Below are 55400 nucleotides of genomic sequence, written 5' to 3' on the forward strand. Positions count from 1 at the left end.
ACGATAAGGAGTATTACGTCGTGCACGATGCACCGTCAATTCCGACCGCGCGGTGGGGTGACGCTCGTGCGGGTTACCAGAAGACGATGTAGAGGACGGCGGCTCCCGCGATCACGCCGCCGGCCCAGAGTCCCGCGCGGGGGGCGGGCGTCAGGTCCACGCCGTCCGCGGCGCGCGGAAGCCGGCGCGGGGCATCGAGCGGGCGCGCGCGCGTCACGAGGACGATGTACGCGCTGATCGCCAGGAAGGTGATCGCCATGTGGTGGAGGAACGCGACCTCCGGCAGCAGCCACAGGAGGAGGCCGTAGACGGGGATCCCGAGCACCATCCCGCCGAAGGCGGCGGCCGGTGGCGTGCGCGGCGCGAAGATGCCGAACAGGAACGCGGCCACGATCCCCGGCGAGATGAACCCCCAGAACATCTGGATGTACTCGAACACGCTCGGCGCCCGGGCCACGACCGGCGCCCACAGGCACGCCACCACCACGAGCACACCCGTCGTCACCCGTCCCACCACCATCAGCCGGCGCGAGGACGCTCCGGGTCGCAGGTGCCGCTTGTAGAGGTCGACGCTGAAGATCGTCGCCGCCGAGTTCAGCATCGAGTCGAGCGAACTCATCACCGCCCCGAACAGCGCCGCGAACATGATCCCCGTCAGCCCCGCCGGGAGGAGTTCCCGCATCATCACCGGGTAGGCCTGGTCCGGGTTCGTCACCTGATCGGCGAACAGCTCCGCCGCCATGATCCCCGGAAAGATGATGATGAACGGGATGAACAGCTTGATGAAGCCGGCCAGGAAGAGCCCCCGCTGCCCGTCCGCCAGACTGCGCGCCGCCAGCGTGCGCTGCGTGATGAACTGGTTCAGTCCCCAGTAGAAGATGTTGGGGATCCACAGTCCGCCGATGAAGACGGCCAGCCACGGCATCTCCGGGTGGTTGAAGGGCAGGACCGTGTGGAGCTTGCCGTCCGCCGCCTCGAGGAAGGGACCGATGCCGCCCATGGCCCGGAACCCCAGTACGGTGACGAGCACGCCGCCGAGGAGGAGCGCCACCCCCTGGAGGAGGTCGGACCACACGACCGCCTTGAGTCCGCCGTAGATGGTGTACCCGCCCGCGAGCACGCCGATGAGCCAGATACCCGTCCCCGTGTCGAGGCCGAAGATCGACTCCAGGGCGAGCGCGCCCGAGTACAGCACCGTCGCCAGCGCCACAAGTACGTACGCCGCGAGGATGAAGCCCGCCATCAGGGTGCGCGTGCGCACGTCGTAGCGGAATTCGAGGTACTCGGGGATGGTGTAGATCCCCGCCGCGAGGAAGCGCGGGAGGAAGAAGAGTCCGACGAGGACGAGGGTGACGGCCGCCATCCACTCGTAGCTCGCGATCGCGAGGCCGATGTCGTAGCCCCGCCCGGCCATCCCCACGAAGTGCTCCGTCGAGATGTTCGACGCGATGAGCGAGAAGCCGATCAGCCACCACGGCAGATTGCGCCCGGCAAGAAAGTACCCCGCCGCGTCGCGCCGCCCCCGCGAGGCATACAGCGACACGCCCACGACCAGCACCAAGAACCCCGCGAACGCCGCAACGTCCAGCGGCCGAAAGTTCACACTTGTCTCACGTCATCGCGTCGCGGAGGGTCTGCCTCGCTTCTTCGTGCCGACTCGCGGGCACGCGGAGGACTTTCGCGGCCGCCGTCGGGCCCCAGGAAACCGGCGCGAACTCCCCTTCGACCCGGAAGGGGATGTCGCCGGCTTCGAGGGCGAGCCTCGCCGCGAGGAACTCGCTCTCGTCCCATGCTTCGAATACGCGGACCATGTCGTCGCTCCGCGTCATGAAGCGGCCGGCGTCTCTTCGATGTCGGCGGTCCAGGTCACCTCGATCGCGCCCTCGAGCGAGCGGGCGGTGGGGCACTTCGCGCGGTGGCTGGCGAGGGCGCGCTCCACCGTCTCCCGGGCTTCGGCGGGGATGCGGAGCCGGTAGTGGACGATGATTTCCTCCAGCGTCGGCATGCGGTCGCGGAGGCGGTTGATCCCCTCCACTTCGGCGACGATGTCCTCGGGGGCCAGGCGGATGCCGCGCACTTCCAGTGCGCCGTTGAGCGTGCCCAGCATTCAGGCTCCCGTCGCGGCCACCTGGTAATCGACCGGAAGCGGCAGGTCCTTCGCGTCGATCCGGTAGTGGGACTTGATGGGACCGTGGACTCCGAAGTCGATCTCGGTCCCCTCTTCGAGGCGGGCCCGGCGATGCACGCCCTTGACCTTCTCGAGACGCGCGCGGGCGGTGTAGAACGGTTCGGACATGACGTGCTCTCCTTTGCGGGACCTGCTTGCCTGCCGCATTTTCGGGCGGCGAGATTCGGGCGTGACGCGCAAACGAAACGATCGAGAGCGGCCACAATGACGTCAACCCGCGACGGGAGACGGCTTACGGGCGGAGCGGCGGGCCGGATCGTGGCCGCGATCCTCATGGCGGGCGGGATCGCGGCCTGCGAGGGGGGATCGGCCGAAACGGCGGACACGGCCCCGCCCAGCGATCTGTCGGCGCTCAGCGACCGCTTCTGGGACGCCTACCTCTCCTGGAACCCGCTGCAGGCGACCTACCTGGGAGAACACCGCCTCAGCGACCGCGTTCGCGATATCTCGCCGTCGGGCCGCAACAATCGGCGCCGCGAGGTTCGTGCCCTCATGGATGCCCTCGCGGCCATCGACCGTCCGTCGCTGCCGCCCGAGGATCGGCTGACATTCCTCGCGCTCGACCATCAGCTTTCGGCGGAAGTCGCCGAGCAGACGTGCGCCCTCGAGGTGTGGGTGGTGGACCACCGCGAGGGGTTCCAGCTCGACTTCCTCAACATCGTAGGCGCCCAGCCCCTCGAGACGCCGGTGGACGGCGAGCGCATGATCCGGCGCTGGAACGCGTTCGCCGACTATATCGACGACTACATCGCGAACCTGCGCACCGGCCTCGAAACGGGGCGGGTCGCGGCGCGCGCGTCGGTGAACCGGACGATCGTGCAGCTCGACGCGCTCCTCGAACGTCCCGTGGAGGAATGGCCGATCTACGCCCCGGCGGGGACGCGGCTCGATGCGTGGCCCGAGGGGACGCGCCACGACTTCCGGGCCGGCATCCGCGAGGCCGCCTCCGAACGCATCCAGCCGGCCTACGCGAGACTGCGGGACTTTCTGCGCGACGAACTCTATCCGCACTCGCGCACGGGCGCGGCGGTCGGACTCTCCAGCCTGCCGGGCGGCAGCGCCTGCTACGAGGCGATGATCCGCACCTTCACGACCCTCGAACTGACCCCGGCCGAGATCCACGCCCAGGGTCTGGCGGAGCTGGAGAGGGTCCACGACGAGTTGCGGACGCTGGGGCAGGAAGTCCTCGGCGCCTCCGACCTGAAGGAGGTTCAGCAGCGGCTGCGGTCCGACCCCGAGATGTTCTTCCGCTGGCCGGGGGAGATCGTGCAGATGGCCGAGGAGGCGTACGCGCGGGCGGCCCTCGTCATGCCCGCCTGGTTCGGCACGACGCCGCGGACGGAGATGGTGATCCGTCCGATCCCGCTGTACGAGGCGCCGCAGAGTCAGCTCGCCTACTACCGCGAGCCGGCGCCGGACGGATCGCGCCCTGGGACGTACTACGTGAACACCTACCGGCCCGAGATCCGGCCCCGGTACCAGGCCGACGTCCTGAGCTTTCACGAGGCGATTCCGGGGCACCACCTCCAGACGACGATCGCCCAGGAGGTCGAGGGTCTGCCCGAGTTCCGCAAGCACCTCGGCTCGGTTGCCTTCATCGAGGGGTGGGCGCTGTACGCGGAGCGGCTGGCCGACGAAATGGGCCTTTACCTGGACGGTCTGAGCCGCATCGGCCTCGCCTCCTACGATGCCTGGCGGGCGAGCCGGCTCGTCGTCGACACCGGCATTCACGCCTTCGGCTGGACGCGGGAGGAGGCGATCGACTTCGTGCGCGAGAACACGCTGCTCGCCGAAGTGAACATCGAGAACGAGGTAGACCGCTACATCACCTCGCCCGCCCAGGCGCTCACCTACAAGCTGGGGCAGCTCGAGATCTCGCGGCTGCGCTCGAAGGCGGAGGCCAGGCTCGGGGAGGCGTTCTCCATCGCGGAGTTCCACGACCGGGTGCTGGAGAACGGCGCGCTGAGCCTTCCCGCACTCAGCGTCGCGATCGAGAGCTGGCTCGCGGAGACCACCAGCTAGCAGTCCGTGGCGGCGGGGGGGGGGTGCCGCCGGCGCGTTGAGGGGGCGTTGATCCGGCGAGGCACGTTCACGTCATGCGCTCTCTTGGCAGGATTCCACCCGTTCGGGCCCTCGTGCCCCCGGAAGCGGAGCCTCGCGGCTTCGCCCTGCCATCGGCCATGCTCACCCTGCTGCTCGTTTCGCTCATGGCGGCCGGCGGCTTTTTCGTCACCTGGATCGACGGACAGTCCGCTCGGGCCTTCGCGCGTTCCACGGAGGCCTTCTATGTGGCCGAGAGCGGGCTCGCGACGGCGCTCGCGCTCGCCGAGATGCCGAACCCCTCCGTGCCTCCCGTCACGCTGGGCGCGGGAACCGCGACGGTCTCCTTCGAGCATCTCCTCGAACTGCGGCCCGGGGAGGCCGTGTACCGCGTCGAGTCGCTGGGACGCGTCGTCTACGGCGACGCAACCTTCGAGCGGTCGGTGGGGCAGCTCCTCTGGGTGGCCGGACCGCCGCGGGTGCCCGGGGCGCTCGTCCTCATGGGGAGCACGGGCGCCGTACCCCCGAAGGGGACGATCACGGGGCTCGACGCGTTCGGGAGCGCCTGTCCGCAACAGCCCTCGCCGGTGGCGGGCGTCGCGTACTGGGGCGGACCGCCGCCGGCGCCCGATTCGTTGCTCACGATTTCGGGATCCCCCGCGGATCGCCGGATGTCGGCGGATGTGTCCGTTACAGCGGAAACGGGGATCCGATGGACGGAGCTGCTCGCTTCCTGGAGCCCGCGTCCCGACGCGGTCGTGCCGTCCGATCCGTGGCCGTCTCCGGGAGCCGATTCGTCCTATACGCGGATTTCGGGATCGGGGACGCTCGGTGCGGGCTCCAGCGGGCGTGGCGCCCTCGTGGTGGAAGGCGACCTGACGCTCGACGACGGCTTCGCCTGGCGGGGGCTCATCCTCGTGGGCGGCGCCCTGCTCCTGAACGGGGACATTTCGGTCCACGGGAGCGTGGCCAGCGGGCTCGCGGGTGGCGCGGGGGTGGCGGCCGACTTCGGCGGCCACCGCATCGATCTGCGCTTCAGCGCCTGCGCCGTCGCGACCGCCGCGGAGCGACTCACCGCCCCGGCGGCGGCAATCCCCGGCACATGGTACGAAGTCTGGTAGTCCCGGCAGGCGGCGGCTCGTCAGAGGTTTTCGGCGACGAGGTCCGGGAGTCCGTCGGGATTGTCCACGTGCAGCCAGTGGCCGCCGGCGAGTTCGTGGAGATGTACGCGGCCGTTCAGCGTCGCCTCTCGGAATCGCGCGCGATCGTCCGCCGAGAGGATGTCCGACTGCGCGGCCCGTACGGCATGGATTTCCGATGGCGGGACGGGCGTCTCGATGACGTCCCAGAGGTCGCGCCTGAAGTAGTCGGCCAGCAGTTCTTCGGCCGCGTCCGGGTCGAGGCGCCACCGGTAGCCGGCGTCAACGAAGACGAGGTTTGTCGCCAGCCAGTGCGCGACGGATGGGGCGAACCCCTCGGCCTCCACCGCGGATACCGCGTCACGTCTCTTCGAGAAGGGCCCCGAGTGCCGCCGAATCACGTCCAGCAGCCGGGCGGCTCCGCCCCCTGGCGAGCGGCGGGAGGGCGAGGCGTCGATCACCCATGCCTGGCTCGGCGTCGCGGCCGCCGCCACCATCAGCGCTACCTTGCCGCCGAAGGAGTGCCCCAGGATCGCGTCCACGGGCCGCTCGAGCGACTCCGAGAGTTCGAGTACGTCGTGCGCGCACGCGGCAAGCGTGTGCGGCGGCTCGAAGCGCGGGGAGTGCCCGTGCAGCCGCAGGTCCACGAGCACGGCTCCCCACTCGGGACGCCGGGCGACGAGCCGGCGGGCGAATGAAGCCCAGTTGCGGCCGGTGCCGTAGATGCCGTGCAGCACGTAGAGCCAGCGCCGGGAACCCGCCTCCGAGACGGTGTACTGATGCAGGAATGGTCGAGACACGGAACGAAAGGTAACGGATCTTGAACGATCTGTCGGCGTTCGAGCCGGCGCGGGGGCTGGGAAATCCTCACGTGCAAACCGTGGTGGGACGGGTCGTGCGCCGGCGCTTCGAGCCGCAGTACGAACGGGTTCGGCTCGACACGGACGATGGAGACTTCATCGACCTCGACGTATGGAGGGGACCGGAAACCCCCTCGGGTCTGACCCTCCTCCTCCACGGGCTCGAGGGCAGCGCGCGCTCGGGCTACATGGTGACGACGAGCGAGGCGTTGGCGGCGGCCGGCATCCAGGCCGTCGCGCTCAACTTCCGTTCGTGCAGCGGAGAGCCGAACCGTCTGCCGGACGCCTACCACTCGGGTCGGACGGACGACATTGAGCGCGCGCTGGACTGGATGGCGGCGCGTTACCCGGGTCTCCCGCGGACCGCAGTGGGGTTCTCCCTGGGCGGGAACGCGCTCCTCAACCTGCTCGGACGGGAGGGTGGCGGCCGGAGTCTCGTCGCCGCCGCCGCCGTATCGGTCCCGTACGACCTCTCATCCAGCGCCGATGCCCTGCAGCGCGGCATGGGACGCGTGTACGGCAGGCGTTTTCTCCGCAGCCTGCGCGAAAAAGCCCGTGAAAAGGCCCTGAGATTCCCGGGCGTGGTGGCCCCCGAGGCGGCGAGGGCGCGCACGATTCGCGAGTTCGATGACCGGCTCACGGCGCCGATCCACGGCTTCCGCGACGCCGCCGACTACTACTGGCGCTGCAGCGCGAAGCGCTTCGTGGACCCCGTGAACCTTCCCATGCTCCTCATCCACGCGCGCGACGACCCGCTCGCCCCGGGGAGTTCGGTGCCCGTCGAGACGATCCGGCAACGTCCGAATCTCTCCCTGGCGCTGACGGAGCGGGGAGGACATCTCGGGTTCGTCGGCCGGGGACGCGGCATGGGGCGGGCCGACGCGCGAACGGGCTGGCTGGAAGAGACCGTTGCCCGCTACATCTCGCGGGCCATGCATCGGACAACGCATCCGGATTCCGGCGTGTTTTAGATGGTTTGTACGACTATTGTCCGCAGCCTTCAGGATGGGAGTTATTTCATGCGCGGATTTTCACGAGTCGCGGCCCTGGCGGCCGCCTTCGCCTGCCTGGCCACGCCGGTCGCGGGACAGGGTTTCGGCCGCAGCCTCCCGGTCGCGGTCTCCTCCGGCCAGGTTCTCATCGCCGAGAGCGGCGGCCCGACTTCCACGGGAGCCGTCTACGTCTACGAACGGGGACCGGATGGATGGGCCGTCTCCGCGGAAGTCGCGCCCTATGCGGCGGCGGAGGGCGGCCGGTTCGGGATTTCGCTCGCCGTCGACGGCGACCGCATGCTCGTCGGATCGCCCGGCGCGGCCCACGTGTTCGAGCGGAGCGACGGAGTTTGGGAGGAGGTCGCGACGCTGAGGCCGGCCGACCTGCCGGAGGGCAACGCGTTCGGCGCCGGCGGAACGATCGCGGGCGACATCGCGCTGGTGTCGGCGCCGGGTCGGGCGAGCCGCCAGGGGGCCGGTGCCGCCGGCCGCGTCTACTTCTTCGAGTGGGACGGCTCCGCCTGGAATGAAGCCGGGTCCGTCGAATCCCCCGAGGCGGCCCCGGGAGACGGCTTCGGCGCGGCCATCATCACGGATGGCCGGGTGGCGGCGATCGGCGCTCCGGGGACCGCAGTGGGTAACGTGAACCGCGCCGGCGCGGTCTTTTTCTTCACGCGCGCCGACGACGGCTTGTGGACGGCGGCGCCGGAACCGCTCACGGCCGCGGAAGCCGGCGAAAACGGAGCCTTTGGGAGCGTCCTGTACGGCGAGGACACCGACGACGGTTTCCGGCTCGTGGTCGGAGCTCCGGGGGCCGGGGGCGTGGGCGTCGCCTACACCTTCACGCCCGAGGGCGATGCCTGGAGGCCCGAAGGCCGGCTCTATCCGCCGGTCGTAGCCGGGGGCGGCCGATTCTTCGGCGGGAACTTCGCCAACGCCTTTGCGGCCGTGGACGGAGAGATCTGGATCGGCGGATCCGGCTCCGGCGCGGGGCGCGAGGGACGCGTGCTTCGCTACTCGACCGATCCCGAAGGCGGGGTCGAGCTCGCGGGCGCCGTTTCCGCCTCGAACCGGACCGCGGGCGACGGCTTCGGCGGCAGCATTGCCGCGCAGGGTGACATCGCGGTCGTCGCCGCGGGCCGCAAGGACTACGGGATGGGGACCGCCTACATCTTCGAGCGGCGCGGCGACGAGTGGGTCGAAACCGCCGAGGTGTGGAGCGACGCGACGAACTACGCGGCGATCAACGGCCACGAGGTGGGCTGCGAGGAAGGGGTGTCGGCCGACTTCGACTGCAGCGAGGTGAACATCCTCTCCTTCATGCCGGTGCAGTCGCTCGGGGCGAGCCGCGGCGTCCGCGTCAACGACGTGTGGGGCTGGACCGATCCGCAGACCGGGCGCGAGTACGCCCTCGTGGGGCTCACCGACCAGGCTTCCTTCGTCGACATCACCGACTCGCAGAACCCGCGCTACGTCGGGCGCCTTCCCATGACGGAGGGCGCGCGCGGCAGCGTGTGGCGCGACATCAAGGTCTTCAGGGATCACGCCTTCATCGTTTCCGATGGGGCGGGAGATCACGGGATGCAGGTGTTCGACCTCACCCGGCTGCGCGATGTGGGGAGCGAGCCGGTCACATTCGAGGTGGATGCCCACTACGACGGGATCGCCTCCGCGCACAACATCGTGATCAACGAGGCGACGGGGTTCGCCTACAGCGTGGGATCGAGCGGAGGGGGCGAGACGTGCGGCGGCGGCCTCCACATGATCGACATCAACGAGCCCACGGAGCCGAGTTTCGTCGGCTGCTTCGGTCACGAAGGCACCGGGCGTCGCGGCACGGGGTACTCGCACGACGCGCTCTGCCTGATCTATGACGGCCCGGACCGCGAGCACGCCGGCAAGGAGATCTGCTTCGGCTCCAACGAGACCGACGTCTCGATCGCGGACGTCACCGACAAGGAGAACCCGATCCCGCTGTCGACCGCCACGTACGCCAACGTCGCCTACGCGCACCAGGGCTGGGTGACGGAGGATCACCGTTTCTTCTACCTGGGAGACGAACTCGACGAACTGAGAACGCAGTTCTCGGGTACGCGCACGATGATCTTCGACATCACGGACCTCGACGACCCCGTCCTCGTCAAGGAGCACTTCGGGGAGTCCACGGCGAGCGACCACAACATGTACGTGCTCGGCGACCTGCTCTATCAGTCGAACTACAACAGCGGACTGCGGATCCTCAACGTGAGCGACCCCCAGAATCCGACCGAGGTCGGCTTCCTCGACACCGTGCCGTACGCCGAGGGGCCGTCGATGGGCGGCTCGTGGAGCAACTATCCGTACTTCGCGAGCGGGACGATCATCGTCACGAGCGGGAACGAGGGCCTGTTCATGGTGAAGTACCAGAAGCCGGAACTCGTGCCGTAATGGAGAGAATCGCGAGCGTCGTGCGGTCCGGCCTCCTCGCCCTGGGGATAGCCGGGTTCGTGGCGGTTCGGGCCGCTTCGGCGGGGGGCGTGTCCGCTCCCTCCGCCGAGGGTCCGTTCCTCTACGTGGCGAACCAGGAGGCGGCGGCGGTGACCGTCATCGACCTCGAGACCCACGAAGTCGTCGAGGTGATCGACCTCGAGGCCATGGGGTACGGGGCGAACGCGAAGCCGCACCACGTCGCGGTCGAGCCGGACGGGTCGTTTTGGTACGTGTCGCTCATCGCGGCCAACCGGGTGCTCAAGTTCGACCGTGACAATGAACTCGTCGCGTCCGTCGACTTCGAGCGGCCCGGCCTCCTCGCGCTCCACCCCTCGGAGCCCTGGCTCTTCGTCGGGCGGTCGATGGCCGCGGTGAACCCGCCCCAGCGCATCGGCCGCATCGACCGGATGTCGATGGAGGTCGAGGAGTACGACGTCTTCATCCCGCGGCCGCACGCGCTGCTGGCGAGCCCTGACGGCGGGTGGGTCTACGCGGGCAGCCTGGGAGAGAACTCCGTCGTCACGGTCGAAGCGGAGAGCGGCCAGGCCGAGTTGCTCAGACTTCCCGGCTCCGGGGCGATGCCCCATGTCCTCGTGCAATACGCGATCTCCCCGGATGGCGAGACGCTCGTTGCGACGGCGGAGATGACGGCCAAGCTCCTCGTCTTCGATGTCACGGAGCCGGTGGCGCCGAAGCTCGTGGGGGAGCTGGACGTGGGCGCGCGGCCGTGGCACCCGAGCTGGTCGGCGGACGGGCGATGGATCTGGTTCGGCAACCTGGGCGCGAACGAGGTCACTCTCGTCGACACCTCCGACTGGTCCGTTGCCGCCGTGATCCGGGGCGAGGGCCTCGCCGAACCGCACGGCAGCGTGCTCTCGCCGGACGGCTCCCGACTCTACGTGGCGAACCGGAACGAGACCGGCTCCTACGCGTCGTCGGACCGGATGGGATACGACGCACCCGGCGGTACGGTCGTCGTCATCGACACGTCGACTCGCGAGATCATCGACGTCATCGAGACACCGCCCTACGCGTCGGGCATCGGTCTCGCCTCCAGCCCGCGCTGAGGGCCTCGCAGACGTGAGCCGAATGGCCGGACCCCGGAGCCTGCGGGCCGCGCCGCGAGCGCTGGCCGCGGCGCTCCTCGCGGCGGGATGCGCGTCGGGCAGCGCCGGTCCGGGGGAGTTGGCGCCAGAGCGCGCGGCCGGCGGCGAACCCGGATTCGTCCGCGCCGTCACCCCCTTTCCGGTGTTCGACGAATCCGGCAACGCGTACGAAATCCCCTTCCTCGGCGGCTTCAACGTGCCCCGTCCGCAGTGGGTGGACATCGACGGCGACGGCGACCTCGACCTCTTCGTGCAGGAGACGACGAACCGGCTGCTGTTCTTCGAGCGCGAGGATACGCCGGACGGACGGCGCCACACCTGGCGGCCGGAGGCGTACTCGGACCTCGAGGTCGGAGAGTGGTTCCGGTTCGTGGATGTCGACGCGGACGGAGACCGGGACCTCCTCGCGGAATCTCCCTTCAGCTACATGAAGCTCTACCGGAACACCGGTACGGCGGGGGGAGCCGTATTCGAACTCATCGCGGACACGCTCCGCGACACGCGCGGGGAGGCGATCTTCTCGGATCGCCAGAACATCCCCAACGCGGCGGACATCGACTGCGACGGCCGCCTCGACCTCTTCATCGGCCGCCTCGTGGGGACGGTGACGCGCTACGAGGCGACGGGTGCGATCGGCGCCAACGCTTCACCCTTCCGGCACATCACGGACCGCTTCGAGGACATCGAGATCGTCGCCGACCCGGCCGCGGCCGGGGGCGTGCCGCCCTTCGACGGCCCGGACGCGGGCGGCCCCACCCTGCACGGGGCGAACACGATGGCGCTCGCCGACTATGACGCGGATGGCGATACGGACATGTTCTGGGGCGATTTCTTCGAGGCCGGACTTCTCCTGATCGAGAACGCCGGATCGTGCGAGGCTCCGAACCTCCGCGTGGAGCCGCGTCCCTTCCCCCTCGACGACCCGATCCGGACGAGCGGCTACAACGCTCCGACCTTCGGCGACTACGACGGCGACGGCGACCTCGACCTGCTCATGGGCGTGCTCGGCGGCGCGTACAACGCGAACACGACGACCGCCGACAACCTCATGCTCTTCTCGCAGGAGTCCGACGGCGGCTTCGAGCTGCGGACGCGGCGCTTCATCTCGCAGATCGATGTGGGCAGCGAGAGCGTGGCCTCCCTCGTGGATCTCGACGGCGACGGCGACCTCGACCTCCTGCTCGGCAACAAGATCGACCCCGGGGACCTGTCGAACTCGCGCGTCTTCCTGTTCGAGAACGAGGGGAGCGCGACGGAGCCGGTCTTCCGCCGGACGGGTGAGTTCGACCTGCCGGGCGCCTACCACAACGCGCCGGCCTTCGGCGACCTGGACGCGGACGGCGACCTCGATCTGCTGCTCGGCACCTGGCGCGACGAGATCCGCTACGTGCGGAACGAGGGGTCGGCCATGGAACCGCGCCTCACACTGGTGGACTCGGCGTTCGTCGAGATCACGCGCGGGAGCAACGCGACGCCCGCGCTCGGCGACCTCGACGGGGATGGAGACCTCGATCTCATGATCGGGGAGTCCTCGGGGGCGCTGAACTACTACGCGAACGTCGGCTCCGCTTCGGAACCGCGCTTCGAATTCGTGAGCGATGAGTACGGGGAGATCGACATCGGCCGGCGGAGCTTCCCCAAGCTCCTCGACCACGACGGCGACGGCGACCTCGACCTCATCGTCGGCACCGAGTCGGACGGAATCCGCTACTTCCGAAACGATGGGAGTCCCGCGGCCCCGAACTTCGTCGAGGCCGACGGCGGGTTCCCCTCCGCCGAGGACCTGCCGCTGTTCACGACGCCGGAGTTCGGGGATCTGGACGGTGACGGCGATCTCGACCTCGTCGTCGGCGCCGCCGGAGGGGGCCTCTACTACTTCGAACGACGTTGAATCCCGTGAAAGGATGTACCTGATGAATAGAACGCGCACGTTTTGCGCCGCGGCCGTCTGCAGCCTGCTCCTGCCGGGGGCGGCGGAAGCCCAGGAATTCGGCGGCACAGTGGTGCTCCACGAGGGAACGATTATCGTCAGCGAAGCGATCGACCCGGCTGCGAATCCGCAGGACCCATCGTCGGCCGCGCCCCGCACCCTCTACGTGTACGAGCGGGCGGGCGGGGGCTGGGAGCGCACGGGCACGCTGCACGCGCCGGAACACGGCGGCGCGGACTACTTCGGCCGCTTCGTGCTCGCGGACGGCGACCGGCTGCTGGTCGGCGCCACGGCACTCGACCCCGACGGGGACGGCCAGAGCGACGGCAGCGTCCTGATCTTCCGGCGCGACGGCGACGGGTGGGAATTCGAGCGCTACCTGCGGCCGGAGAGTGTCCCCCCCGGCGTGTCCTTCGGCCGTTTCGCCTCGATCGGTGGCAACCTACTTGTCGTCACCGCGCTGGGTTATCAGGAGACCGGCGGGGCCTGGGTCTTCACGCGCGGCGAGGATGGCGAGTGGATCGAGGACGGGATCCTGACCTCCGCCGACCCGGATCCGCAGCAGGAGTTCTTCGGTTGGGGCGCCCACACCGATGGCGAGCGCGTGATCGTGGGTGCCTTTGCCGGGCCGCAGCTGCCCGGGGCGGCGTACGTGTTCGGCCGGAGTTCCGAGGGTGACTGGGTGCAGGAGGGACGGCTCGGCCACGAGGGCGACGAGAGGCAGCCGGGAGCGGCGCTCGTGGCGAATCGCGCCGCGGTCCTCTCGGTCGGCATCAACGGCTCCCATGCCCTTCTCGGACTGCCGGGCGCCTACGACGGGGCGGGGACGGTCCTCAACTACGTGCGCCGCCCGTCCGGCGATTGGGTGCGGCAGGGATCGCTGTCGGCCTTCCACCGCCAGCCCGGCGACTACTTCGGGGCAACCATCGCGGCGCATGATGACGAACTCTGGATCGCGGCTCCGGGCGCGGGACGCTTCGGCGCGATCTACGCCTTCTCCCCGGATGCCGCGGCCGCGGATTTCGGCTCGTCGACCCGCATCGGCGCGGGCCCCGGAACGGATGCGGGCGACGGCTTCGGCCTCTCGATCTCCGCCTCCGGCGACATGGCGGTCATGGGGCAACCGTGGGACGATGCGTCGCTCGGTTCCGCCGTCGTGTTCGAGAACCGGGATGGCACGTGGGCCGAGACGGCGAAGCTCTTCATCCCGGAGGAACGGCGCCCCTTGACGGCGCTCTCCGAGGTCGACTGCAGCGACGACGGCGTGGCGGACCAGTTCACCTGCGATCAGGTGGACGTGGTCTCGTTCCTGCCACTCGACGCGATCGGGGGCACCGACCGCGGCATCGAGACGAACGACGTGTGGGGGTGGACGGATCCGCAGACAGGCCGCGAGTACGCGGTCGTCGGCCGCACGGACGGCACCGCGTTCATCGACATCTCCGACCCCGCGGCGCCCGTCTACCTCGGCAACCTGCCGAAGACGCCCGGCTCGCTGACCCAATCGTGGCGCGACATCAAGGTCTACGCGGATCACGCGTTCGTCGTGGCGGACAACGCGGGCGAGCACGGGATGCAGGTGTTCGACCTCACGCGGCTCCGGGATGCCGGCGGGAGCCCGGTCGAGTTCGATCCCGACACGGTGTACGAGGGAATCGCGAGCGCCCACAACGTGGTCATCAACGAGGAGACCGCGACCGCGTACGCCGTGGGTTCGAGCGGCGGCGGCGAGACGTGCGGCGGTGGGCTCCACATGATCGACATCAGCGATCCGAAGGCGCCGAGTTTTCTGGGGTGCCACGCCGAAGCCGGCACGGGCCGCGGAGGGACGGGGTACACGCACGACGCGCAGTGTGTGAACTACCGCGGCCCGGACGCCGAGCACGCGGGGAAGGAAATCTGTTTCAAGGCCAACGAGACGCACGTCGTGATCGCGGACGTCACGGACCGGGACAACCCCGTCACGCTCTCGACCGCCGATTACCCGGCCGCCACCTACACGCACCAGGGTTGGCTCACGGAGGACCACCGCTATTTCTACCAGAACGACGAACTCGACGAGATGTCTTCGGTGGGCCAGGCGCAGCAGACCGGCACGGAGCCCGACATGGAGGCGAGCCGCACGCTCATCTGGGACGTCTCGGATCTGGACGATCCGATCCTCGTCAAGGAACACTTCGGGGAGACGTTCACGATCGACCACAACCTGTACATCGTGGGCGACCTCATGTACCAATCGAACTACGTGAGCGGGCTGCGCGTGCTCGACATCAGCGACCGCGAGAACCCGCGCGAGGTCGGCTTCTTCGATACGGTGCCGTGGGACGAGTCCGTCACCTTCGACGGCTCGTGGTCCAACTACCCGTTCTTCGCCAGCGGAACGATCGTCGTGTCGAGCGGCAAGGAGGGCGTGTTCTTCCTCCGGTACCGTCGCCCGGAACTGGTGCCCTGAGACGCTCGGGACACCCGTCCGCGGCGGCCGGCGGGCCGCTGGCGGCGCGGGCGCTCGCGCTCCTGGCAGGGGTGGCGAGCTGGGGATGCTCGGATGGCACGGGCCCTTCCCCGGCTCCGCCCCCGCCGCCCGCGCCGCCGGAGCCCGTCGCCTTCGAGCTGGCGGCGAACGAGGTGTTGACCGGGCTCTCCCAGCCGGTTTTCCTCGCCGCTCCACCGGGCGACGCGAGGCTCTTCGTCGTGGAGCAGACGGGCCGCATCCGCATCGCGAGCGCGGACGGACAACTCCTCGGCGACCCCTTCCTCGACCTCTCTGGCCGCGTGGGAACGGCGCCCGAGGGCGGCCTCCTGACGATGGCCTTCCACCCGCGGTACGCGGACAACGGACAGGTCTTCGTCTACTACACCGACCCGGGGGACGACACGGTGGTCGAGCGTTACACCATCTCGGGGGACCCCGACCGCCTCGACCCGGGTTCGGCGAAGCGGATCCTCGCGCTCACGCAGCGCCGCCAGAACCACAACGGCGGAATGCTGCAGTTCGGGCCCGACGGGATGCTGTACATCTTCCTCGGCGACGAGGGCGGGGCCGGCGATCCGTTCGGCAACGGGCAGAATCCGGAGACGCTGCACGGTTCGATCCTCCGCCTCGACGTGGACGGAGGCGACCCGTACGCGATCCCGGACGACAACCCCTTCGCTGGAGAGGAGGGCGGGCGGGGCGAGATCTGGGCCATCGGCGTCCGGAACCCGTGGCGCTCGACCTTCGACTTCACGGGGGACGTCCTCTACGTGGCGGACGTGGGCCAGAACGAACGCGAGGAGATCAACGCCGTGCCGGCCGGAGAGGCGGGCGTGAACTACGGCTGGAGCACGATGGAAGGGTCCGCCTGCTACCAGAGTTCCGGGTGCGACATGTCGGGTCTCACGCTGCCCGTCGTCGAGTACATCCACGACGGCAACGTCTGCTCGGTGACCGGAGGATACGTCTACCGCGGCTCACAGCTCCCCGAGATCGCGGGGCACTACTTCTACTCGGATTTCTGCACCGGCTTCCTGCGAAGCTTCCGGTTCGACGGCGGACAGGCGACGGACGAGCGACGCTGGAACGTGGGAAGTCTCGGGGCGGTGTCGTCCTTCGGCGTCGACGGCGCCGGGGAACTCTACGTCGTGAACCTCACCGGCTCCGTCTCCCGCCTGGAGCGCCGCCAGCCGTAGCGGCCCGAGGCCGGGCCGAAGTGGCCGCCGTCGGCCGACGGCGGCGGCCGACGGCTCGGCACGCTCACACTCTGAACGTCACCCCCACCTGGAAGAGCAGGAAGTCGACGTCGGAGGCAATGGGGGAGAACGAACTCCCGCCGAAGCCGTCCTCGACGATGCTCCCGGGCACGAGATACTCCGTGCGGCCGTGCCTCCGGTACTGGGCTTCGAGCTTCAACACGATCGGCTTGGCGGACCGGCGGACCGGGATCGCGAGCCCGCCGCCGACGCCGTACGCCGCCCGCACGTCGTCGAAGTTCACCGTCGTTCCCTGATAGGGCGAGTCGCGATAGAGCGTGTGGTAGAGATCCCAACCGGGCTCGACCGAGCTGACCGTGAAGAAGTAGCCGAGCCCCACGAAGCCGTTCACGAAGGGCTGGACGGGGCCGTACGGAAGCCGGATCTCGGGGCCGAATCCCAGGTAGCCGATGTTGTTCTGCGTAACGATGTCGGTCAGGACCCGGTCGGTCGCAGCGAATACGGGGACGCCAAGCGTCTCCGACCCGTATTCGACGAAGCCGGCTTCGAACCGGACCCGGAAGGCGGGGGAGTCCTGGAAGCCGAGCAGGGCCGTGAGCGCTCCCCCGAAACCGTCGTTGACGAACGAACGGAACTGCCCCCGCGGCGCCATCAGGGACAAGGTACCGCCCAGATCCCACTGCGTGCCGCTTCCGCCCGAAGCGGGTGCCCGGGGGGGTTGGCCGGGGATCTGTCCGCCAGGCACCTGCGCCGCGACGTCCGCGGGCGCCAGCGTCACCAGCGTCACCAGCACGGCGAGTCCGGCCCCGAGCATGCCGGGGCTCCGCATCCGCGTACGCATCATCTGTCCCGCTCCTTCCCGCGTCTCCAGGGCGTCCGGTCGGTCGCCCGGCCCCGCGCTCGGTGTCTCTCGTCGTCCCGTAGACGGCCGCACTCCGCAAACCGTCACAGCGCAATCTCGCCCGTCAGGTAAAGCGCCGCTCGGCCGGCGATCGTCACGCGGTCCCCGAGGTGGCGACAGATGAGGGTACCGCCGCGGGCGCTGATCTGGCGCGCCTCGAGCGGCGCCTCGCCGCGACCGAGCCGCTCGGCCCAGTAGGGCGCCAGCGTGCAGTGCGCGGAGCCGGTGACCGGATCCTCCGGCACGCCGACGCTCGGCGCAAAGAAGCGGGACACGAAATCCGCGCTCACTCCGGGCGCGCTCACGATGATCCCGAGCCGATCCAGCCCGCGCAGCCGGGTGAAATCCGGCTTCAGCTTCCGGACGTCGTCCTCGGCCTCGAGGAGGACGAGATAGTCCCGCTCCGAGGCCAGAACCTCCGCGGGCTCCGCGCCCAGCCCCTCCACCAGGGCGCGAGGGGCCTCGCGCGACACCGCCGGACGCGCCGGGAAATCCATCACGAACAGGTCCCCGTCGCCCCGCTCCACGACGAGCTCGCCGCTTCTCGTCTCGAAGCGTACGCTCTCGCGGCCCGGCGCCAACCTCTCGAGAATGACCCAGGCGGAGGCCAGCGTCGCGTGTCCGCACAGGTCGACCTCCGAAACGGGCGTGAACCAGCGGAGCCTGAACCCTCCCTCGTCTCTCTCGTCGTCGCGAACGAAGAACGCGGTCTCGGAGAGGTTGTTCTCCGCCGCGATCTTCTGCAGGACGTCGTCTTCGAGCCACGCATCGAGCGGACAAACAGCCGCCGGATTGCCCTCGAAGGGCCGGTCCGAGAAGGCGTCGAGCTGATACAGCGGGATCTTCATGCTTTCTCCGTGCGACGTGAAGCTCTCTGGGCGGCTGCGCGCCCGTTCCGGTTCAGGCAAACTAGCGTCGTGTCCCGGAATGACGCGAGCGACCGAGAGTGCCGCGGGCACGGGGTTCACCGTGCGCGGCCGCGCCGGTAGATTCGCCCATCCGCGCGGAACGCCCGCGCGCCAGCGGGATGCGGGGAAACACGAGCAAGGAAGGCGTGAAATGCCGGTCGAAATCACCGGATACTGGCTGGCCAAGACCGAGCCTCACGTGTATTCGATCGACGACCTCGCCCGGGATGGCGAGACGGAATGGGACGGCGTGCGCAACTACCAGGTCCGGAACTTCATGCGCGACCGGATGAATCCGGGCGAGAAGATCCTCATCTATCATTCCAACACCAAGGTACTTGGCGTCTACGGCGTGGCGGAAGTCGCGGGTCCGGCGCACCCGGACTCCTCGCAGTTCGACCCCGACAGCGGCTACTTCGACCCGAAATCGAGCCGGGAGAATCCCCGCTGGTGGTGTCCCGATTTCCGCTACGTGGAGACCTTCGGAACGCCGGTGACGCGGCAGATGATGAAAGAAACGGCCGGCCTCGAGGCTATCAATGTCATGAAACGCGGCATGCGACTCTCGGTCATGCCGGTGACGGAGGAGGAGTTCGAGATCATCCTCCGCCTTGGACGTGGAGAATAGGGGGAGGAGAGGCAGCTCATGCTGTGGTTTCTGGTCAGCTTCGCGGCGGTCGCCTTCATCATGATCGGGATGTACAACAGTCTCGTGCGGCTGCGCGTGCGCGTGAACGGCGCCTGGGCCGACATCGACGTCCAGCTCAAGCGCCGCTGGGACCTCATCCCCAACCTCATGGAGACGGTGGAGGCATCCGCGGGCCACGAACGCGAGACGCTCGAGGCCGTGGTCGCGGCGAGGAACCGGGCCATGGGCGCCCGGGGGCCCGCCGAGGCGGGTACAGCGGAGGGTGCGCTCGCAGGGGCGCTCGGGAGGCTTTTCGCGCTCTCGGAGGCCTACCCCCAACTGCGGGGAGTCGAGGCGTTCACGGACTTTCAACGCTCCCTCGATGAGATCGAGGAGGCGGTGCAGAACGCGCGACGCTACTACAACGCCGTCGTCCGGGACTACAACACGAAGGTGCAGGTCTTCCCGACGAACCTGCTCGCCGGGCCGTTCGGCCACACCCGCCGGGAGTTCTTCTCGCTGGACGACGAGCGGCAGCGCGAGGGGCCGCGGGTGGCGTTCTCGTGAAGCTCCGGCGTCCGCGACGCGCCGCGGAGGCGGCGGCCCGAGCCGCCATGCTGGCAGGCGCCACGGCCGGCGTCCTCTGTCTCTTCCTCTCCCCGGCGGCCGCGCAGGAGCGCTCCTGGCGCATCGAGGAGTTCCACGCCGACATCCGGGTGCTGGACAGCGGGGCCATCGAGGTGACCGAGACGATCCGCCCCCGGTTCGATGGGAGCTACAACGGAATCTACCGGACGATTCGCGTCGAGGACCGGATCAACGGGTTCCGCTACAAGCTGCGCCTTTCGGTGGAGGCGGTGACGGACGCGGACGGGAATCCGCTGCGCTACGAGTCCAAGCGCGATGGCGACTACGTGAACACGAAGATCTGGGTACCCGGCGCGGTCGACACCGTGCGCACGGTCCGACTCTCCTACGGCGTGACGAACGGGCTCCGCTTCTTCGAGTCCGATGAAGGCGAAGACGGCATCGTCGAGGCGTACGACGAGCTGTACTGGAACGTGACGGGGACCGCATGGCCGGTCCCGATCGAGACGGCGAGCGCGACCGTTAGCCTTCCGCCGGCGGTCGCGGGTGTGCGCGCCCACGCCTTCACGGGAGGGTACGGCGCGACGGGCCGGGACGCGACGGTCGAGGTCACCGGTACGCGGGTCGCCGTGCGCACCGACCGGCCGCTCGGCTTCCGCGAGGGCCTGACGATCGGGGTCGGATGGAATGCCGGCGTCGTGTTGCGGCCCACGGCGATCGACCGCGCCGGCATGTACCTGTCCGACAACTGGCCGCTCTTCCTGCCCTTCTTCGTCCTCGCCTTCATGTACCGGCGCTGGAACGAGCGGGGGCGCGATCCCGAAATCGGGTCGATCGAGCCGCGCTACGAGCCGCCCGGCAATCTGTCGCCCGCCGAGGTCGGCGTCATCGTCGACAACCGGGCGGACCTGCGCGACATCACGGCGACGCTGATCGACCTCGCGGTGCGGGGGCACCTGACGATCGAGGAAGGCGAGGAGAAGGACTACAACTTCGAGCGGCGCGACAACCCTGGCGACCGCCTCGCCCCGCACGAAAGCGCGCTCCTGCAGGCGGTGTTCGGGGGGCGGAGGACCCGCCGGCTCTCGGACCTCAAGGACCGCTTCTACAAGGACCTCCCGGAACTGAAGTCGAAGTTGCTGGCGACGCTCATCGAGCACGGCGTGTACACGGAGTCTCCGACTATCGTCGCCGGCAAGTACGTGGGGCTGGGGTTCCTGGTCGGCATCGTGATCTTCTTCGGCGGGCTGCTCGCCCAGGCCGTGCTCCCGCTGGCGATGGGGGCCGTGCTGGGGGCGGCCATCGCCTCAGCATTCGTCATCATGGTTTTCGGACTCTTCATGCCGGCGCGCACGAAGAGGGGGACGGAGCTGCTGCGGCAGGTGAAGGGGTTCGAGGAATTCCTCACGCGGGTCGAATCCGACCGCTACAGGCGGAAGATCTCGGGTCCCGAGATGTTCGAGAAGTGTCTTCCGTACGCCATGGCGCTGGGCGTCACGGCGCAGTGGGCGCGGGCCTTCCGGGACCTGTATCGCGAACCCCCGGACTGGTATCATGGGCACGCTCTTTCGACGTTCAACGCTCACATCCTGGTCTCGAACCTGAACAGCATGTCCGCGGAGACGCACAGCGTGATGCAGTCCGCGCCGCGCAGCGCCCAGGGATCGAGCTTCTCGGGCGGCGGGATCCCGGGGGGCGGCGGCTTCTCGGGCGGCGGCTTCGGCGGAGGTGGAGGAGGCGCATTCTGACATGACTTCCAGCACGAAGATATCCGTCGGCGACCGCGTGGAGCCGTTCACGCTGCCCTACGAAGCCGGAGGAACGATCGATCTCGGGGACCACATCGGCCGCGACCGGATCGTACTCCTCTTCTTCCCCCTCGCCTTCACCTCGGTCTGCACGGCGGAGATGTGCCGGCTCCGCGACGAGTGGAACGCCTACGCGTCGCTCGACGCCGCCGTGTTCGCAATCTCCGTCGACAGCCCGTTCGTCACCTCCCGTTTTCGGGCCGAGGAGAAGATCCCCTTCCCCATCCTCTCCGATTTCAACCGCACGGTTTCGCGTGACTGGGGCGTGCTGTACGAGGAGTTTCACGGGTTCCGGGGCGTCGCCAAGCGGTCGGCGTTCGTGATCGGAACGGACGGCCGGGTGGCGTACAGGTGGGTGTCGGAGGACGCGGGCGTAGAGCCGGACTATGAGGAACTCCTGCAGGCGGTTGCCGACGCGCCCTGAGGACAGAGACGAACCGCAGCCACGGAGATGATCCGATGTCGATACCGCTCGCGCAGCAGCAGTGCATCCCCTGTCGAGGCGGCGTTCCACCGCTGGAGGGAGCGGCCCTGGACGCGCTCGCGGAGGAACTCGGGGCCGAGTGGCGGGTGGTGGACGGCCACCACCTCGAGAAGGAGTACCGCTTCCCCGACTTCGTGACGGCGCTCGACTTCGTGAATCGCGTGGGCGGGATGGCGGAGGAGCAGAACCATCACCCGGACCTGTTCCTCGCCTGGGGACGGGTCGTCGTTCGGATCTGGACGCACAAGATCGACGGGCTCACGGAGAGTGACTTCGTGTTCGCGGCGAAGGCGGAAACGCTGCACCGACCGCGGGCGTGAACCACAGTATGTCCTCGAGGGCCATCGAGGAGCCCGGAGACCACGGACGACGGATCGGCGCGTACCGGGGGGCCGAGCCCGGTCCGCTCGTCATCTGTATCGCCTCGCTGCACGGCAACGAGCCGGCGGGTATCGCGGCGCTGGAACGAGTATTGGACGTGCTCTCGTCGAACCGGTTTCGGATGCGCGGGGACCTGGTCGGCCTCCGTGGCAACCTTCAGGCGAGCAGAGCGGGTACGCGGTTCATCGACGAGGATCTCAATCGCGTGTGGCAACGCGAGCGTGTGGACGCGGTACTGGAGTCGCTGCGCTCCGGGGAACCGGCGCGGGAGGGGGACAGGGGGCCGATCGTGGGGAGCGCCGAGTTGGCGGAACAGCGGGATCTTCTTGCCGCCTTCCAGGCGGAAGACCGGCGCGCCCGCGGGCCCATCCACGTCCTCGACCTTCATACCACATCAGCGGAGAGCGTGCCTTTCACGACGCTTGGGGACACGCTTCAGAACCGGGCACTCGCACTCCGCCTTCCCGTCCCGGTGGTCCTGGGACTGGAAGAGCAGATCGATGGCGCCATGCTCCACTACTTCGACCGCCTGGGCTGGGCGAACATCGGCATCGAAGCGGGGCAGCACGCGGCCGCGTCGTCCATCGACGTGCACGAGGAGGCCGTGTGGATCCTGCTTGAGACCCTGGGATTGATGGAGGAAGGAAGCGCGCCGGGTCCGGGTGACCTGAAGGCGCGTCTCGCTCGCCGCGCAGCAGGCCTGCCGAGTGTGCTGGATGTCCGCTATCGCCACGTCGTCTCGGAGCAGGATGAATTCCGGATGCACCCGGGGTTCAAGAACTTCGACGTGGTCAAGGCGGGGCAGGAACTCGGCGCGGACCGGACCGGACCGGTGCGGACGGAGTTTGCGGGCCGCGTCTTCCTCCCGCTCTACCAGCGACAGGGCGACGACGGTTTCTTCATCGTCCGGCAGCGGGCTCCCGTGTGGTTGACGGTGTCTCGGGTTCTTCGGACGGCCGGTGCGGATCGCACGGCCACCTGGCTTCCGGGGGTACGGCCGCATCCCGCGCGGAGCGACGCCGTCGTCCTGGCGCGTTGGGCCCGCAACCGATGCGTGATCGGGCTCCTCCACCTCATGGGGTTCACCGTCCGGGGCGAGAGCGGCGGGGCGGTGATGGTGCGACGCCTGGAAGGGCCCGCCCGCCAGCCGGAGTCTGCGCCCACCGGCGGTTAGCTAGCCTTGGCTCGTCGCCGGCCCCGGTTGGGAACCCGCGCCGCCGCGGTCGCGCTCGCGGGCGCCGCCGTGTGGGTGGGCGCGTGCGGAACGGAAGTCACGCCGCCGGAGCCCCGGGAAAACCGGAGTCCGGTGGCGGTGGACGCCCTCCCCGACATCGACGTACGGCTCGGGCATCCGGCGGTCATCGACGCCGCCGCCTGGTTCCGGGATCCGGACGGCGACGAACTGACGTTCGCCGCGAGGTCGCTCGACGCCCGGGTGGCCCGCGTCACGGTTGCCGGAGATCGGGTGACCGTGGAAGGGGTCGCGCCGGGGTCGGCGACCCTGGAAGTCACGGCCCGCGACGGCGGCGGGCTTGCGGTCGCGCAGCGCTTCGAGGCGACGGTCGGGGCCGGGGTCGCCTTCTCCCTCGGCGTGGCGCAGACGCGGGAGGGCGGCATCGCGCGCGTCGAAGTCGTGCTCGACGAGGCCGCGGCATCGCCGTTGGCTCTGCGCTATTCACTGGGCGTGGATGACACGCGGCTGACGCATGACGCGGATTCGGCGGATGTGCTCGACGCGGGCGAGGGCGAGGTCGAAGTCCCGGCGGGAGCGAGCGGCGCCGTCATCGAGATCCGCATCGCCGACGACGATGAGATCGAGCCGCCCCGGGAGGTCCTCACCCTGGCTCTCGGTCGGCCCGCGAGCGGGAGCGGTTTCGTGCTCGCCCCTCCGTCGAGCGCCACGGTGGTCATCCGGGAGGGGGTATGCGACCGGACGGCCGCCGTGCGCGACGCGATCGTGCGGGGGCTCCGGGCCGACGACTGTACCGCCCCCGATGGCCAGGCGCTGGCGGAACTCCGCTCCCTGAGGATCAGGCCGCGCGAGCCCGGCCTCGAGGCGCGAACCGGAGCCGTCCGCGGCGGACTGCGCCCGGCCGACCTGAGCGCCCTTTCCGGCCTGGAATGGCTCTCGCTCCAGGACTACCGGTTGGGAACCCTTCCCCCCGGGGCGTTCTCCGATCTCTCCAGTCTGGAAGTGCTCAATCTCGCGGGAAACCTGATCGCCGACCTGCCTCCGGGTGTGTTCGCCGGCCTCCGCAGGCTCGAATGGCTCTCCCTGGTCGACAATCGGCTGCAGGCGCTTCCGGCGGGCGTGTTCGGCGATCTCGCCGGCCTGCGAGAACTGTTTCTGCAGGATAACGAACTGCGCGCCCTGCCCTCCGGCGCGTTGAAAGGCCTCCGGAGCCTGGAACGGCTGAGCCTGGGGGGGAACGAGACCGCCTTCGCCTTCCCCGTGCGGCTGGCCCGAACAGACCACGAGGACCCGACGGCTCCGGGACCCGCCACGCTCGAGGCCCGGATACTGGAGGGCGCACCCTTCGATGTCCGGCTCCCGCTGCTTGCGCATGGGGGTATGCTCTCGGTCGACTCGGTCCTGGTGCGGGCAGGCACCACGGCGAGCGCCGCCGTGACGCTCACTCCCGGCGACGCCGCCGATTCCCCGGTCTCCGTGACGGTCGGCACGGAAGAGGCGTTGGCCGAGGCCTGTGCGGATCGTTGCGACGGGTTCGATCTCGTCGCGGGCGACCCGCTCGTCGTGTCCAACCCCGCTTCGCTCACGCTGTCCGTGCCCCATGCCTATCTCACGCAAGCGGCGCAGGACCTGGAGGGCGGCGTACCGCTGATCGCGAACCGGCGCGCCTTCCTTCGCGTCTTCGCGACCGCGGACGAAGTCAACGGGTTCCGGCCGAGAGCCACCGCGACCTTCTTCCGCGACGGAGTCGAGACGTACCGGACGGAGCTCGATCCCCCCGGCGGAGGTATTCCGCTCGCGGTCGACGAGAGTCGGCTCGAAAGGTCCTTCAACGCCGTCGTGCCGGGCCACGTACTGCAGCCGGGCGTGAGCATGACCGTGGCACTCGATCCCGACGGCGCGCTCCCCCTGACCTCCTCGAGCCGATCCCGGTTCCCAACGGAGGGCCGGTACGACCTCGCCGTTCGGCGGATGCCCCCGCTGCGCGTGACGCTCGTGCCCGTGCAGTACCATTCGGACGAAAACCGGGACGTGAATCCGCTCGTGGCGGCGTTCGCGAGCGACCTCGCCGCGGCGGCCACGGGGGCGGGGTCGGCCGTCTCGGGGAGCGTACTGCGCTACGCCCGCACGGTCCTGCCCATCGGCGACCTGCACGTGGCGCTTCGCGAACCATACCACACGTGGGCGGACACCTCGCGGGCCGGAGTCGTCGGCCTCATCCGTGAGATCGAACTGCTCCGGATGATGGAAGCGGAGGACCATCGGGAGCACTACGCCGGGATTTTCGGAGTTCCGAAGCCCCTTGCGCGGCACCCGGACGCGTACTGGATCGACGGCCTCGGGATGCTGGCCGGGCGAAGCTCCCTGACGGCCTCACACGGTCCGGACGGCCTGCTGCAGAGGACGGGCCGTCTCCGCCTCGTGTTCGCGCACGAGCTGGGGCACAACCTCGGGCGCCCGCACACGCCCTGCGACGAGCCCGTCACCAACCCCGGGGCGGTGGACGCCGACTATCCGTGGCCGGATGGCCGCATCGGCGTGTGGGGATACGATTTCGGGGATGGGGGCGGCGCCGGGACGGGCCCGGGGCACCTGTTCAACCCGGAGGGATACCGGGATCTGATGTCCTACTGCTATCCCCAGTGGATCAGCGACTACAGCTTCACCAGGATGCTGGAATTCCGCCTCGCGCGGGACGGAAGCGCCGGGAGCTCGGCTTTCGCACACGCGGCGGATCGCCGAAGCGGGAGCGGCGACATGCTCCTTCTCTGGGGCGGGGTCGACGATGGCCAACTTCGGCTGGAACCCGCCTTCGCCTATCCGACGGCCGCGCGCCTTCCCTCGTCGGGCGGCCCGTACCGCCTGACGGGCCAAGACACAGCGGGACGAACCCTGTTCTCGCTCAGCTTCACGCCGACGTCGATCGCCCACGGGATCGGTGAAGAGAACCGCGCATTCGCCTTCGCGATCCCCTTCGACCCCGTCTGGGCGAAGACGCTGGACCGTCTCACGCTCCGCGGCCCGTCAGGGTCCGTCTCGGTGGACCGGACTCGCGGGGGCCGCGCCGCGCTGCTCATCGACCGCGCCACCGGACGCGTCCGCAGCATCGTCCGCGACGGGGCCGGCACGGAGGTGCCGAGCGGGGCCGGGGACGAGACCGGGCTCCGAATCCTGCGCGGCCTCCCCCGCCCACCGGACTGAGAGGCCGGCGCGCCCCGGACACTCAACGTAGCGCACCTGTGCGCGTGGACGGCTTCGCCACGGCCATACCCCGAGTCTCCAGCGAACTCGCCAGACGCGCCGGCGGTTCATGGCAAAATCGAAGTTGCCGACGCGGGACGTCGATGTCACGTGGATGACGCCGTCAGCCGGGGACCACCGGAACTCCAGATCGTCCCGGTACCCGAGCCGGGTTCGGCAGACGGCATGCATGTATCCATCGATCGCCGTGACGATCTCGGTGCGGGGCATGGAGGCTACGATGTTCCCAAGCCGACGAAGGAGCACGACCGGGTCGCCATCGGTGCGGAACGGCGCAGTCCGGTGGAGCCACCAGACCTCGGGCTCGCTGCTTACGTGATTCAGGGCCCTGGTCCCGACGGTGTTCCGTTTGGGCAGCGGGTTCATTCGGCAAGCCACGTGGGAAGAAGGGAGTTGTCGTGTTGGTCCACGCCGTCGTGACGCGGCTGCTTCCGCATTCCGGACGCGGGTACTTTTTATGCGTGCGGCACTCGTTCCACAAGCTCCTTTTTTTGGTGGGTATGCCCCCCTGTTTCCGGGAGGCATCGAAGCGCAACTTCTTTCGTACAAGGCGTTTAGAAATATCCGTGGCAGGATGGCAGGTTCGGGGGTGGGGGCCACGACTTCAGGGATGGCGATGAAGACGATGGCGGCGACGGGTGAGGGTCCGTCAGCTAGTTGTAGGTCGCCAGCACCTGTCGGAGGGCGTCGATGTCGCGCGGTTCGTTGTAGACGTTCGGCGAGACGCGCAGGGCATCGCCGCGCAGGGAGGCGTAGACGCGGGCCTCGGCGAGGCGGGCGTCCACCTCCGCGAGGTCGCAGCCCGCGGGCAGGCGCACGCCGAGGATGTTTCCGGTCCGCCACTCGTCGTCCTCGATCGCCCAGCCGCGGCGACGCAGTTCATCGGCGAGGCCGGACAGGAGGGCGCGGCAATAGTCGAGGATGCGGGCGGGGTCCCAGTCGAGAATCAGGTCGAGCGCCTCGACGAGCATAGGAACGAGGATGAAATTGGATGTCTGTCCCACGTCATAGCGCGCCGCCCCTTCCCTGTATTCGTCCGTATAGTCGACGAGACCCTGGAAATCCTCCGAACCGCTGCGCGAGATCCACGTTTCCTCGAGCGGCGTGCCGTCGTCGAAGCGGGGACCGTAGTACCCGAAGGCGGTGGAGTAGGGCCCCAGGAGCCACTTGTACCCGACGGTGATCAACGCGTCGGGCTGAAAGCGCTCTACGTCGAACGGTACGGCGCCGATGGACTGCGAGCCGTCGATGACGAGCGCGGCGCCCACTTCCCGCGCCCGCTCCCCCGCCGCCTCGAGGTCGATCCGGGTTCCGTCCGTCCAGTGGCAGTGCGGGAGGGAGACGACGGCGGTCTCCGGTCCGATCGCTTCGAGCAACCGCTCGTTCCAGAGCGCGGCGGACGGGGGCGGGCTGGGGCGGTCCACCGTTCGGATCCTGCAGCCGCGGGCCGCCGCGCGGCGCCGCCACGCGTAGACGTTGCTCGGGAACTGCTCGCCGAGGACGACGATGTTCTGTCCCCGTTCGAGCGGGAGATTCCGGGCCGCGACCTCGATGCCGTAAGACGCGGAAGGTGCGAGCGCGATCCGCTCCGGCGGCGCGTTGACGAGGCGCCCGAAGCGGTCCCGGGCGCGGTCGCAGTCCGTGAAGAACCGCTCGCTCGGAAAGGGGGTCGGCGAGCACTTGCCGCGAATCCCTTCCACCCCCGCCGCCGCGACCGCGCGCGGGAGGGGCCCGAGATAGGCGCAGTTGAGGAAATGCGCACCCTCTTCGAGCGCGAACCGACTCTTCTGGCAGCCGAGTGCCGTCTTCGGTCGTTGCATCATCCGCCTCTCAGGTCAATCCGCAGTTTTGCGCGGTCCACCTTGCCGGTCGCCGTCCGGGGGAGACGGTCCAGCACCTTCCAGCGGCGGGGCACGCGCGGACCCGACAGCCGTTCGCGGCACCACGGGTCGAGACGGGCGGGGAGGTCGGGATCCTCCCCGGCGACGACAGCCACCACGACCTGCCCCCATCGGCGGTCCGGCATGCCGATGACGGCGGCTTCGCCGACCTCCGGGTGGGCGGCGACCACGGCCTCCACCTGGGCCGGGTCGACGTTCGTGCCTCCGCTCACGATCCGGTCGCGCAGGCGCCCCGTCACTTCCAGGCGACCCCGCGCGTCGAGGCGACCGAGGTCGCCCGTCGCGAACCAGGCGCCGGGGGGCCGCGCGGGCTCTCCGACGTATCCGCGGAACAGCGTGTCGCCGCGCACCTCGATGTGGCCCGGGGCCGGCGCGCCGGCCGGCCCCGCGGCCGCATCGCCGGGCGGGCGGATCCGCACTTCGACGCCGGTCAGCGGGACGCCGGCCGACCGGTCGCCGGCGCGCACCTCCGCGGGCGTGGCCATGGTGACCTGCGACCCCGCCTCGGTCAATCCGTACGTCAGCGCGATCGGCCACCCGGCGGACAGGGCCCGCTCCGCCAGATCCGGCGGGGTCGCCGCGCCGCCCAGCACGACGGCGCGCAGAGAGCCCGGCGGCCGGGCGCCGACGGCCAGCAGCCCGTGCAGCATGGCCGGCACGAGCGAGACGTGCGTCACGGCGAGTTCGCCGAGCGCCCGGGCGACGGAGGCGGCGTCGAAGCGCGGCCCCGCCAGCACGACCGTGGCGCCCGCGGCCGCGGCCCTCAGCGGCACGGCGAGCCCCCCCACGTGCGCCCAGGCCAGCGTCGCGAGCCACCGGTCGCCCGCGCGGAACCCGAGACGCTCGTTCGAAGCGATGGCGTTCGCGCGCGGCGAGCGCCATTCGTGGACGACGAAGCGGGGCAGACCTTCGGTTCCGGATGTGGGGAGGATGACGCCGGTCCCGGAGAGATCCGCCCGCCCCGGAGGCGCTGCCGGCGGGGCGGGATGGGGCGGGGCGGAATCCCGAAGATGCAGGACGATCTCTCCGATCCCGGGGACCGCGAGCGTCCGTGATCTCCACCCGGAAGTCGGCCACGCCGCAGCCCTCCCCGTGAGCGCAGCGGCCGGCTGAAGCGCCGCGACGAATGCGTCCCGCTCATGCGGCGTCCATTCCGCGTGCGCGAGCGCGAGCACCCGGCCGCCCCCCGAGGCGGTTTCCGGCGCGATCGCGGCAAGGGCGGCCACGCCGGCCGGATCCAGCGGGAACTGGTGAGCGACGACGGCCCCCGCCGTAACCCCCTCTTCCTCCAGGATCGCGGCCACTGTCTCGCCCGCGGCACGGATCTCCGCGGCGGACCACCCCCGGTCGCGCGACACGAGCGAGAAGGACGACGAGGGGGCGGGAGTCGCCGGCTCGTTCACCACAGGCAGCCGACCGCGAACAGGAGGCCGTAGGCCCCGGTCGTCCTCGCCGTAGCGGCGAGGGCGGGATTCAGCGTCCGTGGGTCCTCGTACGTCCACACGACGCGCAGCGGAGCGACGGCGAGCAGCACCGCGCCCGACGCGAGCAACGCCCCCGGCGGCCACCACCCCGCCATGACGCCGACGGGCGGCACGGCGATGGCGACGGCGACGAGCAGCGAATACTGGACCCGCGTCGCGAACGGACCGATCCGCACGGCCAGCGTGCGCTTCCCCGCCGCGGCATCCGTCGCCATGTCGCGCAGGTTGTTCACCACCAGGATCGCCGTGGCGAGCGCCCCGGCGCCGAGCCCCGCGAGCAGCGCCTCGGGCGCCCAGCGGGAGAGCTGCACGTAATGCGTGCCGGCCACCGCGACCGGGCCGAACAGGATGAACACGGCGAGATCGCCCAGCCCGTGGTAGCCGTACGGCCACGGCCCGCCCGTGTAGCAGACCGCCAGCAGGATCGAGCCCACGCCGATCCACACGACCGGCCATCCGCCCACGAGCGCGAGATAGACGCCGATCGCGACGGCGAGCGCGAACGAGACCGCCGCCCCGAGCCGGACGGCGGCCGCGGTCAGGAGACCGGCCTGCGTCACCCGCGGCGTGCCGAGCCGGTCGGCCGTGTCGGCACCGCGCGCGAAATCGGAATAGTCGTTCGCGAAGTTCGTGCCGACCTGAATCAGGAGCGCGGCCACGAGCGCCGCCAGAAAGGGCGCAACGGCGAAACCACCGTCCTTCCATGCCAACCCGCCGCCCGCGAGCACGGGCCCTACCGCGGCCGGCAGCGTGCGCAGGCGCGCGCCGGCGATCCACGCGCCCGCGCTCCCGGGCGTTATGGACGCCAAGGGTACTGTCTGAAGTTCGGCGCGCGTTTCTCGAGAAAGGCGTTCTTCCCCTCCTGGCCCTCCTCGGTCATGTAGAAGAGCATCGTCGCGTGACCGGCCAGTTCCTGGAGCCCGGCCTGGCCGTCGCAGTCCGCGTTCATCGCCGCCTTCAGGCACCGGATCGCCAGCGGGCTCTTCCCGAGGATTTCGCGCGCCCAGTCGACCCCCTCCGCCTCCATCTGCGCCAGCGGTACGACCTTGTTCACGAGCCCCATCCGCTCGGCTTCCTCCGCTCCGTACTGCCGGCACAGATACCAGATCTCGCGCGCCTTCTTCTGGCCCACCGACCGCGCCAGGTACGAGGAACCGAACCCTCCGTCGAAGCTCCCCACCTTCGGCCCCGTCTGCCCGAACACGGCGTTGTCCGCCGCGATCGTGAGGTCGCACACGACGTGCAGCACGTGCCCGCCCCCGATCGCGTACCCGGCGACGAGCGCGATGACGGGCTTCGGCATCGAGCGGATGAGACGCTGGAGCTCGAGGACGTTGAGGCGCGCGACGCCGTCCTTCCCCACGTATCCGGCCGTCCCGCGCACCCGCTGGTCGCCGCCGGAGCAGAAGGCCCACTTCCCGTCCTTCGAAGGTCCGTTGCCCGTGAGGAGGACGACGCCGATCCCCTCGTCGTCGCGCGCGTCCTGAAACGCCTCGTACATCTCGAACAGCGTGTCGGGACGGAACGCGTTGCGCACCTCGGGCCGGTTGAAGGCGATGCGGGCGATCCCATCGCTCTTGTGGTAGGTGATGTCCCGGTATTCGCCGGCCGGCTCCCAGTCGACGCCGCTTTCCGGGGGGGAAAAGGTCTCTGCCATCGCGGGTTCTCCCTCAGATCGCGCGGCGCGCCGCCTCCTTCGCGTTTTCGATCGCGGCGGTGCGCTGCTGCCAGTTGTGTTCACGCTCGATGCACGCCTCGGTGAGGCGGAGGCCCCGGCCCTCCGATTCCGGGCCCGGCACCTTCACGGCCTCCCGTAATTCGGCGGCCGACGAGACGAGACGGTGCGGGATTCCGGCGGCGGCGGCAACCGCGCCCAGATCGACGGACTGGGGCATGACCACGTAGGGGGTGAAGGGCGGGTCGTGTTCGCGGATCGGCAGCATGTGGAAGATGCCGCCGCCGCGGTTCTGGATGACGACGAGGTGGAGCGAGATGCGGGGCGGACGATCGGCGAGCAGCGCCCCTGCATCGTGAAGCAGCGTGAGGTCGCCCACGAGCGCCGCCGCGGGCCGTCCCGCAGCGGCCGCCGCACCGAGTGCCGCGCTCACGTTGCCGTCGATCCCGCTCGCGCCCCGAAGGCCGAGGGGACGAAGCGGTCGATCTGTTGCGCGCGTGAAGGCGTCAACGTCGCGAATCGGCATCGAATTGCCGATGAGCCAGGGCGTCCCTTCCGGGAGGCCCTCCGCCATGGCGTCGGCGACGGCGCCCTCGAACCACGTCTCCGCCAGCGACGGTTCGACCGCGAGGCGCGCCGCTCGGTCGACCGCCCGCCACCACCCGACCCAAGCCTCTTCCGCCTCTTCGGAGACGGCTGCGGCGGCGGCCTCAAGGGTCGCTACGGGATCGCCGGCCAGCGGTCGCGCGCTCGTGGCGAGATGGTCCCGCCAGCGGTGCGTCGCGTCTAGGACGAACTGGGGCGCGTCCGCGTGCCGCTCCAGGTAGCGACAGACCGCGGCGGAGGTCGGCGCGCGTCCGACGCGAACGACCAGATCCGGACGCAATGCCGCGACGACTTCATCGGCACGCAGCGAGAGGTCGGCGCTGCCCATCGTCCAGCGCTCGGCACCGCGGCCGAAGCGGGCGCCGGAGAGCGGATCGGCCACGAGCGGAGCGCGGGCCCGGGCGGCCAGCGTCAGGGTGGCGCGGCCGATCTCGGGCTGCTGGTTGGGACCGCAGACGATGAGCGGTCGCCGCGCACGCCGCAGCAGGGCCGCGAGTTCGCCTCCGGCGTCCGGCGGCACGGCCCCGGGCTCGTGGCCGGGCGTCGGGGAGCCGGGGAGGCGCGGTTCAAGACCGGCGGGCACGTCGCCCGGCACGTGAACCGGCTCGAGCGGCTTCGCGAACTGAACGTTCAGGTGCGCTGGTCCCGCGGGAGCCCCCACGGCCGCGCGCCACGTCGCCTCCACCGCGGCTCCGAGCCGGGCGAGCCCCGCGGCGGTCGGCTCCGGAAGCCCGAGGTCGATGGATCGCCGGGCGTAGCGGCCGAAGAGATCCCGCTGGTCGATCGTCTGGTTCGCATCCGTGCCCCTCAGCGCCGCCGGCCGGTCCGCCGTCAGCGCGAGGAAAGGGATCTCGCTCTGGCTCGCCTCCACCACCGCCGGAAAGAGATTGGCCGCGGCGGTGCCGGACGTCGTGACGACCGCCGCCGGCCGTCCGCTCGCCGCGCCCACGCCCAGGGCGAAGAAGGCGGCGCCCCGTTCATCCACGTGCGGGTGAAGCGTGAACCGGTCGTCCGCGGCCAGCGCTTCCACGAGCGGGGCCGAGCGGGATCCGGAACCGATGCAGGCGTGCGATATTCCGCGGCGGGCGAGCCCGTCGACCAGCGCCCGGGCCCACAGCGCGTTCCGATTGGGCGCGGCCGCCGCCCGGCTCACCGCATCCGCGCCACGCCGAGCGCCGCGAGCATCGTCTGCAGCTTGACCCGGGTTTCGTCCCATTCCGCCGGAGCCCGCGAATTGCTCACGAGGCCCGCCGCAGCGTAGAGCCGGAGCAGCGGACCCCTGGCTACGCCGCCGCGCAGCGCGGGGGCGAATTCCCCGTTGCCGTCTTCGTCGAACCAGCCGACCGGACCCGCGTACCAGCCGCGACTCTCCGTCTCGTGCGCACGGATGATGTCGAGCGCCCCGGCGCGGGGATCGCCACAGACGGCTGCGGTGGGATGGAGTGTCTCCACCAGCGACAGGATGTGCGTCCCGGGCCGGATCTCCGCCTCGAGGTCCGTGCGCAGGTGCTGGATCCGCGGCAGGCGCAGGAGGGCGGGCTTCGGGATCGCTCCGATCCGGACACCGACCTCACGCAGCCGGTCGACGATGTCCTCGACCACGACGAGGTGTTCCTCCCGGTTCTTGCGGCTGTCGATCAACTGGCGGCCAAGCCAGGCGTCCGATGCCGGATCTGCGCCGCGCGGCGTCGACCCGCCGACCGCCATCGTGCGAAAGCGCCGGCCGCGCAGCGAACCGATCAACTCGGGGGCGGCGCCGACGAAGAAGCGGTCGCGCGCGAACTGCATCAGGTAGAGGTGGGCGAGCGGGTTCGCCGTGCGCAGAGCGGTGAGAACGGCGGCAGAGTCGGGCAGCCTCCCGAGCGTGATGTCCATGGAACGCGCGAGCACGACCTTTCGGACCCGGCCGGAGCGGATCTCGTCGAGGATCTCGTTGACGGCGCGCTGCCATTGCCGGCGATCCACGAGTTCCTCGATGGCGGTCGCGGACGGGACGGGCCCCGGCGCCGCCCCGTGGCGCTCGAGCCGGGCCAGTTGTTCGCGGGTACGCATCGCGCGCCGACGGAGTCGATCGATGGCCTGATCGCCGGAGGTGCCGGGCGCGAAGCGGCGCGTCACCGTCAGCCACGCACCACGTTCGTCCGCCTCGACTTCGTACGCCGGCAGCACGAAGCGCGCACTCGGGAACGCCTCCCAGAAGCCCGGCTCCCGATCCGCGCGGCACACGGGGTCGAAGGCGAAACCGCCGTGCAAACGCGGCCGCCTCGCCTCGCCGTCCAGGTCGAGGACCCACGGTTCCGAGAACAGTCTCGCCGCGCGCCCCCGCAGCCAAGAGATGAGATCCGCAGGCGGGGGTCCCTGCGCCCCCTCGCGGCTGTCGATCTCGGCGGCGGCGCCCGCATGCGCGATCCAGTGCGGGCCGCTCTGCCAGAAGCCGCGCACGCCGACCGGCGGCGAGGCGAGTACCGCTTCGGGCTCGATGCTCGGCAAACGCAACGTCACGCTGGCGAAATAACCCGTACCGCGCGCGGCTTCGAGCGCCTCCTCCGCCCGCTTCCCGCGGGAGTGGCGCGCCGCCTTCATGCTGTCGCCCTCACGCCATCACTCCTCACTCCGCCGTCCTCACGCCGCACTTCGACCTCGAGCGCCGTCCGGTGCGCGATCGCGTGAAGTTCCGCCGTCCGTCGGGGCGTGGCCGCATATCCGCCCGACAGCAGGAGCGTGAGCGGGAACCCCTCCCCGCGCAACGTCCCGATGACCCACCGCTCCCTTCGCTCCAGCCCGGCGCGAGAGAGCGCGAGGCGCCCGAAGCGGTCGCCGGCGACGACATCCACGCCCCCGAGGTAGAACACGAGGTCGGGACGCGATCGAGTCACGGCTTCGGGAAGGAACCGCCGCAGCGCCTCCTCGTACTCGTCGTCTCCTGCCCCATCGGGCAGGGCGACGTCGAGATCCGACGGGGTGGGCCGGAACGGGTAGTTCCCCGCCCCGTGCATGGAGAAGGTGAACGTGTCGGGGTCATCGGCGAACACGGCTGCGGTGCCATTGCCCTGATGTACATCGAGGTCCACGACGAGCGCACGACGAATCCACCCGCCGCGACGCAGCACCCTGACGGCGACGCCCACGTCGTTCAGGACGCAGAACCCTTCTCCGTGATCCGGAAATGCATGGTGCGTGCCTCCGGCCAGGTTCGCCGCCACTCCATCTTCCAGCGCCATCCACGCCGCATTGACCGTGCCCCGGACCGCGAGCCGCGACCGCCGCACGAGCGCGGGCGACCACGGGAGCCCCAGGCGTCGTTCCTCCGCGCGCCCGAGAGTCCCATGCCGAAGCTTGTAGAGGTACGCCCGCGTATGCACGAGCGCCAAGTCCTCCCAGGCGGCCTCTTCCGGCTCGACGACGTCCTCCGGCCCGATGATCCCGTCACGTTCGAGGATCTGCCTGAGCGCGAGGAACTTCCCCATCGGGAATCGATGACCCTCGGGCAGCGGCACGGTATACCCGGCGCTGTATGCGACGCGCAATCTCGACCTCGCGACTGGCGTCGACACTAGAAGAGCCGGAACTGCAGCCGCAGCAGACGGCCGGGCTGCGGCAGTCCGCACTGATCGAAGACCGTCGCGTCCGCGAGATTGTCCAGCGACAGCGAGGTCTGCAGCGTCCGGAAGGGTCCGCTGACCGTAAACTCCCGGCTCACGACGAGGTCAACGCGGGCCGTCGGGTCGAGGTCGATGTCGGCGTCGAAATCCGGATCGACGCAGTACTGGCGTCCGATCGCCTCCAACGCGACCCGCGCCCGGAAACCGGCGGGGAGCGGGCCCTCCACGTGCGCTCCCACGGCGATCCCGGGCTGGTACTCCGCGCGAAGCCTGCGGCCCTCGAACCGCCGGTCCGTGACGTTCACGTTCTGCCACGTCAGGTCGCCGCCCAGCGAGACATCGCCCCACCGCGCGTCGCCGAGAAGCTCGATCCCGGCCGCGGCCACGCGACGCCGATTCTCCCGCCGGAACCTCCCGTCCCCGAGCCCCGTGCGCACGATCGCATTCGAGAAACTCTGGACGAAGAGCACGGCCTGCGCCTCGACCTCCGCCCCGAACGCCTGCACCGTCCCGGTGACGCCGCCCTCCGCCGCGCGGAGGACCTCCGGCGCAAGTTCGTGGTTGGGGACGAAGCGGCCGAGCGCGCCGGAATACAGTTCCCGCAGCGACGGGAAGCGGACGCGGCGGCTCGCCCCCATGTGGAAGCGAACGCGCGGTGCGATCTGCGCGGACCCCCCGAGGCGCGCCCCCCAGTCGTCGATCGTCTCGCGCGCCTCGCGCCCTCCCGTCTCCGGCGTGCTGCCGCGGTCCCAGCTCGCCCCCAGGCTGATGCGGGCGCCCGACCAGAACCCCGCGCCGGGGCCCGCAAGGGGCAACTCGACCTCGCCGCCGAGGCTGAACAGGCGCTGGCGAAAGGTGGACTCTCCGCCGGGCACGAGACGCTCGACGTGGCGAGTCTCGGCCACCGTGAAGGCCGTCCGCACGACCCCTTCGCCGAGTTCGTGGTCGGACAGGCCGCGGAAGGTGAGGGTGCGGTCGTCCGCGAACTCCTGCCCCGTAACGTCCTCGTAGGCCAGCGTCTCGAACTCGTCGATCTGCGCGTCGCCGACGTCGACCCCGATGCTGACCTCGAAATCCCCCGTGCCGAAGGGGGTGCGACCCCACCCGGTGCCGGCCGAGACCGTGCCTACGGCCCGCTTCGTCTCCGGCATCCTCCAGCGTCGCGGATCCATCACATGGAGCTCCGGCGGGACCCCCCTCTCGGCCCGATACCCGAAGGTGGACATGGAGACCCAGGCGCCCCCTTCCGATTCGGCCCGGCCGGTGAAGAAGGCGCTCACATGGTCGAGGTCGCTGTTCAGACGCCGGTCCGGGTCGGGCGCGGCCGGCTGAACGACCCCGCCGGGAAGGGGTACGCCGTCGCGCGTCCGGTAAGCGCCGCCCGCCTGCACGGACACGCCGCCGTCCCCCGAACTCCACGTGCGTCCGAGGCGCACGCCGCCGAACGCCGCGCCGGTGGCGTCCATGCCGCCCTGCATCCCGTTGAGCCGCCGGTCCGGGTCCACGCTCCCGTGTCCGATCTCGATCGAGACCACGCCGCCGAGGACGTTGGGACCGTGGAGGACCGAGGAGATGCCCCGGAAGAGCTGGATCTCGCGCGCCGCGTCGACCGGAATAAGCGAAAGGTCCGTGCGCGCGTCCCAGCCGAGCGTCAGTGGCACCCCGTCGACGAGCACGGAAAGCTGGCGCGATTCGGTCCCCCGCAGCGTCGGCTGGGCCTCGCCGCGCGAGTTCTCCCGCACCTGCAGGAATGGGATTTCGCGCAACGCCTCCTCGAGCAGGGGGACGGCAGCCACGCGCGGGGACTGCAGGCTGAGGCGCACCGCGCTTGCGCCCGAGACGCTGGCGACCGGCCGCAGCGCCTCGATGCGGAGTTCGCGAAGCCGGAAGGAGACCGTATCCCGGGACACGGTGTCCGGGACCTGCGCTGCCACGCCCTCCGCCCCCGGGAGACACGCCAATGCGGCGAGCAGCCGCCAAGCGCCACGCCCGGCGAACCGTCGCCCGCCCTTCCCTTCCATCCTCCGTGTCATGCGCTCCCGCTTACCGAATCCGCCGTCTCTCTCGAACTTCCGCGCCGCACCCGGCCGCGCAGGTTGCGATCCTTCAGGATAGACGTGCCGAGGGCAAGAAGGGCCACCAGAGCCGATAGAGTCCCCACGACATCGCCGAAGCGCACGTACACGGTCCACTCATCCGTCGTCGACACGTCCGCCACGAAGGACGCGGGCTCGAAGAGTTCGGTGCGGTGCGACACGCGCCCCAACGGATCGACGATCTTGGAGATCCCGGTGTTTCCGGAGCGCGCCGCGCCCATCCGCGTCTCGATGGAACGCATGACGAGGTGCGCGGGGTGCTGCCACAGGGCGCTCGAACGGCTCCACCACGCGTCGCGGCCGAACCAGGAGTCGTTCGTGATGTTGACGAGGAAGTCCGCGCCGGTTCGCCGGTAGTGCCGCGCCAGCGGGGAGAAGATCGACTCGTAGCAGATCATCGTCCCGTACGCCGCGCTTCCGCCCTCCGTGGCGATCTCGATCGGGGCCTGCCACTCGCCGATGCCGAAGTTCCCCCCCGCATAGGGGATGGCCTGGAACCATTCGGGAGGCATGAACGGCACCCGCTCCACAAACGGCACGAGAAAGCGCTTGTCATAGCGGTTGACGACGCCTGCGCCGGGGCGGAGGTGGAAGGCGGAGTTGAACGGCTGGTACTCTCCGTCTCCGAGATCGTCCGCCCCGCGCCCCCCGACCGCCACCTCGGCGTCGAGCGCCTCGGCAATCCCCTCCGCCCAGGCGCGCGCCTCCGGCCACCCGTCATAGGGGTAGGAGGGGAGCGGATCGAAGATGCCCGACCCGAGCATCGTCTCGGGAAAGATCACGAGATCCATGCGCTCCCGACCCGCCCACCCGGAGATCAGCGTCGCCGTGGAACGGAAGGCGCTGTCGGTCGAGGCGGCGCGATCCGTGTTGCGCAGGTGCTGCGGGACACTGGGCTGAACGACCCCGACCCGGGCCACGGGACGCACGTCCAGCGTCTGCCAGCGGGCCACCGAATAGGCGATGGGGAGGGCGAGCACGAGCAGGAATCCGGTCGCCGGCCGCCGCAGCGCAGGCCAACCCCCGGCCCGGTACGCCAGGAACCCCGACGCGACGAGCGCGTTCGCGAGCGCGAGCCAGAAGGAAAGCCCGCGGGAGCCCACGAGGTCGGCCGCGCCCACGAGGATGGGATAGGCCGAGAGCGTGTCGCCGAACTGCATCCAGGGGAAGGAGACGTCCAGGAGGTGGGCTCGCAGCACCTCCCCGGCGGTCCAGAAGACGGGGAAGACGACGTAGACCGGCCACCGGAAGCGGGTCCGCACCAGGTGGATCCCACCCGCCACCCACGACATGAAGGTCGCGAGGATGAGGATCGGGGCGAGGAAGGCGAAGAACGCCCACCACGTGTAGAAGACGAGCGCCACGAGGAGCCAGTAGAGGACGAGTGTGTAGTAGACGAGGCCGAAGAAGAAGCCCCCCTTGCGGGCCTGCCTTCGGGCTTCCGCCGTCGCCGGCAGTCCCTCGAGCCAGACGATGAAGGGGACGAGCGCGACGAAGGACGTCACAAGGAGATGAAAGGGAGGATGGGCCAGCCCCATCAACACCCCGCCGACGAGGAGCGGAGTGGCCCGTTCGGGGACGATCCGCGCGCGCCAGTTCAACTCGCGGCCTCCGGCTCCGCGTCCAGCGCCGCGTCCAGCGCTTCGCCGACGACCCCGAGCGTTTCCGCCACGTCCGCGTCGGTGTGCGCGGTAGAGAGAAACCCCGCCTCGAAGGCGGAGGGGGCGAAGAAGACGCCGCGCTCGAAGCACGCCCGGTAGTAGCGGGCGAAGAAGTCCGCGTCCGCGCGCCGGGCGCCATTGAAGTCGAACACCGGACCCTCCGTGAAGAAGACGCCCCACATCGAGCCCAGCGCGCTCCCGCAGGCCGGGATGTCCCGGGCGCCAGCGGCGGTCAGGATGCCCTCCACGAGCGTCGCGGCGCGCCACTCCAGATCCGCGAACGGGTCCGTGCGCTCGAGTTCGTCGAGCTGGGCGATGCCTGCGGCCATGCCGAGCGGGTTCCCCGACAGCGTCCCGGCCTGGTACACGTCGCCTTCCGGCGCCATCCGCCGCATCAGCTCGCGCGGGCCCGCGTAGGCCGCGACCGGCATCCCGGCGCCGAGAACCTTCCCAAGCGCGACGAGGTCCGCGGCGACCCCGTAGCGCTCCTGCGCGCCGCCCCGCGCGACTCGGAACCCGGTCATGACCTCGTCGAAGATGAGGAGCGTCCCCGCACGGTCGCAGTGATCGCGGAGGCCCTCCAGGAAGCCCTCGCGGGGCGGGATGAGGCCCGCGTTGCCCGCCACCGGCTCGACGATGACGGCTGCGAGCCGGGCGCCGTGCTCAGCGAACACCGCGGCCACCGCCTCGAAGTCGTTATAGGGCGCCGTCAGCGTCAGGCCGGAGGTGGCGGCCGGCACGCCCGGCGAATCGGGGAGCGACAGCGTGGCGACGCCCGATCCGGCCACGACGAGGAAAGCGTCCGCGTGGCCGTGATAGCAGCCCGCGAACTTCAGGATCAGGTCACGGCCCGTCGCGGCGCGGGCGAGCCGCACGGCGGACATCGTGGCCTCGGTGCCGCTGTTCACGAAGCGCACCATCTCGACGCCGGGCACCCAGGCGGCGACGCGCTCGGCGAGTTCGACCTCGCGCGCCTGGCAGGCCCCGAAGCTCATCCCGTCGCGAGCCGCGCGCGTCACGGCCTCGACGACGGGCGGGGCGGCGTGGCCGAGGATGAGCGGACCCCAGGAGAGGACGTAGTCGAGATAGCCGCGCCCCGCCGCGTCGAAGATCCTCGCGCCCGCGCCGCGGGCGGCGAACAGCGGCTCCATCCCGACGGCGCCGAAGGCCCGCACGGGCGAGCTCACGCCGCCCGGCATCACGTCGCGCGCCCTCCGAATCCAGTCGGAGGCAGCGGATGGCTGGCGATGTCCGCGGCTCATCGGCCCCAGGCGCTGTCGAGTCCCAGCACGGGGAGCCCTCGCCCCGATGGGATGGCCGGGGGTGGCACGGCCTCACCGCGCCCGGACGCCCGGCGCACGACTCCCCGGACGCGCCCCGCGAGGTCGAAGTCGGCCGCCCGCTCGATCTCGACCCGCACCAGCGAGCCGGCGACGAGGCCGTTTCCGCCCACGAGCACCGTCACGCCGTCCACGTCGTCCGCCTGGCTCTCGATCCGGCCGAGGTGCGCTGCGGCCGGAGGATCCTCGTAGAGGAGTTCGAGCGTCGGATCGTCCGAGGCCGCGGGCACATCCACGACGGCGATGCGTTCGCGGCCGATCTCCGCGGCGAGCCGCTCGCGGCTCACGGCTCGTTGGACCTCGAGCACCTCCTCGAGACGGTCCCGCGCCAGATCCGCGGGCACGAAGCTCTCCTCCATGGCGGCCGCGCGCGTCCCCTCCTGCGGGGAGAAGGCGAAGGCTCCGAGCCGGTCGAACGGCACCTCATCGAGGAAATCCACGAGTTCGCGGAACTCCGCGTCCGTCTCGCCCGGGAACCCCACGAGCACCGTCGTCCTCAGCGTGAGGCCGGGGACCGTATCACGCAGCCACGCGACCTTCGACCGCAGCTTCGCGGCCCGCTCCGGCCGGCGCATGCGGTAGAGCACCGTGTCGCTCGCGTGCTGGATCGGCATGTCGATGTACGACAGGAGCCGCGTCTCGGACGCCATCAGTTCGACGAGCGGCTCGCGCAGGCCCGCGGAGTAGATATACAGGAGACGGAACCAGGGGATCGACGTCTCGCGCAGCAGCGCCTCGACGAGCGTCGCGATGTCCGTCCCGTCCCGCCCCTCCCGGCCCCAGTGCGCCAGGTCCTGCGCCACCAGGTTCACCTCCACGGCGCCCTGTGCCTCGAGGCGCTGCGCCTCGGCGACGACACGCTCCAGGTCGAAGGAACGGTGCTTTCCCCGCCAGAGCGGGATCGCGCAGAAGGCGCACGCGTGACTGCATCCCTCGCTGACCTTCAGGTAGCGGACGTGGCGCGCCCCGACGGGGATCCGCTCCCCCGGGTGCGCACCCCCGTCCGGCGCCGGTCCCCGGAGAAGTCCGCGCTCGCGCAACTCCGGCACGAGGCGATCGAGGTCCCGCAGCCCGAGCAGGAGGTCGACCTCCGGCAGCGCCTCCGCCATCTCCTCCCGATAGCGCTCCACCATGCACCCGACCGCCACGACGCCGCGGCACGCCCCTGCGCGTTTCAGCCGCTCCGCCTCGAGGATCGTCTCGATCGACTCTTCCTTCGCGGCGTCGATGAACCCGCACGTGTTGACGAGGATGACCTCCGCTTCATCCACGTCGGTGCGCTCGGCTCCGTGGCCGACGAGTTCGGCGAGCATGCGCTCGGAGTCGACGGTGTTCTTGTCGCAACCGAGGCTGATGAGTCCTAGCCGCATCGCACATCGTCGGGAAAGACCGGCACCCCCTCCGGGGGCGCGTACGCGAAGAGGGCGGGGTCGAGCCGGGGCTCGGGTTCGAGCGGGGTCAGGGTCACGGTGCGGAGGGTCTGGTTCTCCTCGCGAATGCGGAAGCGACGCACATGGCGGTCGGACACGCCGACCCACAGGCGGACCTCCACGTATCTCGCCGGGAGTTCCCGCGGCGTGAGCGACACGATGCGCGTCTCCACGCCACCGATCTCCCCGGTCCCTTCATCCACCGCGTCGTAGGTCGTCCGCGCCTGCGAAAGCAGACGTCCGAGGATATCGACCGAACCAATTTCCGCGCCCTGCTCAAGGCGGGACACCACGACCTGGTCGTGAAGCGAGGGTTCGTAGAGCCAGAGACAGGAACCGTCCGCCACGTAGATGTCACCGGCCGGTTCGTCGAATTCCATGCGGAACCGGTCCCGTCCCTCCTGATACCAGGTTCCGCGGCCCTCGCGGGTGCGGCCGAGGAGCGGGTTCTCGATGCGCTGGGCGAAGGCCGCCTTGAGACGTTCGAGCGAAGCATGCGCCGAATGCGCCAAGGCGAGGAGCGAGTCCACATCCACGCGTCCGGGTTCGTCGTCGACACGTCCAGGTTCGTCGTCCACGCGTCCAGGTTCGTCGTCGACACTTCCAGGTTCGTCGTCCACGCGTCCAGGCTTCTCGTCTACCGGCCGCGACCCGTCCGGATCGGGGGCCTCCGGATCCGGAGTCCGGACGGGAGCCTGGCCTTCACTCGGCGCCGCGCCCACCGCGTCGTCCGCCTCTTCGACCGGCGGCTCGCCCTGCCCCGCGGGGGGATCCTCCGCGGCGGCCGAGTTCCCGGCGGCCGCGGCTCGTGGCGGGGCGTCGCGCGGGCCGAACTCGGCTTCGATCCGGGCTCGGGCCTCCGCCACCTCCGCGGACTCCGGGGCGGAGCACGCCAGCATGAGGGCGCACGCGGCGGCTCCGGCCGCGAGAGGACCGAGCCCCCCCGAACGAGGCGGCCGCGGGCGGACGGGCCTCATGGTTCGTCGCCGTCGCCGCCGTCCAGATCGGCAAGGGTCGCGAGCACCTCCCGCGGCTTGGATCCGTCCGCGGGTCCCACGATCCCGGCCGCGTGCAACTGGTCGACGATACGCGCCGCGCGTCCGTACCCGATCTTGAGCCGGCGCTGGAGCAGGCTCGTCGAACCCGCGGCGTGGGAGATCACGATCTCGGCAGCCTGCCGGAACAGCGGGTCGCGATCCTCGGCACCTTCGTCCGAGACGCCCGATCCTCCCTCTTCCTCTTCCAGTTCCTTCAACAGGTCGAGGATGTCGCGCTCCGAAGCGGCCTCCTCCTCGGCCCTCTCGGCCTCGGCACGCGCCTCCGCCTGCTCCCGATACCAGTCGAGAAGGCGTTCCGTCTCCTCGGACGAGATGTAGGCGCCCTGGATGCGGACAGGATCGGACTCGCCGGGCGGCAGGAAGAGCATGTCCCCGTTCCCGAGCAGGCTCTCCGCGCCGTTCTGGTCGAGGATCGTGCGGCTGTCGATCTTCGACGCGACCCGGAACGCGATTCGGCTCGGGATGTTCGCCTTGATGAGGCCGGTGAGGACGTTGACCGAGGGGCGTTGCGTGGCCAGCACGAGGTGGATTCCTACCGCCCGCGCCTTCTGGGACAGCATGGCGAGCGGCGTCTCCACCTCCGACTGTACCGTCATCATGAGGTCCGCCAGTTCGTCGATGATGAGGACGATGTAGGGCAACGGACCCTCATCGTAGAGCGCCGGCTCATCCATGACGCCGCGCTTCGGGAGGAAGACCTCGCGACCGCGCGCGATCCGGCCGTTGAACTCCCCGACGTTCCGGCATCCGTTCGCCGAGAGCAGTCCGAAACGGCGCTTCATCTCGTACACCGCCCACTTGAGGACGGAGGCGGCCTCTTCGTTGTCCGTGATGACGGGATGGCGGAGGTGCGGGAGATCTCCGTAGACGGACAACTCCACCATCTTGGGATCCACCATCAGGAGGCGGAGTTCGGCCGGCGTGTAGCGGCACACCAGGCTCGTGATGAGGGCGTTGATGCACACCGATTTCCCGGACCCGGTCTGGCCCGCGATGAGGAGGTGCGGCATCCGGGTCAGGTCCGCGCACGTCGGCTTGCCGGAGAGGTCGCGGCCGAGCGCGAGCGGGAGCGTCTGGCGTCCCCGGCGATACGACGGGCTCTCAAGGATCTCGCGCACGAGCACCATCTCCGAAGCGGGGTTGGGCACCTCGACGCCGACGGCGCCCTTGCCGGGGATCGGCGCCACGATCCGGACCGACGGCGCCTTGAGGGCGAGCGCGATGTCGTCCGCGCGCGCGGAGATCTGTCCCACCTTCACGCCCGGCGCCGGGACGACCTCGAACTGCGTCACGACGGGGCCGGTGGTCCAGCCGCCGATCTCGCCGGCCACGCGGAAGGTCGCGAGCTTCTCGATGAGGATCTCGCCGAGGCGGTCGAGATCGCGCACGCCGAGGCCGCTGCCCTGCCCTACCGGCGCGTCGAAGAGTCGAAGGGGCGGAACCACCGAGGAACCGGGGTCGCCGGCTTCCTCGAGTTCCGGGATGGGCGGTGTCTCGTCCTCCGGCGCCGGGTCCGGCTCGGGTGGCGCGCTCGCCGGTTTCGCGGGTGTCCGCTTCTTCGTGGCCCGGCCCCGTCCGGCCGACGCCTTTGCCTTCACTTCGCTCGGCGGATCGGGCTTTGCCGGAGACCGCGGAAGACGCGAGGGCCGCGCGGCGCCGGCGAAGGAGCGGCCGAGTCCGAGGACGGCGCCGCCGGCGGCCGCGACTCCGCGGACGAGCGAGCGCCCCCCCGCCGTCACGGCGCCGGTCAGGGACCACCTCATGGTGACGAACAGCGTGAGCAGGAGGACGCCCGCGGCGAGGAGGACGCCGCCCAGGCGGCCGAACACCTGTGCGAGGCCGTCCCCCGCGGTCGCGCCCAGCCAGCCGATATCGCCCCCGGCCCCGGGTCCCGGTCCCGCGATGAGCCGGTAAAGCGACGGGAGGACCGCGAGCAGCACCACTGTGAGGATGGACCAGCGGAGGGCCCGGGTCGGATCGCCCCATCCGAGGAAATGCAGGCCCCACATGAACGCCGGAATCGCAAGGAGGGGCGAAAGGACGCCAACGGCCCGCTCGAGGTTGTCGTGAAGCAGTTCCCCGGCCGGGCCGATCCAGTTGGACCCGCCGGCGAATGCGGGAGAGAGCAGCGCGAACGCCACCAGGAGGCCGAGCACGATCAGCGCGACGCCCAGCACCTCGCGCCGTTGCCGTTCATCCACCATCACGCATCCTCCCCGCCCCGACAGCCAACGAGGGCGCCGTCCCGCCAGACCGGCACGACCTCGAGATCATCCAGCCCCGCGCAGACCGCCAGATCCGCGCTCCGGCCGCCCTTCAAGATGGCCCGCGCACCACGCGTCGTCCATGCTGACGCGTCCTCGCCGTTCACGGGCGGGTCAGGAACCGCTCGACGAACCCCGTGTCGATGTTCCCCGAGACGAAATCGGGATGGGCAAGCACCTTGCGGAGGAAGGGAACCGTCGTATGAACGCCTTCGAGGATGAACTCCTCGAGGGCATGGTAGGCGCGGATCCGGGCTTCATCCCGCGTCCGGCCCCAGACGATGAGCTTGGCCAGCAGCGAGTCGTAGAACGGAGGGACGACGTAGCCGCCGTAGATGTGCGTGTCCACGCGCACGCCGGGACCCCCCGGCGCGTGGAACGCCGTGACGGTGCCGGGCGACGGACGGAAGCCCTGCTCGGGATCCTCCGCGTTGATCCGGCACTCGATCGCGTGCCCCTGGAATTCGATGGGGTGGGGGATGGCCAACTTCTCGCCCGCCGCGATCCGGATCTGTTCCTTGATGAGGTCGACCGAAGTCACGAGTTCGGTCACGGGGTGCTCGACCTGGATCCGCGTGTTCATCTCCATGAAATAGAACTCGCCGTCCGGCGCGAGGAGGAACTCCACCGTCCCCGTGCTCTGATATCCGATCGCCTTCGCCCCCAGGATGGCCGCGGCCCCCATCGCCTCGCGAAGCTCCGGCGTGACGGCCGGACTCGGCGCTTCCTCGACGAGCTTCTGGTGCCGCCGCTGGCTCGAGCAGTCGCGTTCCCCGAGGTGCAGCACGCGCCCGTGGCGGTCGCCGACGATCTGGATCTCCACGTGACGGGGCCGCTCGATGAGTTTCTCAAGATACACGGTCGGGTCGCCGAAGTTGGCCTCGGCCTCGTTCCTCGCCATGGCGAAGAGGCTCCTGAACTCCGCTTCCTCGGTGGCGGCCCGCATGCCCTTCCCTCCGCCGCCGGCGGCCGCCTTGATCATGACGGGGAACCCGATGCGGCGGGCTTCCTCCAACGCCTCCGCCTCGTCATCGAGCGGCTCCGGCGAGCCCGGGACGACGGGGACGCCCGCGGCGGTCATCGTCTTTCGCGCCTCCGCCTTGTCTCCCATGCGGCGGATCTGTTCGGGGGTGGGCCCGATGAACACGAGACCGCTCCGTTCGCAGATCTCGGCGAACTCGGCGTTCTCCGCCAGGAAGCCGTAGCCTGGGTGGATGGCGTCGGCGCCGGTGATCTCGGCCGCCGCGAGGATCTGCGGGATATTCAGATAGCTCTCGCGGCCCACCGGCGGCCCGATACAGATGTCCTCGTCGGAAAAGCGGACGTGGAGCGAGTCGTGGTCGGCCTCCGAGTACACGGCTACCGTCCGGATATCGAGTTCACGGCACGCGCGCAGGATGCGGAGCGCGATCTCGCCACGGTTGGCGATCAGGATCTTGCGGAACATGCGCCCGTCCGCGGCTTCAGTCGGGCTCGATACGGAAGAGCAGCGCGCCGTACTCCACCGGCTCGGCGTTCTCGACCGCGATCTCCTGCACGACGCCCGCGACGTCCGATTGAAGCTCGTTCATGAGCTTCATCGCCTCGAGGATGCAGAGCGTCTGGCCGGCCTCCACCCGGTCCCCCACGGACACGAAGGGGTCGGCGTCTGCCGCCGGCGCCCGGTAGAAGGTGCCGACCATGGGCGAGAGCACCTCGAACAGCCCCGCCGCGGGCGCCGTCTCCGCCAGCGGGGAGGCGGGCGCGGGAGCCGGAGCCTGCGCGACCTCCACGCCGCCGACAGGGGCTGCGGGCACGGTCGCCGCGGCCGCGATGCGCGGGGATTTCCGGATCCTGACCCGGGTCGGGTCTCCCGTGTCCGAGCCCACAAGCTCGACGTCGAGGCCGTCCACGCCGGAGTCCTCGACCAACTCGATGAGTCCCTTCAGCCAGTCCAAATCCATGGTCAGGTTACCCGCGTGATGTACTTGTTTTCCGTCCTGTCGACGCGCACCACATCGCCGTTCTCTACAAAGAGCGGCACCTGGATCACGGCGCCGGCCGCCAGCCGGGCCGGCTTCGTCCCGCCCTGGGCGGTGTCCCCCCGCACTCCGGGGTCCGTCTCGACGATTTCCAGCTCGACGAACTGCGGCAGTTCGATCGCGAGCACGACGCCGTCACGGGTGAGGCTCTGACACTCCATGTTCTCCTCCAGATACTGGAGCTGGTCCTCTCCGATCTGATCTTCAGACATCGGAATCTGCTCGAAGGTTTCCATGTTCATGAAGTAGTGCAGGTGGCCGTCCGTATACGTGTACTGCACGGGCCGCCGTTCCAGGCGCACCTCCCTGACTTTCTCGCCGGCGCGGAAGGTCTTGTCGACCACGCCTCCCTCCATCACGTCCTTCAACTTCGTACGGACGAAGGCCCCACCCTTCCCCGGCTTGACGTGCTGAAAGTAGGTGATCGAGTAGAGGGTGCCGTTGAGCTCGATCACCATCCCTCGACGAAAATCCGAAGTATCTGCCATGGTACCCGTGCTGCTAGAGCTGGACGAGGGCGCGAGGAAGGCGGGTCAGCGTGCGGGCACCTGCCTCCCCTATCCGCACATCGTCCTCGATGCGCACGCCGCCGCGTCCGGGAAGATACAAGCCCGGTTCCACTGTCACCACGTTTCCCGGCTCGAGGATATCTTCGGAGCGGGACGAAAGGCTGGGGCCCTCGTGCACGTCGAGTCCGATCCCGTGCCCGGTGCCGTGGCCGAAGAAGCCGTCCATGTCGTGGCTGGCGAACGTCGCCCGCACGGCCCGGTCCACGTCCCGGCACGCGACCCCGCTGCCGATCGTCCCGCGCGCCTTCGTTTGCGCCCCGAGCACCTGCTCGTGAAGGGTCGCCTGCCAGGGCTCCGGCGTCCCCCGCACGAAAGTGCGCGTGATGTCGCTGCAGTAGCCGTCCACGCGGGCGCCGAAGTCGATGAGGAGCAGATCGCCCGGCTCGACGCGCCGGTCCGTGGGCGTCGCGTGGGGAAGCGCGGAGCGTTCTCCCGCCGCGACGATGGGATCGAAGGGGAGCGGATCCGAGCCTCCGCGGCGGAGTTCCATCTCGAGCGCGGTCGCGATCTCGCGCTCGCTCGGGGCGGCGGACCACTCCACGCTCGACAGCAACCGATCGAACGCCCGCTCAGCGACGGCGACCGCCCGTTCGATGGCGTCCACTTCGTCGCGGGTCTTCACCCGCCGCAATGTCCCGATGAGATCGCGGAGTGGGACGAAGACGACATCGGGGAGCATGCCCCGAAGAGATTCGTGGTCGGCGACCGTGAGGCTCTCGGCTTCGAACGCGATGGGGCCCGCGGCGTCCGCCGCCACCTCGGCGACGCCGCGGATCCACCCGTCGCGGCCGATATGGGTGCGGATGGGACCCGCCACCTCCAGGCGCACCTGTTCCTCGTACCGGAAGTCGGTGACGAGCACGGGCGGACCTTCGAGAGGGATCCAGAGAACCCCGGCGGAACCCGTGAACCCGCTCAGGTAGCGGACGCTGGATGGGGCGGTAACGAGGACCGACCGGCGCCCGGCGGCCTTCATCGCCGCTTCGAGCCGACCGCGCCGCGTTTCCCGCGACGTCACTCCGTTCCCGCCTCGGCGCTCCGGCGAAGATGCTGGACGAGCGCCTCAAGACCGAACAGGTAGCTGGAGGCCCGAAATCCGGCGATGACGCCGATCGCGAGGTCGGAGAGAACCGACGTATGCCGGAACGACTCGCGAGCGAACACGTTGGAGAGGTGGACCTCGACGAAGGGGCGGCCGGAGCCCGCGAGGGCGTCGCGGAGCGCCACGCTCGTGTGGGTCAGGGCGGCCGCGTTTACGAGCCACGCATGCACCTCGCCGGTGTTCGCCTGCACCCAGTCCACGATCTCACCTTCGTCATTGGACTGGAAGAACAGCAGCGAGATGTTGTCCGCGCCCGCCCGCTCGCCAAGGAGCGACTCGATCTCGGCCAGCGTCTGCGTGCCGTAATGGTGGGGCTCGCGGCGCCCGAGGAGATTGAGGTTCGGTCCGTTCAGGACGCCGATGCGGATGGGCTCGCGCACCCGTTCAGCTCGATTCCGGGGGAGCTTCGCCATCGAGGATCCGGCGAAGCTGCTCGCCGATCGACTCCTCGACGGCCGCCCGGTCCGCCGACTCCGCCCCGTCCGCCGCCGGCGGGACATCGCGCGGAGACAGCGTCGAGTCGGCCCCGCCGCCACCGGAGTGTGGTCCGCCCCCCTCCTCCGCGCGGCGCCGCAGCTCCGCGAGCGCGCCGGTGAGATCTGCATTGTCCGGGTCGCGGGAAAGCATCTGTTCGTACACGCCGATCGCGCGGTCGAAGAGGCCCTGGCTCGCATACAGCCCGGCCAGCGTCGAGGTCTCGATGCCCTTCGGCGGGACCGCTGGCGCGCTCGCCGTGCCGCCCGCCGGAGCGGACGGCGCATCGGCTCCATCGTTCCGCCACGCGTCCTCGAGCGTTTCCAGCCAGTCGTCCGCCGAAGCGGCGCCGTCGGAACCGTCCGTCGCGACCCGCTTGACGCCCAGCGCCATGCAGGCGAGCGGGTTCGCCGGATCGAGCGCCAGGATGTGTTCGAATTCGACCCGCGCCACCTCGTCGCGACCCAGTTCGAGCAGCACGCGGGCGTGGAGCAGGCGGGCGTCCAGATAGTACGGGTGTTCGCTCAGGCCATCCCGGATCACGCCCAGGGCGCGTTCGTGCTCTCCCGCCTGCCGGTAGAGGTCGGCGAGGCGCGCGAACGTGTGGGTCCGAGGCTCCAGTTCGGCGCGGCGCAGGAGTTGTTCGATCTCCACGGTCTGGTCGTCGGCGGCCACAGGCTTCGCAGGGAGAAATAGCGGCGGGTTCGGGCCTTCCGACCCGGTCTCCGGCAACATACCGACCGGTTTTTTCGGTTGTCAACGAACGTCGCGGGAGTGCGGCGGGGCTCCCGCCTTTCGTTGCCCGCAACGCTGGGCCGGCGTACGTTTTCGACCTGCGTTTCCGGCCCCGGCGCGGCCGCGTTCGGGCGACTCGATTCAAGACGACAAGGTGGGTTCGGCGTCTCATGTTCATGCGGAAGATGCGCGGCAGCGCGAGCCTCGTGATGGGCATCATGGCCGCGGCCTTCGTGGGCTGGCTGGTGTTCGACGGGATCAACGCGATGCAGGGAGGGAACCTCGGCGGGCAGATCAACCCCGTCGTGGGGCAGGTCGGGGGACAGGACATCCGCTACAACGAGTGGAATATCTTCCTCCAGAACCAGCTTGCGGTGAGCCGCACGGCCGACCGCGGTATGACGGACGAGGACGTTCGCGTCGTGACCGAACGGGCGTGGGAGAGCCTGATCAGCGCAACGCTGATCCAGGCGGAACTGGATCGGCTCGGCGTCAGCGTGACCGATGCGGAGGTTCGGCAGGCGTTCTTCACGCAGCCACCGCAGGAGATGTTGAGCTACCCCGGGTTCCAGACGGACGGGCAGTTCGACATCGACAAGTACCGCCGGTTCTTCACGGACCCGGCGACGGATGAGACGCAACTGCTGCAGATCGAGGGCTACTACCGCTCGATCCTGCCGCGCGCGAAGCTGCAGACGCTCGTCCAGAGCGGGATTTACGTATCCGAGGAAGAAGCCTGGCGGTTCTATCGGGACACGAACGAGCAGGCCCGCGTCCGCTTCGTGCGGATCGACCCGGCGCTGACCGTGGAGGACTCGGAGGTCTCGGTGTCGGACGACGAAATCCGGCGGGTCTATGACGAACGCGTGGACGAACTCATCCGGCCCGCGAGCGCCCGCGTGAACATGGTCAGCATCTCGCTCCGACCCTCCATCGCCGATTCGCTCGCCGCCCGCGAACGGGCCGCCGCCCTCGCGGACCGCGTACGGGGGGGCGAGGATTTCGCCGAGGTGGCGATGGCGGAGTCCGCGGACTCCATCTCCGGCGCGGAGGGGGGCTTCATGGGCAAGCGTCCGATGAGCGCCTTCGACCCGCGCCTCACCGAGGTCGCCGCGGACGCCCCCCTCGGACAGGTCACGGATCCGGTCGAGACGCCGTTCGGACTACATGTCCTGCAGGTCGATGAGCGGAGCGCCGACTCGCTGGCGCTGCGCCAGATCTACGTCCCGTTCCAGATTTCCGGCGCGACCGAGGATTCGGTGTTCACGCTCCTCGACGACCTTGAGGATCTTGCGCTGCGCACGGATATCACGACGGCCGCCGACTCGCTCGGCGTGACGGTTCGCACCGATGTGCAGTTGCTGGACGGCGTGGACTTCGTTCCGGGCGCCGGCCAACTGGGCGTGGCGAGGGAGTGGGCCCTGGGCCCGGAGAGCGAGATCGGGGACCTGTCCGATTCGTTCGAGAACCCGGCGGGCTTTCACCTGGTCGAACTCCTGGGACGGCGTGACGAGAGCACGATTCCGTTCGAGGAGGCAGGGATCGGGATTCGTGCGGAGCTGCTCGAGGAGAAGAAGAAGGAACGAGCCGCGGAACTGGCCGGCGGGCTGCTCGGTGCGGTCGCGGCCGGAAGTTCTCTCGACCAGGCGGCGGAGGAACTTGGTTGGTCGGTCGAAGAGACCGGGTCATTCCGCCGGGGCGACTTCGTCCCGGGACTCGGTCAGGGCACGGAGGCGGTCGGCTTCGGATTTGGGGCCGATGTCGGTGAACTCAGCGGCGCCCTCGATGCCGGGGATGCGGTGGTCGTCGTGGAGGTCCTGGAGCGTGAAGAGGCCACGCGGGAGGAGTTCGAAGAGGTCAGAGACGCCGTGGTGGGGCAGCTGGGCTTCGAGCGTTCCCAGCAGTACGTGCAGAAGTGGCTGGCTGCGCTTCGCGAAGACACAGCGGTGGAGGATCACCGCTCGAGGCTCCTCCTCCAGCAGGAGGCCCAGCCCATGATCCCGGGCTTCTGACCCCGGACCTCCGGTCCCGAGCCGCTGACGACCTGCCGGGCCGACCGCCCGGCGCGGAACCCGCGGCCCTTCCGGCTGGGATCCCGCGGCCCCGCCGGGTCCCCGCCGCTATCGGGCTATCGGGCTGCTATCGGCTAGTTTTCCGAATTGGCGGGGCGGGCCTGCGCGGTCTCCTGTGTGGCGGAGGTGGCCGATGGAGGCGCGGTGTCCCCCGTGATCTCGGCCCGCACGTCGCCCTCGACCTCCTTGATCGAGCCCTTGAACTCCCGGATCCCGCGGCCCAGGGAACTCCCGATCTCGGGAAGCCGCTTCGCGCCGAAGAGGAGCAGGATAGCGAGGAATACGAGCAACAACTCCCATGGGCTCAGACCGAACATCTCAGACTCCTTGGTTGTGGCTCATCGCCGCGGCCCCCGGTCAGAGAAGCGACCGGGCGAACCAGGCGACGAGCACGACCCCGACGACGCTCAACACGTTCAAGCGCAGGACGATCGGCCCCAGCGTGAATGCGAGCACCTTGAGATCGAATGCAAGCGGCTGCAGTGAGGCCGCGACCGTTGTGATGAAGAACTGACGCGCCGCTGACGGGGGCAACGTAACCGTCGCGAGTTCGGTGAGCAGCCCCCCTATTACGAATCCTCCCGCGATGATGAGGACCAGGCGTATCGGGGAACGATGGCGTCTGCTTCCGAAGTTCACTCGCTACCGTACTCTCTCGACGACGTAATCCACCGCGAGGCGCAACGCCTCGAGGCACGGACTCGCCGGTAAACGCCGGAGCTGGTCCCGTGCCCGGTCCACCCGCGACCGCGCCTCCTCGCGAGCCGTCTCCACACCTCCATGCGCTTCGACGAGATCCACGATCTCCTGCACGGCTTCGGGAGAGGGTTCCGGGTCCGCGAAGAGCCCTTCGACGGCGCGCCGCTCCCCCCACTCCATCTTGGGCAGAGCGGCGATCAGGGGCAACGTCACCTTGTGTTCCTGCAGGTCCTGCCCACGCGGCTTGCCCATCACGCGCGTCGATGATGAATAGTCGAGCAGATCGTCAACGATCTGGAACGCCATCCCCAGATGGTGGCCGTACGCGCGCAGGGCGTCCCGGTATTGCGGCGCTCCCGACAGGGTCCCGAGCTCGCACGCCGCGGACATCAGAGACGCCGTCTTGTGTTCGCACAGCCTCTCGTAGTCCTCCCTCGTGAAGTCGAGGCCATCGTGGAGGACGAGTTGCCGCATTTCCCCGATCGTCATGCGGTTCGCCGTATCGGCGAGAAGGGCGACCTGTTCGAGCTTGCCGAGCGCGACGACCTCGATGACCGCGCGCGAATAGAGGTAGTCTCCCGCGATGATCGCGACCTGGTGCGTCCAGCGGTGGTTGACGGTGGGCCGGCCTCTTCGCCTCGCGGAGTGATCGACCGCATCATCGTGTACGAGCGTCGCGACATGCAGCAGTTCCACGATGGCCCCCAGCTTCACGGCATCCGGGGAGGGGCGCCCTCCTACCCCGTCGGCGAGAAGGAGCAGGGTGGGCCGAAGGAGCTTCCCCGAGCGCGCGAACAGGTAGTCGCCCACCTCGTCGAGCGCCTCGAATCCCGATGGCGCCATCCCGCGGAGCTCGCGCTCGACGGCGAGGAGCCGGTCCGCGACGGGCAGGCGGACTTGTTCCAGATCGATGGCGGTGGTCGGGAGCATACCCTCCTCGGCGCGCGAGCCGCGCATGAAGTGCACGGGAATGTCGGGAGCCCCGCGAAGAATGTCAAAAACGCCTGGAGCCCAGGCCGCCGGAACCGAAACCGCCCTGGCCGTCCTGCGACTGCTGGTCGTAGTCGAACTTGAGATCGGGCGCGTCCATGAGACTGACGCTCATCTGGAAGATGAAGTTCCCGTTCGGCGAGCGGGCGAACATGAAGGTCGCGATCCAACGGTGCAGGGCGCGGTCGAGCGTGATCAGGTGCTCGCCGAATTCCTTGTTAGTGAGGTTGTACGTCGTGCGCCAGGCGAGCCGCCAGTTCGGGCTCGGATTGAGCGAAAGGACCGCGTTGAGCGACTGCCGATCCTGCGAACTCTGATCCTCCCGGCCGCGCTGCAGCGAATAGGTCAACGCAAGCGTCCATGGTCCGCCGGTCCGCAGACCGGGGTCGCCCGGATCCGGATTCTCGTCGAAACTCTGCAGCCGGTATCGGGAATCGGCCGCATTCCGCAGGCGACTCTGGGGATCGGCCCCGCCCCCTCCGCCACCGCCGCCCAGTCCGAGCAACCCTCCGAGACCGCTGGCCGAGCTGAACGTGAAGCTGCCGGTCAGGCTCGACAGGATGGGGGCGAAGGCCCGGTCCTCCCCGGTACCCTCGAACAGGTCGAGCGACATGTTCAGGGACAGTCCCCTCAACAGGTCCGAGTTGATGCGGTGCGACCAGCGGTCCGTCGTCAGGGGCGACTCGTTCTCGCGGGACCAGTCGAAGGTGAGAGGACTCGAGTTGATCCCCAGGAGGACGACGTTCCGACGCGGCTGAGCACGGCGCGGCGCATCCGGGTCCTCCGGGTCCGGTCCGGTGCCGGGCTCCCCCTGCTGGCCGACGTCCGTCAGCCCGCGGACCGCTTCGGCCGGAGCCCCTTCGGCCCGGTCGATCTCCAACGCCTGGGCCTCCTCCGAAGCTCCGGCTGCCGCGAGCGAATCCGCCTCGAGCATGGGCGCCGCGGCCTCCTGGCCAGTCGAATCCGCTTCGAGCGAGCGACCCTCCAGCAGTGCCTCTGCTTCCGGATCGAGTTCGACCTCCTCGCGCAGCTTGGCTTCGAAGGTCTGGTTCAGGG

46 protein-coding genes are annotated in these 55400 nt (G+C 69.9%); 16 read left to right on the forward strand and 30 right to left on the reverse strand.

Going from position 1 to position 55400, the window contains the following annotated elements:
• Window positions 1–73: 73 nt before the first annotated feature.
• Genes OXN85_15145 through OXN85_15160 form a run of 4 tightly spaced genes read right to left on the reverse strand, consistent with a single transcriptional unit; the run spans window position 74 to window position 2296 of the window.
• On the reverse strand, window positions 74–1603 hold the full coding sequence (locus OXN85_15145) for a solute:sodium symporter family transporter (protein MCY3601301.1): 1530 nt from the start codon (window positions 1601–1603) through the stop codon (window positions 74–76).
• 7 nt (window positions 1604–1610) lie between these two features.
• On the reverse strand, window positions 1611–1811 hold the full coding sequence (locus OXN85_15150) for a hypothetical protein (GenBank protein MCY3601302.1): 201 nt from the start codon (window positions 1809–1811) through the stop codon (window positions 1611–1613).
• 14 nt (window positions 1812–1825) lie between these two features.
• On the reverse strand, window positions 1826–2107 hold the full coding sequence (locus OXN85_15155) for an OsmC family protein (protein MCY3601303.1): 282 nt from the start codon (window positions 2105–2107) through the stop codon (window positions 1826–1828).
• Window positions 2108–2296, reverse strand: coding sequence for a hypothetical protein (locus OXN85_15160; GenBank protein MCY3601304.1), 189 nt, complete (start codon window positions 2294–2296; stop codon window positions 2108–2110). It lies immediately after the preceding gene.
• Window positions 2297–2392: 96 nt separating this feature from the next.
• Between OXN85_15160 and OXN85_15165 the strand changes: the two genes are divergently transcribed.
• Together OXN85_15165 and OXN85_15170 are read left to right on the forward strand one after the other, a co-directional pair.
• Window positions 2393–4210, forward strand: a complete 1818-nt coding sequence (locus OXN85_15165; GenBank protein ID MCY3601305.1) for a DUF885 domain-containing protein — start codon at window positions 2393–2395, stop codon at window positions 4208–4210.
• A 74-nt stretch (window positions 4211–4284) separates the two neighbouring features.
• Entirely contained in the window at window positions 4285–5349 is a 1065-nt protein-coding gene (locus OXN85_15170; protein ID MCY3601306.1) for a pilus assembly PilX N-terminal domain-containing protein, read from the forward strand.
• A 20-nt stretch (window positions 5350–5369) separates the two neighbouring features.
• On the opposite strand, the gene OXN85_15175 is transcribed toward OXN85_15170, so the two are convergent.
• On the reverse strand, window positions 5370–6167 hold the full coding sequence (locus OXN85_15175; GenBank protein ID MCY3601307.1) for an alpha/beta fold hydrolase: 798 nt from the start codon (window positions 6165–6167) through the stop codon (window positions 5370–5372).
• Between the two features lie 71 nt (window positions 6168–6238).
• On the opposite strand from OXN85_15175, the gene OXN85_15180 reads away from it, so the two are divergent.
• From OXN85_15180 to OXN85_15205, 6 genes are all read left to right on the forward strand, one after another.
• Window positions 6239–7198, forward strand: a complete 960-nt coding sequence (locus tag OXN85_15180; GenBank protein ID MCY3601308.1) for an alpha/beta hydrolase — start codon at window positions 6239–6241, stop codon at window positions 7196–7198.
• 48 nt (window positions 7199–7246) lie between these two features.
• Window positions 7247–9646 (forward strand): choice-of-anchor B family protein, encoded by a 2400-nt coding sequence (locus OXN85_15185; protein MCY3601309.1) that lies wholly within the window; start codon window positions 7247–7249, stop codon window positions 9644–9646.
• A complete protein-coding gene (locus tag OXN85_15190; protein MCY3601310.1) occupies window positions 9646–10755 on the forward strand; it encodes a YncE family protein in 1110 nt (369 codons plus the stop codon). Before OXN85_15185 ends, OXN85_15190 begins: the two co-directional genes overlap by 1 nt.
• Window positions 10756–10777: 22 nt before the next feature.
• The gene (locus tag OXN85_15195) at window positions 10778–12685 is read left to right on the forward strand and encodes a VCBS repeat-containing protein (GenBank protein ID MCY3601311.1); all 1908 of its coding nucleotides are present in this window, start codon (window positions 10778–10780) and stop codon (window positions 12683–12685) included.
• A 22-nt stretch (window positions 12686–12707) separates the two neighbouring features.
• Window positions 12708–15176, forward strand: a complete 2469-nt coding sequence (locus OXN85_15200; GenBank protein MCY3601312.1) for a choice-of-anchor B family protein — start codon at window positions 12708–12710, stop codon at window positions 15174–15176.
• 176 nt (window positions 15177–15352) lie between these two features.
• Window positions 15353–16393 (forward strand): PQQ-dependent sugar dehydrogenase, encoded by a 1041-nt coding sequence (locus OXN85_15205; protein ID MCY3601313.1) that lies wholly within the window; start codon window positions 15353–15355, stop codon window positions 16391–16393.
• A 64-nt stretch (window positions 16394–16457) separates the two neighbouring features.
• On the opposite strand, the gene OXN85_15210 is transcribed toward OXN85_15205, so the two are convergent.
• Both OXN85_15210 and OXN85_15215 read right to left on the reverse strand, forming a co-directional pair.
• Complete coding sequence (locus OXN85_15210) at window positions 16458–17258, reverse strand: hypothetical protein (protein MCY3601314.1); 801 nt, start codon at window positions 17256–17258, stop codon at window positions 16458–16460.
• 101 nt (window positions 17259–17359) lie between these two features.
• Complete coding sequence (locus OXN85_15215; protein ID MCY3601315.1) at window positions 17360–18163, reverse strand: PhzF family phenazine biosynthesis protein; 804 nt, start codon at window positions 18161–18163, stop codon at window positions 17360–17362.
• Between the two features lie 211 nt (window positions 18164–18374).
• On the opposite strand from OXN85_15215, the gene OXN85_15220 reads away from it, so the two are divergent.
• From OXN85_15220 to OXN85_15250, 7 genes are read left to right on the forward strand one after another with little or no spacing between them, the layout of a single operon-like run.
• Window positions 18375–18851 carry an EVE domain-containing protein gene (locus OXN85_15220; protein ID MCY3601316.1) on the forward strand — a complete coding sequence of 159 codons (477 nt, stop codon included), beginning with the start codon at window positions 18375–18377 and terminating at the stop codon, window positions 18849–18851.
• A gap of 18 nt (window positions 18852–18869) precedes the next feature.
• Window positions 18870–19418: a LemA family protein gene (locus tag OXN85_15225; protein MCY3601317.1), complete on the forward strand. Its 549-nt coding sequence runs from the start codon at window positions 18870–18872 to the stop codon at window positions 19416–19418.
• Window positions 19415–21187, forward strand: coding sequence for a DUF2207 domain-containing protein (locus tag OXN85_15230; protein MCY3601318.1), 1773 nt, complete (start codon window positions 19415–19417; stop codon window positions 21185–21187). Before OXN85_15225 ends, OXN85_15230 begins: the two co-directional genes overlap by 4 nt.
• 1 nt (window position 21188) lies before the next feature.
• On the forward strand, window positions 21189–21671 hold the full coding sequence (locus tag OXN85_15235; GenBank protein MCY3601319.1) for a redoxin domain-containing protein: 483 nt from the start codon (window positions 21189–21191) through the stop codon (window positions 21669–21671).
• A gap of 35 nt (window positions 21672–21706) precedes the next feature.
• Window positions 21707–22051, forward strand: coding sequence for a 4a-hydroxytetrahydrobiopterin dehydratase (locus OXN85_15240; GenBank protein ID MCY3601320.1), 345 nt, complete (start codon window positions 21707–21709; stop codon window positions 22049–22051).
• A gap of 8 nt (window positions 22052–22059) precedes the next feature.
• Window positions 22060–23286, forward strand: coding sequence for a succinylglutamate desuccinylase/aspartoacylase family protein (locus OXN85_15245; GenBank protein MCY3601321.1), 1227 nt, complete (start codon window positions 22060–22062; stop codon window positions 23284–23286).
• A 6-nt stretch (window positions 23287–23292) separates the two neighbouring features.
• A complete protein-coding gene (locus OXN85_15250; GenBank protein MCY3601322.1) occupies window positions 23293–26505 on the forward strand; it encodes a hypothetical protein in 3213 nt (1070 codons plus the stop codon).
• A 713-nt stretch (window positions 26506–27218) separates the two neighbouring features.
• On the opposite strand, the gene OXN85_15255 is transcribed toward OXN85_15250, so the two are convergent.
• The 19 genes from OXN85_15255 to OXN85_15345 form a co-directional block, all read right to left on the reverse strand.
• Window positions 27219–28388: an aminotransferase class V-fold PLP-dependent enzyme gene (locus OXN85_15255; GenBank protein ID MCY3601323.1), complete on the reverse strand. Its 1170-nt coding sequence runs from the start codon at window positions 28386–28388 to the stop codon at window positions 27219–27221.
• The gene (locus tag OXN85_15260; protein ID MCY3601324.1) at window positions 28385–29869 is read right to left on the reverse strand and encodes an AMP-binding protein; all 1485 of its coding nucleotides are present in this window, start codon (window positions 29867–29869) and stop codon (window positions 28385–28387) included. The genes OXN85_15255 and OXN85_15260 overlap by 4 nt, the downstream gene beginning before the upstream one ends.
• The gene (locus tag OXN85_15265) at window positions 29866–30759 is read right to left on the reverse strand and encodes a 1,4-dihydroxy-2-naphthoate polyprenyltransferase (GenBank protein ID MCY3601325.1); all 894 of its coding nucleotides are present in this window, start codon (window positions 30757–30759) and stop codon (window positions 29866–29868) included. The genes OXN85_15260 and OXN85_15265 overlap by 4 nt, the downstream gene beginning before the upstream one ends.
• On the reverse strand, window positions 30747–31607 hold the full coding sequence (gene menB / locus OXN85_15270; GenBank protein MCY3601326.1) for a 1,4-dihydroxy-2-naphthoyl-CoA synthase: 861 nt from the start codon (window positions 31605–31607) through the stop codon (window positions 30747–30749). Before menB ends, OXN85_15265 begins: the two co-directional genes overlap by 13 nt.
• A gap of 13 nt (window positions 31608–31620) precedes the next feature.
• Window positions 31621–33384 carry a 2-succinyl-5-enolpyruvyl-6-hydroxy-3-cyclohexene-1-carboxylic-acid synthase gene (menD, locus tag OXN85_15275; protein MCY3601327.1) on the reverse strand — a complete coding sequence of 588 codons (1764 nt, stop codon included), beginning with the start codon at window positions 33382–33384 and terminating at the stop codon, window positions 31621–31623.
• Window positions 33381–34814, reverse strand: coding sequence for an isochorismate synthase (locus OXN85_15280; GenBank protein MCY3601328.1), 1434 nt, complete (start codon window positions 34812–34814; stop codon window positions 33381–33383). The genes menD and OXN85_15280 overlap by 4 nt, the downstream gene beginning before the upstream one ends.
• Window positions 34811–35758 (reverse strand): histone deacetylase, encoded by a 948-nt coding sequence (locus OXN85_15285; GenBank protein MCY3601329.1) that lies wholly within the window; start codon window positions 35756–35758, stop codon window positions 34811–34813. The genes OXN85_15280 and OXN85_15285 overlap by 4 nt, the downstream gene beginning before the upstream one ends.
• 26 nt (window positions 35759–35784) lie before the next feature.
• Window positions 35785–37866 carry a TonB-dependent receptor gene (locus OXN85_15290; GenBank protein ID MCY3601330.1) on the reverse strand — a complete coding sequence of 694 codons (2082 nt, stop codon included), beginning with the start codon at window positions 37864–37866 and terminating at the stop codon, window positions 35785–35787.
• Window positions 37863–39530 (reverse strand): apolipoprotein N-acyltransferase, encoded by a 1668-nt coding sequence (lnt, locus tag OXN85_15295; protein ID MCY3601331.1) that lies wholly within the window; start codon window positions 39528–39530, stop codon window positions 37863–37865. Before lnt ends, OXN85_15290 begins: the two co-directional genes overlap by 4 nt.
• A complete protein-coding gene (hemL, locus tag OXN85_15300; protein MCY3601332.1) occupies window positions 39527–40852 on the reverse strand; it encodes a glutamate-1-semialdehyde 2,1-aminomutase in 1326 nt (441 codons plus the stop codon). The genes lnt and hemL overlap by 4 nt, the downstream gene beginning before the upstream one ends.
• A complete protein-coding gene (gene rimO, locus OXN85_15305) occupies window positions 40849–42300 on the reverse strand; it encodes a 30S ribosomal protein S12 methylthiotransferase RimO (GenBank protein MCY3601333.1) in 1452 nt (483 codons plus the stop codon). Before rimO ends, hemL begins: the two co-directional genes overlap by 4 nt.
• Window positions 42291–43337 (reverse strand): outer membrane lipoprotein carrier protein LolA, encoded by a 1047-nt coding sequence (locus OXN85_15310; GenBank protein ID MCY3601334.1) that lies wholly within the window; start codon window positions 43335–43337, stop codon window positions 42291–42293. The genes rimO and OXN85_15310 overlap by 10 nt, the downstream gene beginning before the upstream one ends.
• Window positions 43334–45622 carry a DNA translocase FtsK gene (locus OXN85_15315; GenBank protein ID MCY3601335.1) on the reverse strand — a complete coding sequence of 763 codons (2289 nt, stop codon included), beginning with the start codon at window positions 45620–45622 and terminating at the stop codon, window positions 43334–43336. Before OXN85_15315 ends, OXN85_15310 begins: the two co-directional genes overlap by 4 nt.
• A gap of 163 nt (window positions 45623–45785) precedes the next feature.
• Window positions 45786–47129: an acetyl-CoA carboxylase biotin carboxylase subunit gene (gene accC / locus OXN85_15320; protein MCY3601336.1), complete on the reverse strand. Its 1344-nt coding sequence runs from the start codon at window positions 47127–47129 to the stop codon at window positions 45786–45788.
• A 16-nt stretch (window positions 47130–47145) separates the two neighbouring features.
• On the reverse strand, window positions 47146–47625 hold the full coding sequence (accB, locus tag OXN85_15325) for an acetyl-CoA carboxylase biotin carboxyl carrier protein (protein ID MCY3601337.1): 480 nt from the start codon (window positions 47623–47625) through the stop codon (window positions 47146–47148).
• Window positions 47626–47627: 2 nt separating this feature from the next.
• The gene (efp, locus tag OXN85_15330; GenBank protein ID MCY3601338.1) at window positions 47628–48191 is read right to left on the reverse strand and encodes an elongation factor P; all 564 of its coding nucleotides are present in this window, start codon (window positions 48189–48191) and stop codon (window positions 47628–47630) included.
• A gap of 13 nt (window positions 48192–48204) precedes the next feature.
• Window positions 48205–49290 (reverse strand): Xaa-Pro peptidase family protein, encoded by a 1086-nt coding sequence (locus tag OXN85_15335; protein ID MCY3601339.1) that lies wholly within the window; start codon window positions 49288–49290, stop codon window positions 48205–48207.
• Entirely contained in the window at window positions 49287–49742 is a 456-nt protein-coding gene (gene aroQ / locus OXN85_15340) for a type II 3-dehydroquinate dehydratase (GenBank protein MCY3601340.1), read from the reverse strand. Before aroQ ends, OXN85_15335 begins: the two co-directional genes overlap by 4 nt.
• A gap of 16 nt (window positions 49743–49758) precedes the next feature.
• A complete protein-coding gene (locus OXN85_15345) occupies window positions 49759–50523 on the reverse strand; it encodes a hypothetical protein (protein MCY3601341.1) in 765 nt (254 codons plus the stop codon).
• 236 nt (window positions 50524–50759) lie between these two features.
• Here OXN85_15345 and OXN85_15350 point away from each other — a divergent pair, with 236 nt between their 5' ends.
• Entirely contained in the window at window positions 50760–52595 is a 1836-nt protein-coding gene (locus tag OXN85_15350) for a SurA N-terminal domain-containing protein (GenBank protein MCY3601342.1), read from the forward strand.
• Window positions 52596–52729: 134 nt separating this feature from the next.
• On the opposite strand, the gene OXN85_15355 is transcribed toward OXN85_15350, so the two are convergent.
• The 4 genes from OXN85_15355 to OXN85_15370 form a co-directional block, all read right to left on the reverse strand.
• On the reverse strand, window positions 52730–52972 hold the full coding sequence (locus OXN85_15355; GenBank protein MCY3601343.1) for a twin-arginine translocase TatA/TatE family subunit: 243 nt from the start codon (window positions 52970–52972) through the stop codon (window positions 52730–52732).
• Window positions 52973–53012: 40 nt separating this feature from the next.
• Entirely contained in the window at window positions 53013–53294 is a 282-nt protein-coding gene (locus tag OXN85_15360) for a DUF4321 domain-containing protein (protein ID MCY3601344.1), read from the reverse strand.
• Between the two features lie 3 nt (window positions 53295–53297).
• Complete coding sequence (locus tag OXN85_15365) at window positions 53298–54284, reverse strand: polyprenyl synthetase family protein (protein ID MCY3601345.1); 987 nt, start codon at window positions 54282–54284, stop codon at window positions 53298–53300.
• Window positions 54285–54348: 64 nt separating this feature from the next.
• Window positions 54349–55400, reverse strand: a 1052-nt coding sequence (locus OXN85_15370; protein MCY3601346.1) for a hypothetical protein, incomplete at its 5' end; no start/stop codon positions are given.

The sequence above is a fragment of the Candidatus Palauibacter australiensis genome (assembly GCA_026705295.1).
Taxonomy (GTDB): Bacteria; Gemmatimonadota; Gemmatimonadetes; order Palauibacterales; family Palauibacteraceae; genus Palauibacter; species Palauibacter australiensis.

Excerpts from the sequence above, each read along its gene's own strand:
- OXN85_15150 (MCY3601302.1), bottom strand. The coding sequence starts at position 1,811 with ATGGTCCGCGTATTCGAAGCATGGGACGAGAGCGAGTTCCTCGCGGCG.
- OXN85_15155 (MCY3601303.1), bottom strand. The coding sequence starts at position 2,107 with ATGCTGGGCACGCTCAACGGCGCACTGGAAGTGCGCGGCATCCGCCTG.
- OXN85_15160 (MCY3601304.1), bottom strand. The coding sequence starts at position 2,296 with ATGTCCGAACCGTTCTACACCGCCCGCGCGCGTCTCGAGAAGGTCAAG.
- OXN85_15165 (MCY3601305.1), top strand. The coding sequence starts at position 2,393 with ATGACGTCAACCCGCGACGGGAGACGGCTTACGGGCGGAGCGGCGGGC.
- OXN85_15170 (MCY3601306.1), top strand. The coding sequence starts at position 4,285 with ATGCGCTCTCTTGGCAGGATTCCACCCGTTCGGGCCCTCGTGCCCCCG.
- OXN85_15185 (MCY3601309.1), top strand. The coding sequence starts at position 7,247 with ATGCGCGGATTTTCACGAGTCGCGGCCCTGGCGGCCGCCTTCGCCTGC.
- OXN85_15190 (MCY3601310.1), top strand. The coding sequence starts at position 9,646 with ATGGAGAGAATCGCGAGCGTCGTGCGGTCCGGCCTCCTCGCCCTGGGG.
- OXN85_15195 (MCY3601311.1), top strand. The coding sequence starts at position 10,778 with ATGGCCGGACCCCGGAGCCTGCGGGCCGCGCCGCGAGCGCTGGCCGCG.
- OXN85_15200 (MCY3601312.1), top strand. The coding sequence starts at position 12,708 with ATGAATAGAACGCGCACGTTTTGCGCCGCGGCCGTCTGCAGCCTGCTC.
- OXN85_15210 (MCY3601314.1), bottom strand. The coding sequence starts at position 17,258 with ATGATGCGTACGCGGATGCGGAGCCCCGGCATGCTCGGGGCCGGACTC.
- OXN85_15215 (MCY3601315.1), bottom strand. The coding sequence starts at position 18,163 with ATGAAGATCCCGCTGTATCAGCTCGACGCCTTCTCGGACCGGCCCTTC.
- OXN85_15220 (MCY3601316.1), top strand. The coding sequence starts at position 18,375 with ATGCCGGTCGAAATCACCGGATACTGGCTGGCCAAGACCGAGCCTCAC.
- OXN85_15225 (MCY3601317.1), top strand. The coding sequence starts at position 18,870 with ATGCTGTGGTTTCTGGTCAGCTTCGCGGCGGTCGCCTTCATCATGATC.
- OXN85_15235 (MCY3601319.1), top strand. The coding sequence starts at position 21,189 with ATGACTTCCAGCACGAAGATATCCGTCGGCGACCGCGTGGAGCCGTTC.
- OXN85_15240 (MCY3601320.1), top strand. The coding sequence starts at position 21,707 with ATGTCGATACCGCTCGCGCAGCAGCAGTGCATCCCCTGTCGAGGCGGC.
- OXN85_15245 (MCY3601321.1), top strand. The coding sequence starts at position 22,060 with ATGTCCTCGAGGGCCATCGAGGAGCCCGGAGACCACGGACGACGGATC.
- OXN85_15255 (MCY3601323.1), bottom strand. The coding sequence starts at position 28,388 with ATGATGCAACGACCGAAGACGGCACTCGGCTGCCAGAAGAGTCGGTTC.
- menB (MCY3601326.1), bottom strand. The coding sequence starts at position 31,607 with ATGGCAGAGACCTTTTCCCCCCCGGAAAGCGGCGTCGACTGGGAGCCG.
- OXN85_15280 (MCY3601328.1), bottom strand. The coding sequence starts at position 34,814 with ATGAAGGCGGCGCGCCACTCCCGCGGGAAGCGGGCGGAGGAGGCGCTC.
- OXN85_15290 (MCY3601330.1), bottom strand. The coding sequence starts at position 37,866 with ATGACACGGAGGATGGAAGGGAAGGGCGGGCGACGGTTCGCCGGGCGT.
- hemL (MCY3601332.1), bottom strand. The coding sequence starts at position 40,852 with ATGAGCCGCGGACATCGCCAGCCATCCGCTGCCTCCGACTGGATTCGG.
- rimO (MCY3601333.1), bottom strand. The coding sequence starts at position 42,300 with ATGCGGCTAGGACTCATCAGCCTCGGTTGCGACAAGAACACCGTCGAC.
- OXN85_15310 (MCY3601334.1), bottom strand. The coding sequence starts at position 43,337 with ATGAGGCCCGTCCGCCCGCGGCCGCCTCGTTCGGGGGGGCTCGGTCCT.
- OXN85_15315 (MCY3601335.1), bottom strand. The coding sequence starts at position 45,622 with ATGGTGGATGAACGGCAACGGCGCGAGGTGCTGGGCGTCGCGCTGATC.
- accC (MCY3601336.1), bottom strand. The coding sequence starts at position 47,129 with ATGTTCCGCAAGATCCTGATCGCCAACCGTGGCGAGATCGCGCTCCGC.
- accB (MCY3601337.1), bottom strand. The coding sequence starts at position 47,625 with ATGGATTTGGACTGGCTGAAGGGACTCATCGAGTTGGTCGAGGACTCC.
- efp (MCY3601338.1), bottom strand. The coding sequence starts at position 48,191 with ATGGCAGATACTTCGGATTTTCGTCGAGGGATGGTGATCGAGCTCAAC.
- OXN85_15350 (MCY3601342.1), top strand. The coding sequence starts at position 50,760 with ATGCGGAAGATGCGCGGCAGCGCGAGCCTCGTGATGGGCATCATGGCC.
- OXN85_15355 (MCY3601343.1), bottom strand. The coding sequence starts at position 52,972 with ATGTTCGGTCTGAGCCCATGGGAGTTGTTGCTCGTATTCCTCGCTATC.
- OXN85_15365 (MCY3601345.1), bottom strand. The coding sequence starts at position 54,284 with ATGCTCCCGACCACCGCCATCGATCTGGAACAAGTCCGCCTGCCCGTC.